This window comes from Aquimarina penaris, from assembly GCF_040786285.1.
Lineage (GTDB): Bacteria > Bacteroidota > Bacteroidia > Flavobacteriales > Flavobacteriaceae > Aquimarina.
Genome location: NZ_JBFMKQ010000001.1, coordinates 576,717 through 634,387, shown reverse-complemented (window position 1 = coordinate 634,387; position 57,671 = coordinate 576,717). Strand labels below are relative to the sequence as shown.

The following is a 57,671-nucleotide window of genomic DNA, read 5'->3' as shown; positions in this document are numbered from 1 at the left end:
TAATAAAAATCACAGTACAGTTGGTCTTGCTAATTGAGCTGGTTAATTTTCGAAGTGCTTGTGACATTAATCTTGCATGAAGACCCATTTTAGAATCTCCCATTTCTCCTTCGATCTCACTTTTTGGTGTTAATGCAGCAACAGAGTCAATTACAATGATATCGATAGCACCAGAACGGATTAAGTTATCAGCAATTTCTAAGGCTTGCTCCCCATGATCAGGCTGAGAAATAATTAAATCATCAATATCTACACCTAGTTTTTCTGCATAGAAACGATCAAAAGCATGTTCTGCATCTATAAAAGCAGCAATACCTCCTGCTTTTTGAGCTTGCGCGATAGCATGCAAGGTAAGTGTAGTTTTACCAGAAGATTCTGGTCCGTATATCTCAACAACTCTACCTCTCGGGTATCCTCCAACTCCTAATGCTAAATCCAGGCCAAGTGATCCCGTTGAGATAACATCTACTTCCTGAACGGCACTGTCGCTCATCTTCATTACGGTACCTTTTCCGTAGGTTTTATCTAGTTTATCTAAGGTAAGTTTTAATGCTTTTAATTTTGCGTCTTTCTCTGTACTCATTTGTTGTTCAAATATATCGGGATTTGACATTGATAATTAACTTTTTGCTAAAGTACTATTTCTTTTTGTAGTTGCGATATGGATTCTAAAATGGTTATTAACAACACTTCAAGCTGGTACTATACCATGTTATAAGGGTTGGTAAAGCTGTAAACTTATATTGGTTTTTCAATATCAAAATGATGTTCTCAAAACTCAATACGCAACCCTTTTGCTTTTTTAGTATCTACATAGAAAGCAAACTTGAACAAATTTTAGGAAAAGAGAGTGAACTATGAAATTTCTTAAAAGAGTCATAAAACACAATCTTGATGGCTGTACAACTACTGCAATTAGTAATTGTATGGTCGAAGGAGGCTAGCTTCGTTATTCTATTTTTTTAATACATTAAATTAATAAATAACGAATTGGCCAAAAAATGCCTTGAATGTAAATTCAGGGCATTTTTTATGATGTTTAAGTCTAAAACACAAATGGTAATAGACACTGATTTTATACTAAATAATGATGCTAAATATTCTGCATTTAACATGTTTTTGTTAAAATTTGTGTATTTCATCGATTTTATTTGCATTTTATCTAAATAATTTTGTACATTAGTACTGTTATTAAAAGACAAGGATCTTCAATTAACTTTGTGATTTGACAATTATGACGATAATAAGAAAAGCACTTCGTTTTTAGAATATCTGGGATTAAATTAGATGTGAGGACATTAGTTACAGACCCAAATCTACCAACTAAAGAGAGTGTCGAATTTACCCCCCGAAATGATAGCCCCAAAGTATTAACTAAAGACCTAAGAAAAAGAAGAAGAGCGTTTCAAAAGTTTTGAAACGCTCTTCTTCTTTTTTATGTACTGCTTTTAAGAAATAAAGAAGGTATTTGCATATCACCGCACGATTTGTATTTTTGCAAAAAACTATTTCTTTTAACTTATAACATTAGTATAGCATGCAACTGTACAATAAATTAAGTGCAAAGGAGAGAGCAGCACTTATCGATGAGGCGGGTACAGATCGCCTTACGCTATCTTTCTATCAATATGCACATATCGGAAATACCGAAATTTTTAGAAACCACCTTTTTATCCATTGGGATGAATTAGATGTTCTGGGTCGAATTTATGTAGCCAAAGAAGGAATTAATGGTCAATTATCAGTACCAGCCCCTAATTTTGAAGCTTTTAAAAAGCATTTGGATAGCATCTCCTTTTTAGAAAATATACGTCTCAATATTGCCCGAGAACAGGATGCCAAATCCTTTTTAAAACTAAAGGTTAAAATCCGAAATAAAATCGTCGCAGATGGTTTAGATGATGGTGTTTTTGATGTAACCGATAAAGGGGTTCATGTAGATGCACAAAAATTTAATGAGCTTATAGAAGATCCAGATACGGTATTGGTCGATATGCGTAACCATTATGAGAGCGAAATAGGACATTTTAAAGGCGCGGTTACTCCCGATGTGGATACGTTTAGAGATTCTCTGGATATTATTGAAGAAGACCTAAAAGATCATAAAGAAGACAAAAAGCTTGTGATGTATTGTACAGGAGGAATCCGTTGTGAGAAAGCCAGTGCATATTATAAACACAAGGGTTTTAAAAATGTATTTCAGTTAGAAGGCGGTATCATCGAATATGCAAGGCAAGTTGAAGATCAAGGTTTAGAGAATAAATTTTTAGGCAAGAATTTTGTTTTTGATCACAGACGATCAGAACGAATCTCAGAGGATGTGATTGCTAATTGCCACCAATGTGGAAATCCTTGTGATAACCATGTAAATTGCGAGAATGAAGCTTGTCATCTTTTGTTTATACAATGTGAAGAGTGTGCAACAAAAATGGAAAATTGTTGTTCTACAGAGTGTATGGAAATAAATCGATTGCCCTACGAAGAACAAAAAGAGCTAAGAAAAGGCAAAGGAAATAGTAATAAAATCTTTAAAAAAGGGCGTTCTGAAGTGCTGAAATACAAGCAGTAAAAGTAAAATGCCTAAGATGCTATGGCAGATAATTTTTTTCATAGTATCTTTAACGATTAAGATAGTTAGAGACATCATTTGTTTCTAACTTTAGTAAGAACCGTATTTGTTGTGATTGCGATCGCAGACAAATTTCAATATATAAGAAAATATGGGCTGTAGTAGTTGTTCCTCCGGAAAAGACGGACAACCAAAAGGATGCAAGAATAATGGTACCTGTGGTACAGATGGTTGTAATAAGTTAACAGTTTTTGATTGGTTATCAAATATGTCACTCCCTGGTGGCGCTGTTCCTTTTTCGTGTGTTGAAATACGATTTAAAAACGGAAGAAAAAACTTCTTCAAAAATACCGAAAATCTTTCATTAAGTATTGGCGATATTGTTGCTACAGAGGCTTCTCCCGGTCATGATGTGGGAATTGTATCTCTTACCGGTGAATTGGTTAGGATCCAAATGAAAAAGAAAAAGGTAGAGGTAGATAGTGAAGAAGTAAAAAAAATCTACCGAAAAGCCTCTCAAAAAGATATCGACATCTGGCAAAAATCAAGAGATCGAGAAGAAGCTATGAAAGTTCGGGCAAGAGAGATTGCAATTCGATTAGAGCTTCAAATGAAAATTTCTGATATCGAATTTCAAGGGGATGGATCAAAAGCTACGTTCTATTACACTGCAGAAGAGCGTGTAGATTTTAGACAATTAATAAAAGAATTCGCACATGAGTTTAGTACTCGTATCGAAATGCGACAAGTTGGTTTTAGGCAAGAAGCTGCTAGATTAGGAGGTATCGGTTCTTGTGGGCGTGAGTTATGCTGCTCTACATGGCTTACCGATTTTAGATCTGTAAATACAAGTGCAGCCAGATATCAGCAATTATCATTAAATCCTCAAAAACTAGCGGGTCAATGCGGCAAATTAAAGTGCTGTCTTAATTATGAATTAGATGCATATATAGATGCACTTAATGATTTTCCGAAGACAGAAACAAAACTTCAAACCGAAAAAGGAACCGCAGTATGTCAGAAAATTGATATTTTCAAAGGCCTACTTTGGTATGCTTATGAGGGAGAATGGATGAATTGGCATAAAATTTCGGCAGAAGACGCAAATGAAATCATTGCGGCTAATAATAATAACGAAAAGATTGCGAGTTTAGAAGAATTTGCTTCAGAATTATTAGAAGATACTAAAACAGATTTTGAGAACGTTGTAGGACAAGATAGCCTTACGCGATTTGACCAACCTAAGCGGAGTAAAAGGAGAAAAAATCGTAACAGAAGAAAGAACACAAATAAAAGGTCTACAGAAAAACAAACTACAGTTTCAAACAAACCAAAAGCAGGAAATTCTGAAAACAAAAACAGAAATAAGCCCAATAATCAACGCAATAAAAAACGTCGATCTTCAAACAGAAATAATGATAAAGCTTAGGTTCTTTATAGTAGTTTTTATGAGTGTTATTCTGGTTTCTTGTGACGAAACCCAAGTTTTTGACGAATATCAAACCGTTTCAGATACATGGGAAATAGATGAAAAAATAAGGTTCACATTACCTAAACTGGATAGTACCCAAACGTATAATTTATTTATTAATATTCGCAATAATAACACGTATAGATACAGTAATTTATTTTTAATCAGTGAAATGAAATTTCCGAATGGAAAAGTAATTGCAGATACCTTAGAGTATCAAATGGCTTTGCCTAATGGAGAATGGCTAGGCACCGGATTTTCTGATCTTAAAGAAAATAAATTATGGTATAAAGAAAATGTGAAATTTGCAGAAGACGGAGAATATAGTATTACTTTAGAACACGCAATGAGAAAGAATGGAGAAGTAGATGGAGTGTATTCTTTAGAAGGAATTACAGATGTTGGATTTAGAATAGAATCTACGCAAAACCCTTAAAAAATGGCAAAGGCAAAACCCAAATCGACAAAAAAAAGAACAAAAACCTCAGGAATTAATACCATAAAGTTTATAAAAGGCTTTTGGATTGCATTTGCATCAGGTGTTTTTCTAATTGTTTTATTATTTCTTTTCGCTAGCTGGGGCTTTTATGGTGAAATGCCCAAGTTTGAAGAATTAGAAAACCCACAAAATGATCTTGCTACTCAGGTGATTTCATCTGATGGTGTGCAGATAGGAACTTTTTTCAATGAAAATCGTACTCCAGTGAGTTACGAAGACTTACCGCAACATTTAGTCGATGCATTAGTCGCAACCGAAGATGCAAGGTATTATGACCATTCGGGTATTGATGCCAGAGGAACGATAAGAGCATTTATTTTTCTAGGAAGTAAGGGGGGAGCCAGTACTATATCTCAACAGTTATCAAAACAATTATTTACCGGAGGGTCTAAAAATATTTGGGAACGTTTTGAACAAAAATTAAAGGAATGGGTGATTGCAACTCGATTAGAAAGACAATACACTAAAAATGAAATCATAACCATGTACCTTAATAAGTACGATTTCTTAAACCAAGCTATTGGGATAAGCTCTGCATCTAGAATTTATTTTGGTAAAAGCCCTAAAGACCTTAAAAAAGAAGAAGCAGCCGTTTTGGTCGGAATGCTTAAAAACTCATCGCTTTTTAATCCATTGCGCAGACCAGAAATGGTAAAAACCAGGAGAGATGTAGTTCTTAATCAGATGGAGAAGTATGGCTATCTTAATGAAAAAGAACGTGATAGTTTAAAGCAATTACCGCTAAAATTAGATTATTCTCCCGAAGGGCATAAAGATGGTACCGCAACCTATTTTAGAGAATATGTAAGAAGTTGGATGTCTAATTGGGTAAAAAACAATCCAAAAGGTGAAAATGAAGAAGGCGAAACCGAATATTTTGATATCTATAGAGATGGTTTACGAATTAACGTAACCATAGATTCGCGAAATCAAAAATATGCAGAAGAGGCGGTGCAAGAGCATATGACCAACCTTCAAAAAGAATTTGATAAACAAGAAAAAACGAACAAAACCAGTCCTTTTAGAGATTTAACTAAAGATGAGGTACAGAGAATACTCAACAGAAGTATTAAAACCTCTGCAAGAAGGAAAAAAATGCTTGCTCAAGGTAAGAGTGAGAAAGAAATCAGAAAATCTTTTGATGAGAAGACCGAGATGAGCATTTTTAGCTGGAAAGGGGAGATTGATACTATTATGACTCCAAAAGATTCGATTTTATACTATAAGAAGTTTTTACGTTCCGGATTAATGTCTATGGAGCCTCAAACCGGTCATGTTAAAGCCTGGGTGGGAGGGGTTAATTATAAGCACTTTCAGTACGATCATGTATATCAAGGAGCAAGGCAAGTGGGGTCAACATTTAAACCTTTTGTATATGCCACTGCAATCGACCAATTAAAGCTTTCACCATGTGATACCCTACCAAAATCACAAATCACAATTTCTGTAGGTTCTCATGGGGTCATAGATAAGGATTGGACACCCAAAAATAGTGATGCAGAGTATACGGGATATATGAGCCTTAAAGAAGCCTTAGCAAAATCGGTAAATACAATTTCTGCTCGTTTAATGGATAGAATAGGACCAGAACCCATAGTGCGTCTTGCAAAGAAAACCGGTATTGCATCAGATATCTTACCCGTAGCGTCTATCGCTCTCGGTTCGGTAGATTTAAAACTATCAGAAATGGTTGGAGCCTATAGTACTTTTGCGAACCAGGGTATCTATACCAAACCGGTTATGATTACAAGTATCGAAGATAAAAACGGCACGGTTTTATACCAATTTGTGCCAGAAACACGTGATGTGATTAGTAAAGAAGCAGCTTTTGTAACGGTTAATTTAATGGAAGGTGTTACTCAATCTGGATCAGGACTTAGGTTACGTACAGGGCCAAGGGATCGATATGATTTTAAAAATGTAATCACAGGGTATCCTTACCAATTTGATAACCCTATTGCCGGAAAAACGGGAACCACACAAAACCAAAGTGATGGTTGGTTTATGGGTATGGTTCCAAATCTTTGTACAGGAGTTTGGGTAGGAGGTGATGATCGATCAACACACTTTTCTACTACGATGTATGGTCAGGGGGCAACTATGGCATTACCAGTCTGGGCATTGTATATGAAAAAATGTTATGCAGATAAAACATTAAAAATTTCTAAAGAAGCTTTCAAAAAACCAGAGGGATTAACGATAGAGGTGGATTGCGAAGCATTTAAAAAGAGCAATGCGAAAGATGAAAATATTGAAGATGAATTTTCAATATAAAGACCGCTTTTCTCTTCTATTAAATTAATTATAAAACTCGCTTATTTCAAACGATGTAATACTATTTTTTTAGTACTTTTAGTCTGCTAAAAATTAGAATATTATGATTCGTAAAACGGTACCCAATGTTACCGAGGCATTACAAGGGGTTAAAGATAATATGACCCTTATGTTAGGAGGATTTGGCCTATGTGGTATTCCCGAAAATGCAATTGCAGAACTTGTAAAACTTAATATACATGGTCTTACCTGTATATCCAATAATGCCGGAGTTGATGACTTCGGATTGGGACTATTACTTCAGCAAAAACAAATCAAAAAAATGGTTTCTTCGTATGTAGGAGAAAATGATGAATTTGAACGTCAGATGCTTAGCGGGGAACTGGATGTTGAGTTAATACCACAAGGTACTTTAGCCGAAAGATGCAAAGCCGCTCAAGGCGGATTCCCTGCATTTTATACCCCGGCTGGCTTTGGAACCGAAGTAGCAGAAGGAAAAGAAACAAGGGAGTTTAATGGTAAAATGTATGTATTAGAACATGCATTTAAGGCGGATTTCGCTTTTGTAAAGGCATGGAAAGGCGATGAAGCCGGAAACCTAATTTTTAAGGGAACCGCAAGAAATTTTAACCCATGTATGAGTGGTGCCGCAAAAATCACGGTGGCCGAAGTAGAAGAACTTGTTCCTGCAGGAACACTTGATCCTGATCATATTCATATACCAGGGATATTTGTACAACGAATTTTTCAAGGAGAACGCTACGAAAAAAGGATCGAGCAACGCACTGTGCGTAAGCGAGAGTAATTTCGAAAAATACTTTAAAAATCTAAAAACATACACAAATTATGGCAGCATTACGATTAGGCGATGAAGCACCAAACTTTAGCGCTCAAACAACCGAAGGAGAAATTGATTTTCATACCTGGTTAGGGGATAGTTGGGGGGTGTTATTTTCGCATCCTGCAGATTACACTCCCGTGTGTACAACAGAATTGGGAACTGTAGCAAAATACACAGATGAGTTTAACAAGCGAAAGGTTAAAGTGGCTGCATTAAGTGTAGATGGCCTAGAATCTCATCATGGTTGGATTAAAGATATTAATGAAACACAAAACACAACAGTTAATTTTCCTATCATAGCCGATGAGGATAGAAAAGTTTCAGAATTGTATGATATGATTCACCCTAAGGCAGATAGCCAGCTAACGGTACGATCTGTTTTTGTTATAGGACCAGATAAAAAAATTAAACTTACCATTACGTATCCTGCTTCTACTGGAAGAAATTTTGATGAGCTATTACGTGTTATAGACTCACTGCAACTAACAGCGTATCATAAGGTAGCTACTCCTGCCAATTGGAATCAAGGAGAAGATTGTGTTATTGTACCCTCGGTTACTAATGAAGAAATTTCTGCATTATTTCCTAAAGGTCATCAGGAAATCAAACCTTACTTAAGAATGACTCCACAACCCAATTTGAATTAAGGTTAATTATTTATTAGATTTTTTATGTTAGACAAAAACGGAATTGCAAGACGTATTGCAAAAGAATTAAAAGATGGATATTTTGTTAACCTGGGGATTGGGATACCAACCCTGGTGGCTAATTATATTCCTAAAGGGATTGAAGTCGAATTTCAGAGTGAAAATGGTGTTTTAGGCATGGGGCCATTTCCTTTTGAAGGAGAAGAGGATGCAGATATCATTAATGCAGGAAAGCAAACCATAACCACAATGCCTGGTGCTTCTTTTTTCGATTCGGCAACAAGTTTTAATATGATACGAGGGCAACATGTAGATCTTACTATTCTAGGTGCCATGGAAGTTTCAGAAAATGGAGATATCGCCAACTGGAAAATACCAGGAAAAATGGTAAAAGGAATGGGTGGAGCGATGGATCTTGTGGCCAGTGCAGAAAATATTATTGTAGCGATGATGCATACTAATAAAGCAGGGGCGTCTAAGTTGCTTAAAAAATGTTCATTACCACTAACGGGTGTACATTGTGTAAAAAGAGTGGTTACAAATTTGGCATTACTTGAAATTACAGAGGATGGGTTTAAACTTTTAGAAAGAGCTCCGGGAGTATCTGTTGAAGATATTAAAAAAGCAACAGAAGGAAGCCTTATTATAGAGGGAGATATTCCTGAAATGAAGCTTGATTAATAGGTTACTAATTCTATCAATACTATGACGAATAATATTTTAAGTCCAACGAATACTATTTCTAAAAAAATTACGTTAACTTTAAACAAGCCTAATAAACTCACTTTTGAAAGAAAAATACTACACTTTCAATGAGTTTTCTATTGCCTTAAACCTTTACTTTAACCCCTAAAAACAAGCTTCTCCGATATAAATGTTAAAATTTTGAGTATTTTGTCGATTTATTACGTATTTAAACGTTGTTATTGAAAATATTTTGCATATTAGCAATCCTAATAAAAACAATACCCCTATATAATTGTTTTTTGAAGGCTTAAAAAAATAAATTATTAACCCACACTTATTGTCCCTATTATGAAAAAGCGTATGAATCGTCTACAGAAATCAGTTAAACCAACAATGGAATTGATTTCTAACTGCATGTATTTAGCGAAAAAAGTATTTTTGTTGATGTGATTTTTTGTTGTTAACGAATCGCAACCCCCCAAGTCGCGATGAATGAAACCTGTTAAGCTATAAAGATTAACAGGTTTTTTTTATGCAAAATATGTAGATTTTTCTTTTGAAAACTACTTCCCTTTGGGAATAGATTGTATTAGTTTCTTGGTATATTCTTTTTCGGGATGTTCATATATCTGATCGGCATCTCCTCGTTCTTCAATTTTCCCCTGATTCATTACTAATAATTGATCAGACATATATTTTACCACAGCAAGATCATGGGATATGAAGATATACGTAAATCCAAAACTATCTTTTAGTTCATTAAGCAAATTCAATACTTGTGCCTGCACAGAGATATCCAATGCACTCACCGATTCATCACAGACAATAAGCTTAGGTTGTAAGGCTATTGTTCTTGCAATACCAATTCGCTGCCTTTGCCCTCCACTAAATTCATGAGGATATCGATTGAAATAAGTTTCATCGAGCCCTACTCGTTTCATTAATCGAAGCACTTCCTTCTTTCTTTCGGTATCATTATTATGTAGGTTATGCACTTGCATGGGTTCTAGTATTGCCTTACCAACCGTTAATCTTGGATTTAGCGATGCAAATGGATCCTGAAAAATGAGTTGAATTTCTTTTCGAAGATTTCTTATTTCTGAAGATGATAATGTTGTTAAATCCTGGCCTTTGTATAAAATTTGACCCTTGGTTGCCTTATCAAGTTGTAGGATGGTATTCCCTAAAGTCGATTTGCCACAGCCTGATTCTCCTACGAGACCTAAGGTTTCTCCCTCATATAATTTAAAACTTACATTATCTACGGCTTTAAATTCTCTTTTACCAAAAAGTCCAACTTTAGAAAAATAAGTTTTCTCTACATTCTTAACTTCTAATAATGCAGGAGTATTATATAGGTCCTTATGGCGTAGTTGTCGTTGCTCTTTCGTAATAACCTCTCTATACTGATCTGTGCTATCGATAAAATCGGCTATCGTAGGCAATTTTTTGAATCTAACATCAGTTGTTGGTCTCGCATTAATAAGTGCTTTGGTATACTCTTTTTCGGGATGATGAAATATGGTATCGGCTGTTCCAAATTCCACCATTTTTCCTTGATACATCACCAAAACATGATCGGCAATTTCTGAAACCAATGATAGATCATGAGAAATAAACAATACACTCATCTTATATTCTTGCTGTAGACTTTTAAGAACACTTATAATTTCTTTTTGTACAGTAACATCTAATGCAGTAGTAGGTTCATCGGCAATAAGAAGTTTAGGCTTACAGGCAATGGCCATTGCAATCATAATCCGCTGTTTTTGTCCACCACTTAATTGGTGAGGATAGGATCGATATGCTCTATCGGGATCTGGGAGTTTTACTTTATTAAATAATGCAAGGACTTCAGTTTTAGCTTCAGTTTTAGATAAGGTGGTATGCTGAAGAAGAATTTCTAATACCTGCTTCCCGCATTTAGTAGAGGGATTTAATGAGCTCATCGGTTCCTGAAATATCATAGCAATCTCATTTCCACGTATAGCCCTATACTCTTTTTCTGTAATGTCTAACAAAGACCTCCCATTATAACGAATATCACCTTTGGTAATTTTCGAAATTTTATCAGGGAGCAATCCTAAAATTGCCAAAGAAGCCACAGATTTTCCACTTCCCGATTCTCCTACTACTCCCAGAATCTCATTTTTATGGATATCAAAAGATATATCATAGAGTATTTGATTTTCAATCTCTTCTGAGAAAAAAGAAACACAAAGATCTTGTACAGAAAGTAGTATAGAATTATCCATAAGGTAAAACTAGTTAAATTTAAGGAATTCAAGACCGGTGAAGATTTGTTTTTACCACTATTTTGGTGTGATATTTGTTATATTTATGCTTCAAAAAATAATATGCAGCTATTAAAACTTTCTCTTCGTACACGGATTTTTATCTCTATGACTTTATTGGTTTTATTAGCATCAATATTAATTGCTGCAGTTACCATTTATCAGTACAAAGAAGATAAAGAAGAATATCACAAGGAACGATTAGAAAGAAAAGAAGATAGAATCCAGATTGCAATTAACAATGCATTAAAAAGTACTACATATCCTGTAAATGAAGAAAATCTTACCCTAATTTTTAGAGAGCGACAAAGAATTTATCAGATTTCTGAAGAACATTCTCTTCCTATTAATATATATGGACTTTCTGGCAAGCTTTTGATTAAATCCGAAGGCGTTTTTACTAAAGATACAACAGATATTAAACTTAATCCAATTATTCTAGACACGCTATCTTCTATTTATGACAAGAAATATTTGGTAAAATCTGAAAAGAATGGAGAAAAGTTCTTGTCTTCGTATACCTATATTACTGATATTAGATCAAAACCCTTGGGGATTTTAAACCTTCCGTATTTAGAAGATGATGATTTAATCACTAGAGAATTGTTGGTGTTTCTTCAACGTTTGGGGCAAGTATATCTTTTGATGTTATTGTTAGCTATTATATTAGCCTACTTTTTATCAAAATACATCACCCGATCATTAAAAACGATTTCAGACACTATTGACCAAACTCGGTTAGATAAACGAAATAAACGTATTGCCATTGGTGATGCAAGCGAAGAGATTTATACTTTGGTTAATGCCTATAATAGTATGATCGATGAGTTAGAAGAAAGTGCTGTGATGTTAGCAAAGAGCGAAAGAGAAGCTGCCTGGAGAGAAATGGCAAAACAGGTAGCGCATGAGATTAAAAATCCATTAACACCAATGCGATTAACAGTACAAAGTTTTCAACGTAAGTTTGACCCCAGTGATTCTAATATTGAGCAAAAAGTTCAGGAATATAGTGATACATTAATTCAGCAGATCGATACAATGAGTTCTATTGCCTCTGCATTTTCGAATTTTGCGCAAATGCCAGCGCAAAAAAGCGAAACATTAGATGTGGTAAAGATTGTAGGGCTGGCATTGGATATTTTTAATGAAGATTACATCATTTTCCCTTCAGAAAAAGAGCAAATTATTGCCAAATTTGATCGAACACAGCTCATTCGTGTGGTTACCAATTTAGTGAAGAACGGAATACAAGCCATCCCAGAAAGTCGAATACCCAAAATAATCGTAGATGTGTTTTCAGAAAATGGCGAAGTGGTGATCACCGTTGCTGATAATGGGGTAGGGATAGATGAAGAAAATATGAAAAAGGTTTTCGAACCTAAGTTTACGACCAAAACCAGCGGAATGGGCCTTGGGTTAGGAATGGTAAAAAATATTGTAGAAACCTATAATGGAAGTATTACCTTTACATCGCAAGAAGGAAAAGGAACAGTTTTTAAAGTTAAATTTCCTAAAGAACAAATTAAAAATTAAGATTGCCGTTTTCACGGGAATAAAAAATAAACGATTTCATGTACACAAATATCATTACATCTCAAAAGAACGGAGTTACTACAATTACCATTAATCGTCCGTCTAAATTAAATGCATTAAATAAAGAAACAATTCAAGAACTACATGCCGCATTTAGAGTGGCAGATCTTGATGCAGATACCAAAGTAATTATTGTTACAGGGAGCGGAGAAAAAGCCTTTGTTGCAGGTGCCGATATTAGCGAGTTTGCCGATTTTTCGGTAAGCGAAGGTGGAAAACTTGCCGCCAAAGGACAAGAATTACTTTTTGACTTTGTGGCCAATCTATCTACACCGGTTATTGCAGCTGTTAATGGATTTGCTCTTGGTGGCGGATTAGAATTGGCGATGGCAGCTCATTTTAGAATAGCAAGTGATAATGCCAAAATGGGATTACCAGAAGTTTCTTTGGGTGTCATCCCGGGATATGGTGGTACACAGCGTTTACCTCAATTAGTGGGCAAGGGTAGAGCCATGGAAATGATCATGACCGCAGGAATGATCGATGCACAACAAGCATTGCAGTATGGGCTTACAAATCATGTAACCACTCAAGAAGAATTATTACCTCTGGCAGAAAAACTGGCAAGTAAAATCATGAGAAACTCTTCTGTGGCTATAGGTGCAGCGATTACATCGATAAATGCAGCATACGAGGATGGAGTAAATGGATTTAAGGTAGAAATCGAGCAGTTTGGTAATTGTTTTGGTACCGAGGATTTTAAAGAAGGAACTACTGCATTCTTAGAAAAACGTAAAGCAAACTTCCCTGGGAAATAATACTTATAGTTAATCTTTTATGAATTAGTGTATTAGTCATGTTTTGGGTAAGATTATCTGCGATTCTTAACTATGAGTAAAAGGTTTAATTAAATTTAGAGGTTACTAATGAAATATATACATATTTTATTTTGTTGTTTTTTATATCTATCAACATTTTCACAAGAAGAATTCAAAGTCAAAAAAGGAAAAACATTTTTTGAAGAAAAAAAATATACGTATCTAGAACATATCGTAGAAGATCCTCAAGGAGGGTATGTTTTGCTTAGACCTGATTATGCTAAGTTTTTAGACAATTGGAGTTTTAAGGGGTATTTTGTAGAGCATTACGACCGTGACTTAAATATGCTTAAGTTGGGGAAATATGGTAACAAAAAAACTAAAATTCTGGGAGGTTTCATTAAAGATGATAAGTTGTATGTTATCGAAGATTTATCTGACCTAAAGGCAGTTCCTAATAAAAAAATAAAAGTAGTTGTTAACGCTAGTTCTTTGAAAAAATTGGATTTTGAGGAAAAAGAAATTCTCTATATAAACCTAAGAGAGAAATATGGACATCTAATAGATTTTTTTGAAAAAGATGAGGGGCCAATCTCAAGAAAAGATTTCCTGAAATTTAAGTTTTCACAAAACAAGAAAAGTTTTGCAATGAGCTTTCATTTGAAGGTTAAAGAACTAGAATATCATAACATATATGCGTTCGATGATAATCTTGAACAGCTATATACCAATGAAATAGTTTTAAAGTCCAAAGATCATACTTTCGAGTTTGATGATATAGTTATAGACGATGAAGATCAATCTACGTATTTAGTTGGAAAAAACTATCCCAATATGGGATCGGTAACGCCCAAAGAACATAAAATGAATTTTGAAATTTATAAGTTCAATACGTCATTTAGTATATCTACTAAGGTTAGTATAGGAGAAGGAACAGTCAATCAATTGTTTCCGTTTTTTCATGAGGATAGATTGTTCTTTATTACAGCCTTTCAGGATGAGAGTGATACGTCTAAAAAAGGCTTTACCTTTTTAGAAGTAGATAAAAAGAATCTAGAGACCACAAAACAATTTTTTATTCCCATAAAACAGCAAATGTTGAATAACAATCTTAAAGGAATAGAAAAAATAAGAGTGGCGTTCAATCACGATTTGCAAAATAAAGATTTATTCAATTTTAGAGTAAAAAGTATAGATATAACCAAAAATGGTGATTTTGTATTGGTAGCCGAAGAGCACTATCAATATATACAATCATCACAGCATCATAGTGTACTTATTGATTATCATGGAGCAATATTAACGGTTAGATTTAATGAGGATGGCAATCTAAAAACAGCAACGTTAATTCATAAAAATCAGCATGATGCTGTACAAAGATCAAATTTTAATTCGATAATAAACTTTTATCATAACGATAAAATGCATTATGTATTTAATTATAAAAGAAAGAAAGAAGCAAAAAAAGGGGATAAGATAGAGTATAAGGGTTCTGGATCAGTAAAACCAAACTTGGTCATGCTAACATTAGATCAAGAAGGAAATGTTTACGACAAGGATATTGTACCTTATAGTGAACAAGGTGTGCATTATATGGTGAAAAACGGGTTTTTCAATAAAGAGGAGAACCGATTGCTTTTATTTGGCAATAACCCAAAGGGGAAAAAGAAACAATTAATGGTATTAGATTTTAATTAGCATAACTTGTTTGCTAGTTTTTGATTAGAGTTTGTACTTTTATAAACACACACCCATAATAATTACTGTTTTGTTTTTCATTTTCTTTATGTTTTTGGGCCTAAATATTGTTTTCCATTCACTCCCCAATTTTCGATTGGTATTTCTTCGATAACTACATGAGTGGTTTTTGGGTTTTTGTTAAGTATTTCAACAACTAATTGTGTGGCACCTTCAATTAATTGACTTTTTTGCTCTTGTGTCACTTGTTTATCGGTGATTTTAATATTTATGTATGGCATGATTTCTATATTTATAAATTATTAATTCAATCCCATTTTGAGTTTGTTGATACGGCATGCCTTCCTGCTCCTGTAAAGAATATGGTTATTGATCCAAATAAATAAAGGGCTTGTAATTCTATTCCCCAGCCACCAAATTGGTTAAGAGAGAAAATATCAGCACTGTGTGCAAGTAAAATCGCTATTAAAAAGTTGAAAGCTATAATCAAACTATTTAATCTAGCTCTATAGCCGATTACAATAAGCATAGGTGCAATTATTTCTCCTATAAAAACTCCATACGCCAGAACAGCTGGAACTTGGTACCCTTCGAGTACACCCTTGATAAAAATATAATTAGAGCTCATGTTGGCTATACCATGAAATAGTATTAATATTCCACTTGTACATCTAAGCAATAACAATCCTATATCATTGCTTTGTTCTTTTTTTAATGCATTCATATTTTAATTTTTAGTTTAAATTATTTATGATGCAAAGTTCATGGATTGAAGATTCGTTGAACAGGATTTATATCACAATATTAATGTGATGTAGATCAATTTTATTAGGGTGTTTACTGTTGAAAAAGTAGTAGTAACTAGGAATTTAATCGACTAAGTGTTTCTCTAGAAACACCTAAATATGCAGCAATCATTTTTTTAGGAACACGCTGAAAGAGTTTTGGATACTGTTCGAGAAGCATTTCATATTGCTCCTTGACTGAGTTTTTTAATAATGATAAAACCCTGTTTTGAAGTGCAATTCGACCAATTTTACTTTTTTTTGCCCAAAAACGCTCCATTTTATGCATTTTGGCGGTTAGTTTTTCTCGGTTTTCAAATGTGATATATAGTAATTCACTATCTTCTATACAATCAATAGAGGTTTTAGATTTGGTTTGCTTTACAAAAGATTCATAATCGGTAATCCACCAATTTTCCATTCCAAATTGGAGAATATGTTCTTTTCCGTTATCATCAATGAAATAGCTTTTTAAACAGCCTTTAATTATCCAGTATTCTTTATTAACATACTCGCCTTCCTGAACAATATATTGATGCTTACGTTTTTTAATTTGTTCGAAATGACTTAAAACAAAATCGAATTCTTCGTCTGTAAGGCTAATTATCTCTTCAATATGTTGTCGTAGAGGGTGCGTCATTCCAATTGTTGCTAACGTAGAGTATATAAATCATAGCATCCCGTAGGGTGCTATGATTTATATACAATGTTAGTACCTTTATTTATTCATTTCTATTAGTTCCCACTTTCCATTCGGTTCCTTTGTCAGATAAGCACTGACATTTAAATCGTTATCATTTCCGAGTATTTTTATTTCTAATTGAGCTTGTCCGTATCCGTTTGAAATATTTACACTACCTGTCGGCATCATTCCATATCCTTTAATTCCACCTGTTTCATCCAAAATTTCCTGATTCTGTTCAATTTCTTTGATTGCAACTTTGTATGCGTCAGAATTTTTCATTGCAGTTCCAGCAAATAAAAATGTGAATGTAAAAAAGGCAAGTCCAACTGCTACTAAGGCTAAAATTCTTGGCAATTTTGTAGGCTTATTAGGATTCTTAACGACTATAGTTTTTGCCGTTTTGTCACCAAGCCTTTTCTTTTCTTGACTTGAAGCAAGAACGATAAATTCAACTGGCCAAATTAGAATGAACAAATTTCGAATAAGTAATCTCCCAAAAGAAGGGGTTTCACTTCGATTGTTGGCATCTCTTACCATAATTCCCATAATCCATTTTCCAACACTTATTCCTTTAATTGAATCTTTAGCGAAATAAAGAAGAAATCCAGGAAGCATAACTGTTAGCATCGTTGTTGTCATTTTGCCCATATTATTTTCGGCCATAAAATTTGGGCCAAGAGCTAAAAAGACAATTGATACCATTAGGAATGTCATCACAAAATGGTCAATCATAAATGCTGCTATTCTTCTTTTTCTACTAGATAGGTTTAACTGTTGTTCTTTTTCTTCGCTCATTTTAGTTTTTTATTGGTGCTAACGTTTAATATATGTGTCTTAGTAGGGCAAAATGTTACCCAACATTCGACAATGTTTGTGCATTGGTTGCTAATTTTACTTTCTGCAAGCATTGCACCTTACCAAACCTGCCTGCCATCCGCCAGGTAGGCAGGAATACAACAACCATTTGGTTAGTGATGTAGTGGCTATGACATCATATATCTTGTTGTACGCAGGTTTTATTCTTTAATTATAGTTTATTGCAATTCCGTCATTCAATTCAGATGCTCTTTTAAATCCGGATTTATATATTTTCAGATGGTAATTATCTATGTATTCCCAATAAAAATCATATTTAGCCCGATAGATATTATTCTCAATTAACTTTTTTTGATCATAAACGTTTTGCAAATCCTCAATTCTAATTAATTCCAACATTTTGTGTATTAGTTTAACGTCGTCGGATTTTATAAATTGATCATCTAATTTACTCAAAACTTTGTTAGTTGAAATATCGCATTCTTGTATCAAGAATCGAGTCACAGCCCAACCTTTATCCATTGAAAATACCGTATCATTTTCTTTATGATATTTACCATAAATACTTGCGTAATTTTCGTCAAGAAATTCTTCCGCGACTTCTGGTTGGATTTTCTTTAGTTCCTCAATTTCAGAGTCAGATATTCTGTATAATTCACAAATTATTCCCAAACTCAATATGCTTTAATGCTGTTTTTCAATTTGCTGCGATACAATATCCAATTTTTTTCGCAGATCCCAAACCCATGTACAATTAGTATTAAAATTATGTATACCAAATTCAAGATCAACTTCCTGTACTTCGGGGAATTCACCGTTTTTGTTTGGTGCCTATTTCCTTTTCCAAATGCCATATTTTGGAAACTATTTGCCATCCCTCTTCTCCATTAACAAAGCCAAGATGGTCTAGAAATACGTTATTGTGTGCTCTGATTCTTATTTTTACCGTTGCGCAAGCAGGGGATAACCAATCAATCATTAAAATTTCTGCTTCAGGCTCCTGTTCTTTACTCGCAGGCGACACCCTTCCTCCGACATCTTTACTAAAACTAGCAATAGACTCGACAAAAACCTTGCCTTCATCAACATCAAAAAGGCTGGAGCTTTTGTGAAACACCTTATTGAGCCTTTTAGTATCACAATAATAAAGAGCATCGAAATAAATTTGCACTGCGTTTAGTAAGCCGGAAGTTGAATTCATTTTTTGCTTTTGCATAAAATTTACGTTTTTATTTTTCTACAAAACTAAAGTCATTATTAACACAGATATAATTTTAAAATTGAATGATTTTAATGGTGGGTTGAAAAATTTTCAGATATACTATAAAGAGTATTATTGTAACTTTGAGCCTATGGAAATAAAGTATTTTAGATTGATAAAAACGATAGCCGAAGAAGGAAGTATTGCGAATTCATCTGAAAAATTATTTTTAACACAATCCGCTTTAAGTCATCAGCTTAAGGATTTAGAAGGTCAATTAGGATTTAAGGTATTTTATAGAACTCGAAATAAGTGGGAACTTACAGAAGAAGGTACAGAGTTATATAAATTGGGTAATGCAATACTTGAAAGTATTGAGAATAGTTTTGAGAACATCCAACAAATACGAACTGGTTCAGTTGGTAGCATAAAAGTAAGTACAGAATGTTATTCTTTTTATCAAGCTTTGCCAAGCTTTATTCAAAAAATGGGCTTATTATATCCTGAAATTAATGTTGATTTAATTCTTGAAGCTACACATCAACCCATTACTAAAATATTATCAAATGAAATTGATATAGCCATAGTAACCTCAAAACCTGAGAATGATATATTAACAAGTATTGAGATTTTTGAAGATGAGATTTTTGCAATAATTCATAAAGAGAATGAATTAAATACATTAGAATTTATTGATGTAAGTAACTTCTCAGAAACACATTTAATTATTCATTCTTTTCCATTAGAAACAGTCTCAGTTTATGAGCAGTATTTGAAGCCAAATAAGATAATTCCCTCTAAAATTTCTGCTGTTCCACTTACAGAAGTGGCTTTAGAAATGATTAATGCAAATTTAGGTGTGATATGTATGCCAAAATGGGCGCTAAAATCGTTTAAAATTTCTGATAATTTGGTGTATAAAAGAATCGGTAAAAACGGTTTAAAAAGAAGTCATTATTTAGTGGTTAGAAAGTCGGATACCACTAAAAAATATATTCAAGATTTCATTTCAAACTTTACAGATGAATTTTCAATGAAATAGTTTTTTTAGCTTACAGATAACATAATAAGTATGATATTATACTTAGTGTTGTGGCACCTTTACTATTCAAATACTAATCCACAATGGTTACATTCACTATCTGTCAATTCAATTTTCTCAAAACAACCGGGGCATTTATCATGAACAATTTTTATGTTTTTTTCAACCTCTTTTTTAATATCAAAATCAATATTTTTTGATTCATCTTCTTGGAATTCAAGTTTGTTTTTACCAAAAAAAAGAGATGTAGTTTGTAACCAATATTTGAAGTATACTCCGTTAGAGTTTTTTGCAGTAATAATTTCATGTGATAAAAGAGAAAACGGCAAAACAATTTCAAATAATTGACTACTCTTGTTTTTAAAAGGATTATTTCTCCAGTCTTCTGTTTTAGGTTTTTTAACTTCAATTAGTTCTAAGTCATGCTTTTCAATAAATATGATAATTTCTTTTAGATGAGATTTAAAAAAATGAAACAATCTTTTGATCATTCTGTAATTAAAGTAAATTACTAAGCTAAAAAGTATAACTCCAAAAATAATAGATTGAGTTTCGCCCATATTCTAAATTAAGATTTATTTTATTTTCGCGATGTGCTACAACGTCTCGGCTCTAGTTAGTACGGGACTTGAAAGTAGTGAACTTTCGATTTAGGACTTAGCCAAATCAAAAGATTTGACGGTGATAGCTGATATGCCAACCTTATATCTTAAACACTAAACCCGTATTAATTATAGCCATTGTTGTGCGTCGTTATTTTTTCGTTTGTTTTAGAATCCAATCCATAAGTTCATATTTATTTATTGCATCCCAAGTTGATTGAGTATTCTTTTTTTGTGAAGGATTATCTTCGGGTTGTAAAATAATTAATTCGGTATTTTTATTTCCTGACAGTTCCAGCTCAGCTAAAAAACCAACTATATCTGTCGAATTATTCTCATACAAGGTTCTTAGTTGATTTGTTAGCTTGTATTTTATTGCAGGTTCTATATACGCTCTAACATTGTAGCGTCTATAGATCTTTACATTTTTATTTTTTTCATCAAAGTAACTGTATGATGAGAAATTGTGATAACTCTCTGGATTAGTTTTGGGCGTACCTTTCAAATGTGTTTCCAACAAATAATTTATAAATTTTGGTTCCCAAAGGTCAATTCGGTTAATTCTGATATCACGTTTATGTTGATACCATTTTCTTGTAAAATCCAGTGTAAAATTGCAAATAACAATACCTTTTATGTTGAGTTGAAACTCGAAACCACCCTCTTTCATAAATTTAATATATCGCATCGCTCTATGTCCTACTAAACTTGCTCCTAAAAAGAAAATGTTTTCATTTGGTAAATTATGTTTATTAAAGATTTCTCGAATTAGCTTATGCGCAGAAATTATAGATGATTTAGAAAAGTAAAAGTCAAGAGGAATTTCGGTTGAAACTGACAATACCGCAAAGTCTTTTTCAGATGCTTGATTATACATCTGCTTTGCACTCTTATTTCTTTTGTCATATTCTGAATCCTCAAGAAAAATAAGCACTCCTTTAATAGAATTACTTTTTGGAAGCATTAGCGTGTAACCCTTTTGAATTAACGGAAGAAAGTCCTTTTCTCCAGTTCCGATTCTAATACTATCATTTCTCTTTGGCTCGTAACTTTCAATAATGTTTTGCGAGACAATTTTGTTATGACAACTCGTTATTAAAATCAGTAAAAGAAATAGGTTGAAAATCTTGTTCATATTCTATTTTCTCAAATTACACACAACGTTGCGTGTATGAATCGTTGTGGTGAATCCACTAATGATTTATACACCTTGCTTGTTAGCGGTAGTTTTATTTTTCAATTATTAAGTTTTCTAAATACCTAAGAGCAGAAGCCATTAAATTCTTCCTGTTCCTAGCTTTTTGATTAAAAGATTTGAGTATCTCCCTATCTAACTTTCGCCCTTTTACAAAAACTGATGAAGGATTTTTTAGAGTTGATAACGCAATCAAAGGGTTACTATCTACTATTAATAAATTAGCAACTTTACCCTCTTCAACTGTTCCAATAGAATTCATAATAGAATGTGTTTTAGAAGCATTTACGGTAGCCGTTTTCATTACTTCATAATTAGATAGGCCAGCTTCTTTGTAAAATTTTAGTTCCTGATGTATTGAAAATCCTGGAGGGGTAACACCAATGCCTCCATCTGTTCCACAAACTATATTTACACCTGCTTCGTGTAGCTTTTGTACAATGGTAATATGAAAGTCGTGTTGGTTTTTTATTCTATTAACTACAGTTGAGTCTTTTTGTTTGGCATTGAACCAACGATCAAATTGATTTTTACTGTCTACTTTTTTGATAAGTGGATTCATGTAATCCAATGATTCTGAATCTAAGATCGAATCATCTATCATCATTTGATAGATATTATTAAATACTACGATTGTAGGGCAATAACTGGTATGCTTTGAAAGGGAAATAGAATCAATAATAGATTGTAATTTGGTCGTATCTAAATCAAACTTCAACGGTTGTTGTACAATTTCTTCTGCATGTTCGATGGATTTGATTTGTGATTTCAAATGATACGAAAATGGCACTTTTTGTGAAGGATGAGCAACGATATCAATATTAGAAATTTCGGCCTGTTTGATCACAGCATCAAAGATTTCTTTGTCCAATCCGTAGTAAGTTTTGATTAAATCGTAACCTCTGTCTTTATACGAGATCACTTTTTCTTTAGCTTCACTCGGATTGGTTAGATTTAAATTATCGTCACCAATAAATTCAGTTCCCGTTAGTTTAGGACCCGTGGTAAAAAAGGTGGGAGAAAAAATATTGTTATTAACAACATCCTCTTTAATTCTTAGATGCATAGGCATACCCCATAAATTTCTAACCGCCGTGACTCCATTTGACAGGTAGAGACCAAGTTCGTATCTATCCCAAATATGAACGTGCATATCGATAAGACCTGGTGTTATGTATTTGTTTTTTGCGTCAAAAATTTGAATTTTATCGACCTCAATAGTGTCCGCAATCTTTTCAATTATACCTTCTTTTATGTATACCATTTTGTCTATTAAAACAGTATCCTGATTCATTGGTATTACATTAGCGTTAGTAATAAGATAAGAATCAATAGCTGTTAGTTCATTCTTATCAATATTCAGATAGCTGGTTTTTCGTGAATCGACCCAAAGTGTAATAATCGAGGTTAGCACTAATAATCCTATGAGTGCTAATACAATCTTTAATAAACGTTTTAATATTTTCATTTATCTAATTACCGCCAACGTTTAATATATGTGTCGTAGCTGTGCAAATTGTTACCTAACCACAGACATTTTCTGCGCAGATTTTATATCTTATTCAGCTTTAAAATCGATGCGCCATAGCAAATATAAAAGAACCTTTGGGTTATCACTTAACTGCTATGACATCATACTTAGTGTTAGCATTAGTTTTTATTCCACTGAGTCTTTAACAACATTAGTTTTGGATAAATAATCGTGAATTCCGTTTTTTACAAACAAAAAAGAAATTCTATCAAAAGGGATTAGCCTGCAAAAAGTCCGTGCAATGATATCAGAATTATCAGGTTTTTCTCCATTCATTTTTACAACTTTGGTTTGGGTAATAAATTTCCCGACTGTCTTTTGGAATTTAATTTCCATAATTGCGTAATATGCTACAAAAGTTCCAAATATCAATAGGTAACCGAGAATTGTAATCAGCCCGGAATCGGTTGGATTAATGAATAGTCCAACGATAAAAGTAGTAATTGATGCTAAAACCAACCAGACTATAAAGTCAATGATAAAATTCAAAAATCGAGTAAAGGAACTGACAACGTTTGAGTCTACTTTTTCCTTTTTCTCTTTTTCAATAGTGGCCTTTTCCTTTATTTCGGCAAATTTGCTTGTATCTATATTGCGTTTTTCTACTTCAGAATCCGCCGCTTCGATTGCAGTCGGATTATATTTTCCTCTTTCTACAGTTACTATTTTAATTAATTCTTCGTCAGTCCGTTGGGACATAACTTCTTGAAATTCGTTTTCCATTCAATTTTAATTAATGCTAATGTTTAATATATGTGTCGTAGCAGGGCAAAATATTACCCAACATTCGACAATATTTGCGCATTGGTTGCTAACTTTTACTTTTTGCAAACATTGCGCCTTACCAAAAATACTACAACCATTCGATTTGTCACCTAACTGCTATAATCACATATGTATTGTTGGCACACGTTTTATTTTACATATTTAAAGTGTCAATTTGAACTTTTATAGTATCTAACAGTTTTATTTTATCAATTTTCAAAGTGAAGATCTTTTGGACAGTAGAATCATTGTCGTAGCTCAATCCGTGATCTTGTTTAACCTCAATAATTGAATCGCTAATGAACTTATATTCTTGATGGAAAAGATCATAATCTACATCATATTCCAATGAAAGAGATTTTTTAAGAATCCAATCCTCATTAAAGAGATGTAAATCAATATATTCTTTTTTTCTATCGGATTCAACAGTCTGGAAAGATAAAATAACTGGATTAATTCCGTTGGTTTTAGGTTTAATATGTTTAACAAAAACTTTATCTATATCTGATAAAATATAATCTTTGTCAAAGATATTGTTATAGAATTTTGCATCGAGATTAGAATTGTTGTGTAAATGATAGTATAGGGTGTCAGAAATTGGGAATTTAGTTTTTTCAATAGGTACTATCTCCTTTTTTGAAGTGTTGCTCTTAAGCACAATTTTGGAATTCTTTTCGCCTTCTTTATTAGAACTATTGTTTTCCATAGAACTTTGTTGAGTTTGGGTTTCTGTCAAAGATTTTTGTTCCTTTTTTTTAGAAGTTTTAGAATTGCATCCGAACATACTTATACAAAGCATTATTGATACAAAATGTATTAATCCTTTCATAAACTTTTCTATTTAGCTCAATGTGTGCCAACGTTTCTTGTATGATACGTTTGCCTACCGCATGCAGCATATGCATTATATAAATTGTTATGTTCTTTTTATTTTTCCAATTGCTAGTTCGAACTTTTCCTTATCGAACCCTTTTTGCAATTCAGTTAATATTAATTTTTCCTTATATTTTTCTTCCAATCCATTTAGAGATTTATCATCGTCAATTATGAGGAAATCAGAAGTGTTATGTTCTTCAATAAATCTTAATATTTCATCTTTCCTAGTCCTACAATCATCATATTCAGGCAAGAAACCACTAATTTGGTTTTTAATATTCCGATTTCTGAAAATTTGATTGAATTCTTCTATTGTTTTTATAGTTCTCCTTGTTGAACTTAACCAAATTTCAAATTCCCATTTAGATAGGAGCTTGTTCAAATTAGTTACACAATCCTCATTAAATTTAGAATAACCATCTGTATCAATTTCGTCAGCCTTCCACATAGGAGTTGTAATTAAAACTCCATCCAAATCTAGTATCAATACAGACTTGGTCATTTCTTAAGTTTTTGTTTGGCTTTTATCAACCTATTCAATTCCTCAATAACATTTAGTTTTGAGTTTTTCGGTAAATTAACATAACCCATTCCTCCAAAAATTACTTCCCAGTATCCTCCTTCATCCATTATCATTTGTCCAACAACTCTCATTTCAGTTTCGTTTAAGGACATTGGTAAGCCAATAACCTCAAGATCATATTCAGACTCGGCATATATCTCTTTAAATACAAATATTTCTTCTCCATCTCTTTTTTTCTTCTCAGGTAGAACTTCGATAATAGTTCCGTATGTCAATATTTCACTGAAAGGATCGTTATTAGTTAGTTTATACCTATTATCAGAAACTTTGATTACGTCATAATTTGCCGTTGAAGCTTCGTCGGGCACGTACATTTTTATTTCTATAATTTCTTCTTCGTTCATTTTGGTAATTGAACATAACGTCTTGGCTATGGTTAGTACGGGAATTAAAAGTGGTGAATTTTCGATTAAGCACTTAGCCAAAACTTTTTATTTTTCACTTTTGAAGACAAGTCAAAAAGATTTGGCGGACTTTATAAAAATACACTAAACTTTGAGTTAAGCACCAAAACTCGTATTAATTATAGCCATTGTTAGCAAATGTTTTACTGTTTCATTCTTACAAATTCATATATAAACTTTTTATTGTCCAGAGGAAGTTCTTGTAATTTTAAGGAATCTTTACTAATATTTAAAATTTTATATCTATAAGTTCCAACTTTGCCTTTTATTTTAAGAATATTATTTTTTAAATACCATTTTTGATAAGTGATTTTATTATTTGAGCTAGGTCCGTTATCAATAATTACATCACTATTTTTCTTAAAATCAAAAATATTATCTTTGTACTGATAAGTCAGATATTTTTTTCCAGACTCGGTTACAATTTTTTTATCATCACTCTCAAATGTCGTGTTTACTATCTTCCATACTCCGATAATTCCATTTTTTTCCTCTTGTTTACAGGATATAAATAGCATTATAAATACTAAACTAATATATTTCATTTACCAATTTTTGCTAACGTAGTTATATAGTTACCAAGGTAACTATATGTTGTAAATATTAAAAATATAGGGACTACAATAAAAAGATAACTTTTATTGCCTGGATCTGCCTATCGGCAGACAGGATTGCAAATACAAGTAAGCGCAATGAAAGTAACTCGCAAGGATTTCAAATCCATGCTATCGGGTTTGATTCATTTTTAGATGCTTATTTGTTACATTTTTAGGCGAATGTCGTTAATAACATGAAAGTCTATTCGAATAAAAAAAACCTCGCCCGTGTTTACTTCCATAAGTTTCATTTGCGCATAGCCATGTAGTTTTTGCGAGCCTCCTGGTATGTTTCCTGCTATTAAAGTTGGGTCATTAAAATCTTCCACTTTTTCAAGAACAACTTCATTATCATCATCGGGCAGTAAAACAAACTTATTTTCAATTTCGTTTAGTTGTCCTAAAGTTTTCAGGGTTTGGTATACTGTATAATCGATAGCGTTTATAACACCAAAATCACTATTTTTTGGAAAAACGGCTACTGATGGTCCCACCAATTTAAAAACACCTTCTTCAAATTTTGGGTCTTCAGTTTTCCTGGTGATTTGTATGTTTAAATCAAACCTCTTTGCATTTTCAAATTTGCCCAGAGATGAAGTAAATTTTGATGTAATAAAGCCTTTTTTTAATGTAATGGTATTAAATTTAGGATTATTAATTTGCTCGGGTGATGTATCAAAAACTATCTGGTTAGATATTCTATAGATGATATAATCTTCATTTGCACGCGTATCAGTAACGGTTTTTGGGCTCGAAATATCCTGACTATAACAGCTTGTAAGACCAATGAACAGCGTTATTAGAAATAATAAATTTTTCTTCATTTATAAAAGTTTGACTTATTCTTTTACTTTGGCGGACTCTATAAAAATACACTAAACTATGAGTTAAGCACCAAAACCCGTATTAATTATAGCCATTATTAGCAACTGGTTTTTACTCAGTAGGTATATCCCCATTGCCTGCTTTTACTATTACGAATCCATATTCCACGTCATCAGGCACTTTATATTTCTTCCAAAATCCGCCACCAATTCCAGCTAATTGCCCTTTTTTATCTTCAGTTTCAAGTCCATATTCTCCGAAATAAATTTCAGGTCCGATGTCAAATAAAATTGAATCAGTATCTATTAATGAGAAAATTTTCTCTTCGCTTGGATTAAGTTTAAACTTCTTTTTAATAACAACAGATTTGTCAGTTTCATTTCGCAAGAAGATTTTATATGACGCTCCTGTTTTTTCATATTTGGCAGGAATTATATAAGTTTCATCTCCTTTTTCAATAATTTCATTTCCAAGTTTGTCCTTATATCTATTCTCATTTTTACAACCAAATAGAAATAATAGGATTCCAATTGTCAATATTATTGTTTTAAGCTTCATTTTTTATGCTCTATGCTTGTCGTTAACGCTAAATATATGAATCGGAGCAAGGCGAACATACCTGAACCAATTGATCTATCCCTACCTACCTGGCGAATGGCAGGCAGGTGCGCAATTTTATTTCTTATTAAACTTATAAAAATTTAGCGCCTTTGCAAAAAGGAAAAGCCCTTTCGATAGATCACTAAACTTTGCTCTGATTTCATATATAATGTTAGTATTTGATTATAGTTTCCTTTCAGTTAGTGCTTTCAATTAATCGGTCAAACTTTGGAATTTCAAAGTCCATCTCTTTTAATGATTTTTCCTGTATGTTAATTGCAGTTATAATATTATATTGTCCGGCACCAGTATTTATAGAATATTTCAAAGGCAATCTTCCTGTTCGTTTAATGAACTCTGAAAAATAATATGAATAGTTATTCTTATATCGGTTAATATCAATTTTATATGAATCGGTAAACCAATAAGTGATTTCTATTTTTTCAGATTTGAACTTCAGCCCCTTACATTTATGCCCTAAAATGTAATCGTCTTCAACTTCAGTAACAGAAAAATCTTTGGATACATGTTTTGAAGCATCATACCAAAAAGCTTGTTGGTGATTATCTTTAACATAAGCATATGTCAATTTAGTTCTTGTGTCAAATTGACTTACCGTCTCCGTATCTTGAAATGGATCACTCGAAATAGATTTATATTGACTTTCCTTATAATAGTCTATTTGGGTTGATTTAAACATCTTCATTGCTTCTAATAAGGAACTATCCGATTCCTGACCTACAATTTGTAATTTTACTTCATAAGTCACGATTCCTTCAAATTCTTGTGAGCACAAAATGTTAGATGTCAGAAGTAGAAGTAAAGTGAGTAATCTATTTATCATTTGTTATAATGTTCGTTAAGATACATGGTTTACACAAGTTAAAGATTAGGTGTTTACACTAAATTAGCTTCTATTCTTGTTGCTTGTTGTTTCTTTCTTAGGTTTCTTTGATCAAAGAAACGTAGGGTATGTTATAAGCGATACGTTTCGAATTGGTACTAAGGCAAATATAATTTTTTTGCTTTTATCATTTTCTGTAAATGCCCGCCGAAGAACTACAGTTACCAAAATATAAAATAAAAATGAACTGTAAATTTTATAGTTGGCGACTTAGCAAACACACAGATACCTTTTGATTAAGCCCAAAACCCCTATGTTTTCTTATACATTGTTGGCAGTAGTTTTTCTTCTATTTCTAGATTTTCAATAGTCTTGTATATTTATATTTTTTTTGAGAAAACTATATTTTCATAGCCTTTTCCATTGACTATAAAATTTAATTCTCCAACGTTTTTAAATTCATTTCTTTCATAGAATCTAATGGCTCTGTTGTTTTTTATGTAAACGGTGAGCCACATGGTATCTAATTGCAATTTTTTGGCTTGCTCTTCAACAAAAGTTAGTAATTGTTGTCCAATTTTTAAGGGTATAAAATCATTTAGGATGAAAATTCGTTCTAATTGACAACTGTTTTGTGATGTAATATTTTCGTTTGACGCATTTACTACTAATTTCGCATAACCGACAGGTAAATCATCTGCATAAATAATATAGAAAAGTTGCTTGGGATTGCTTATATTCTGTTTCGTTTTAAAAACTGAAAAATTCTCGTTAAGGTATTTTAATACATCGTTTTTGTCTTCGATATAATGACCATGAGATTCAGCCCATGTTAATCGACCTAGAAGTGCTAAAACCTCTGTATCTGCTTTCGTAGCTATTTTTATTTTAATCATGACTATTCTTGTTTATTCGTAATCTTCTTATATGATAACCATGAAGCAATACAGCAATTGTGCAGCCTACAATTATTGGTGTAGCACTAATTAATGCACCATATAAAATGTAACCTGTATTTGCAATTAGTGATATTAAACGTAGTTTATATTCACCTTTGGTGGACATAGAATATAGATTGATAACTAGAGCTGTATAGCCAATACTATCAATTAAAAATGGATTCATGTTTTATCTTTTTCTGTTTGATTAATTTATATTGGAAACTATTCTGCTTAGACACTACAACACAAATATAGAATGCATTATCTTATTTTTGGTTTATAATCGAATTAATAATTGTATATTTGGATTTGATTATATCGAATAAATAGTAAAAAAATTACGATTATAAATGGATACATTAGATAAGAAGATACTTGAAATGCTAAAAATTAATGCTAGAGAAAGCTTCGCTAATATTGGAAAAGAAGTAGGATTGTCTGCTCCTGCCATAGGCAAGCGTGTTAGGCAAATGGAAGAAGAAGGCATAATCGAAGGCTATGCTCTAAAAGTGAATCATGAAAAATTGGGCATTGAGACTAAAGCCTATATAACATTAGTAATACATCGAGGACCAACAGGGTCAACTGATGCTCAAAAACAAATACAAGCAATGGAAGAAGTACAAAGTTGTGATAGAATTACTGGTGATGATTGCTTATGCGTTCTAGGTTATTTTAGAAACAATAAGCATCTTATTTCCTTTCTTGAAAAAATCGCAGAGTATGGTGCTTCAAAAACGAGTATTATTTTAGAAGCGTAATTTATTCCCTTGAAAGGTTCTATAAATAGCCAAATTTTTCTCATCCGAAAAAATAGAATCCAAAGCTGTGAAGTAAATCCTTTTGTCATTAAGACTAACGAATAGATATAATTCCTCATTTTTTCCCCATTTGGTTCTTGAGTCTTTGAAGCCACCTTTTAGCAAGCGAAAAATCTGGATCAATTGTCAGTGCTTTTTCGAACATGACCTTAGCACTTTCAAGCTGACCTTGAGCTCTGTGTAAAAGACCCATTCCGAGATAAGATTCCTTCCCTTCAGGATACACTTCTAAGGAATATTGAAAGATTTCTTCTGCGGCAATTAAATTCTTACTTAGTATCGTGTGAAAACCAAGGTTAAATATGACCGCAATAGGTGGCTGGATTTCATACCCGTATCGTTTTGATAACCTATCGAAATGTTGTGTCACTTTATCCAACGATTCCAGGTTTTCACGGGGATTGAAGGGATTGAAGTCAGGATATAACGCAAGAAGAAACTGTGTAAAATCCATCGCTGGTACATGACCCTGGTTCGCCAATTCATCCACTTTATAGGTAAAGCTCTCTGGTTTATGGTCAGCTAAAACACGAGTGAATTCAGAAACGTGATTTGTTAATCCCTCATCATCGCTGTAAATGATGTGTAGAAATCTGTTTTCCGAAAGCGTTTTTAACGGACCTGATTTTATTTTTTGTTGAAGCTCTGTCGGTATAATACTAAGGGACGGACTGCTTGCGAAGTAGCCATTAAACAGAAGAGGGTTGTTGAGCAGCGTGTAAACACTGAAAAACCCACTGTTAGAACCGCCAAAAAGGACTTTGAACGGAGCAGTCCGGTAGTTATTATCAACGTGCGGTATCAGCTCTGTCTCAAAAAAGTTAATATAATTATCCGGAATTGTTGTGTCTTGATTTCCCCTTGTTGGCAACAAAATGCGATTTCCTTCGGGTAAATCTATTCCAATAAGTATCATCTCAGGAATTTGTCCTCCGCCCATGTAGTCTAGTGTAGAAGCTAACATGGCGAACCGAGCTCGGTAATCTGAACCCAACATATACAGCACGGGATAGGTTTTCCTGGAACTATCGTAGTTAGCAGGTAAATGGATTGATAGTGGAATAGTTTTGTTTAACACTTTTGACTGAAGTGAAGATATTTCGCCTAAGGTAACTGCTGGTTCACTGTGTTCTGTTAAACGAGGAGAATCAGGATCTTTTTCTGTCTTTTCTTGAGCAAAGACAGTGTTTAACGATAAAGCACATGACAATATTAGTAATTTCGTTGTTTTCATATTTTCTTCTTTGTGTTTGCAATTCATAATTTCAACCCGCCAGCGGCTCGTTTACTAAAAAGGTCTATTTTGAATTGATGTTTATGAATTAAAAAGACAAACATACTTTTTGAGAGATTACCAGTCTTGTAAAATCTTGCTATTCTTTTTATAATCACCAGGAGTTACTCCAACGTATTTTTTGAAACTATGCGTAAAATGACTTTGGTCATAAAAGCCTGATTCAAGCGCAATTTCTACCAAAGGAACATCCTCATAAAAAAGCTTTTTTGAGTTTTCGATTCTAATGGTAGTTAGATATTCCAAAGGTGTTAAACCAATGTTCTTTTTAAAGCTTTTTTGTAGTTTAAATTTATTCACTCTAAACTTTTTTTGTAGCGTTTCTAAAGTGATTGATTGGTTATAATTTAGAGACAAGTAATTTAGGATATCGTCAAAAGGTTCGTTAGCATATTTTTTAAAACTTGGTTGATGAACATCATTCAAAGGATCCAAAAAAAGGTTTTCAATGATTTTAAAAATTGATGCTTCGTTTATGTCAAACTCACCGTTACGATATGAGATAAAATAAGGAAAGCTTGCCAGATAAGAATAATCAGCATTTATTTTTTTTGCAACATTTTTGATTACGTCATCGCTTATGTAAAGCGCCTTATAGGCCCAGGCATTTTTTTTATTGCTCCAGTTTTTATGAATTGAATAAGGGGGAATTAATTGTATTGCATTCTTACTGACCAAAAATCCTGAATTGTTAAATGCAATGTTTTCGCTTCCGTATTCGATATAAGCAAGACTCCAAGATTGATGAAAATGAAAAGGGAAGTTTTTATCGATAAACATAGCAGACTTAAGCTCAATACCGTCTAGCATTGATAATTTTGTTGTCTTTACTTTGTTTATTTCTATCATTTAAATTTGAATTTGGGCATTTGTTTTTCTCTAGTAAAGACAATATTTAGTGATATAACGATTATTAGTATTACTAATTTAGTAGTTTTTATATTTCCTCCTTTTGTCAATATGTTTGGTAACGATTAGCTATGCGTAGTGCGGGAGCAAAAAATCACTATTCTTCGATCTAGCACTTAGCCAAAGTTTATATTTTGTTTTTATATTTTCTAAAATACTAAATTTAATACTTTGGCGACAAACCAAATAAGCAATAACCTTTCGATTGAACCTAAACTCCGCATTATCGCATAGGTGTTGTTAGCCACCGTTTTTTATTTTCTCTTTTTCTTCTTTAGTGAACATTTTTTCAGCTGCGTGATTAATATTGAAATGTAATGTTTTTGTTTCCTTTTTAGATATCATTTCTAAGATATCAAGAAAGTAACCATTTGAGTCATCTCCTGAGCCAGTTATTCCTATTTTACCACCTAAAATATATTTAATCAAAGTAGCTCCGTCACTTGGGTTTAAAACAAAATAAGGGTTTTTAATCGTTCCGTCTCCACTTGACATTATTGAATAAACTATTTTCATAAATTTCTTTTTGTGAAATTCAGAATTCGGCTTTTCGAGTTTCATATAAGAATAACTCTTTTCCATCAAAGCAGAGAAATTAAGAGGATTTATTTTTAATAGACTATCGGATTTTATAATAGCCTGATCGAACTTTTCAAGTTTCACTAACTTATGTATTTCTCTTTCTGTTTTTAAAGTTTTATAAGGCTTGTAATTCTCTTCAGTTGTGTGTCCAATTAGCAAAGCAATAATATCGGAATTTGTTAATGTATCATCATTGTCATTAAATCTCTCTAATAATTTGGGATAATATAAAACACTTGTACTATCCTGACTTTGTCTTAAAATAGTTTCAAAATCTTTGTGATAGTTAAACATATTTTGAGAAAAACTGGAATTAGCAATAAACAGTAATAAGATTAGTATATTTTTTTTCATTTGCGTTTTATATGGTGGCTAACAATGATATAATAACAATTGCTATTATATCTTATATATAAATGTAGCAATATTAAACAAAAACCAGTCAGTATTGTTTAGTATTAATGAAATTGTCGATCTATATAAACATTACAGATTAGTTGCCAAGCGTATCGAAGCGAAAAATATATAGGGTCTTGTATTTTTAAAGCTTCTTTTGAACAAACAATTGCACACGAACAGACTATAATCTATAGTTTTTGTACTTTTATACGTACTCTTAAACCAATACCACATGAAAGCGCTGTATAAAAATCCAATAGCGATTATTCTTATCGTACTTGCCATTGCAGCTTATGTTTATTTCGAAGAACAGTTTCCGCCGGTTGATCTTTCTAATTTAGATCCGGGCAATGTGATTGCCATGTTGGGTTATATATCGGTTATTATGCTCATTGTAGAGCAATTTATAGAGATTTTTGTAGATGATCCGGGTGAGAAAGAAAAAAAGAGATGCAAAGACCGTATTGCCGATATTGATAAATATATGGAAGATATAGACGCTCCTATAGACCCCATGATGATTGATCCAGAAGAACCTTTAACCGACAAAGAGGAAGAGGGTAATATCAAAGAGGAAGACCGTAAAATAGCCGTGATGATGAAAGAAAAAAAAGGGTTAGAAGAACGACTTGTAAACCATGGAGTAAAAAGACATCGAAGAACCACAATTATAGCATTCGCAATCGGGCTGGTCCTTTCATTCTCGGGATTACGCCTAATATCAGGAATTATCTTTAGTGAACCAGAAACCGAAGCAGAGTTGTTTAAGATACAAGTGACTATTATACAATCTATCGATATTGTTCTTACCGCTGGTATTATTGCGGGAGGAAGCGGTCGAATGCATCGCCTTCTTAAAAGAATAAAGGCGACTATAGGGAACAATTACTAGGTAAAATATTGTGTTTGTTGATGGTTACCTGTAAAAATTCATTTCATCAATATATGCCCATACTTCTTTAGCCAATAGAGGTCTTATATTTTTACCGTCGGTAATAGCGTTACGAATAAAAGTTGACGAAACTTCCATGATTGGGGCATCTACTTTATGGATTTTTGGATGATCTTTAAACTGAGTTTCGATACTACCTTCAGCAATGCGTGGATAGACATAGATATTATGATTTTCTAAAATCACTTCATAGTTTTTCCATTTATGAAAACTTTTAAGGTTGTCTTCTCCCATAATGAGATTAAACTGATAATCAGGATAGTGTTCTTCAAGGTGTGCAAGGGTATACACCGTATAATTGGGTTGTGGTAGTTTAAATTCTATATCGCTGGGCTTTAGTTTTGGATAGGATTCTGTAGCGCGATATACCATTTCATATCGTTGCTGATTATCTAGCAGCGAACTTTTCTTTTTGTGAGGATTATGCGGGGTGACTACCATCCATATTTCATCAAGACCAGAATACTCTGCCATATGATTGGCGATAGCTAAATGACCCACATGTATTGGATTAAAGGTCCCGAAATATAGTCCGATTTTTTTCATAGAAAAAAGTCTTTTTTTCATTTCCTTGAAGGCGGAAATCTTTTAATTCTATCACTAACCTAAAAGAAACTTCTTCACTAATTGGTGTACTTCAACTTTAGCTTTTTCGAGATCATCATTGGTTACAATAGCATCAAATTGTGGCGCAGTAGCCATCTCGGTAGAAGCTTTGGCAACACGCATATTGATCTTATCTTCAGACTCGGTTTTACGTTTTTTTAGACGAATTTTTAGTTCCTCGATACTTGGTGGCTTCACAAAAATTGCCAAAGTACGATCGGGATATATCCTCTTTATATCCAGACCTCCAACTACATCAATATCAAAAATTACATGCTTACCGCTATCCCAAAGTCGTTGTACTTCGGTTTTAAGGGTTCCGTAAAAATTATCTCGATATACTTCTTCCCATTCTAAAAACTCATCGGCTTTTATTTTGTCTTTAAACTCTCTTAACGACAAGAAATAGTAATCTTTTCCGTGAATTTCTGCACCCCGAGGTTCTCTGGATGCTGCCGAAATCGAAAACCCAAGATTTAACTCTTCTTCGTTGAGTAAATATTTAACTAAAGTAGTTTTTCCACTACCAGATGGCGCCGAAAGTACAATAAGCTTTCCCTGGTTCATTTACAACACGTTTAGTAATTGTTCCTTAATTTTTTCTAATTCGTCTTTCATCTGCACCACCAATTGTTGCATTGGAGCGTAATTAGATTTACTACCTATGGTATTGATCTCACGGCCAATTTCTTGGGTAATAAAACCAAGTTTTTTCCCGTTAGAATCTGCAGAATTCAAGGTGGTTGTAAAGTATTCTAAATGATTGGTAAGTCGAACTTTTTCTTCGGTAATATCAAATTTTTCGAGATAATAAATCAACTCTTGCTCAAAACGATTTTGATCTACTTCTTCTTTTAGGTCTGATACAGCTTTGTGTAATCGTTCTTTAACGGCTTCAATACGTTCTGGATCTATTTTTATGACTTGATCCAGCAAATCACCTATGTTTTTAGCACGAAAAGTAAAATCTTTTTCTAAAGCTTTACCCTCATCAATTCTATATTCTTCTATTTTAATCAAGGCATCTTGTAACGCTTCTTTTATTGCACTAAATTCTTCTTCATTAATCTCTTCACGTTCAATTTTTAAAGCATCTGGCATACGAACGGCCATTTTCATTAATTCGGTAGTATCGCCTTGATGTACATTAGATAATTGTCTGATGTATTCTTTTACAATAGCTTCATTAACCTTTGTAGATGTTTCTTCTCCAGTGGCTTCAACATATAATCCAAAATCAACTTTACCTCTGCTTAAAGCTTTCGCAATGGTATTGCGCATTTCGAGTTCTTTTTCTCGGTATTGAGAAGGGATTCTTGCATTAAGATCTAAGTTTTTGCTATTAAGCGACTTAACCTCGATGGTTATTTTTTTTGTAGGTAGCTGCAGGATGGATTTCCCGAAACCTGTCATAGATTTGATCATAGAATTATGCTAAAAGTTGCACGAAGATACAAACTAATTACGAATGCATAATGACGAATTACGAATGATAGGGTGACCGACTACATCTTTATGCTTTCAACGTTTTATATTATGCTTCGGGATTCTTATTCCTGATTCTTTTGTATAATTTAATACCAAGCATTAACAAAACAGATAGGGCTACGATACCGATGACTCCGTAGATCCAGTTTATAGCATCTCGAACAACAACTAGAAAGATAACCGAGAATAAAATGATAGTAGATCCTTCGTTCCAGATTCGCATTTGACTAGATGACCACTTTATAACATCATTTTGAAGTTGTTTGTAGATGAGATGACATTTAAAATGATAGGCAAATAACAAAACTACGAAGCCTAACTTAACATGCATCCAAGGTTGTTGCAACCATGCAGGCATTAAGATTAATAACCAAATTGCAAATAACGTTGCCAATATTGCAGAAGGCCAGGTGATGATAAACCAAAGCCGTTTCGCCATTAATTTGAGTTGATTACCTAATATTTCTCTGTCGGGTGAAGGTTTTTGAAAAGCTTCAATCTGATAGATAAATAATCTCGGGATATAAAATAGCCCCGCGAACCATGTGATCACAAAGATCAGGTGCAGGGATTTTATGTAGTTGTAGTATTCTAGCATTTAGTCTTCAACAAAAAGATAATTAAGCTGCAATGTATTAAACGCTGAATTAAATTCTGTAATTTCTTCTGAAATTAATTTATCAAAAGCCGTTAACTGATCATTGATTTGTTTGACCAACTCATTTTTTACCGCAATATCCTGTTCGGTTGGACCAAAATCACCCATGCCTACTAAAGAATTAAGATGCCCAAGTTTGTTAGTTAATTTAATGGGAAAGTTGAGAGGATCCTGATTACTTTTATTCTTAGTTTGGTACAATGCTTTTTCGATCTCGCCAAATTGTTGTTGTAATTCTGAAGCTTTTTTGACTAAATCTTTGGTCTTTTCGTTGGATGTATATTGTTTCTCGAATGCTTTAAGCTGAGTGTTGATCTTTCTGATTTTTTTGATCGATTGATGTGCTTTATCTACAGTTTCGTTCACACTGGTGATAAAATCAAACTGAGCTTGCATTTGCTGAGGTGTTGCTTCTGCTCTTGGGTCGGCTACAATAGTAAAAGGCTGCTTGGCAACTTCTTTTCCATTTACATTTAAACTTACTTTGTAAGTACCAGGTACAGCTTTGGGGCCATCAAGATTTGCCCACCAAAGGATCATTCCTTTTAATTTTTCTGCTCCTTTGCCACGCATATTCCAGGTAAATAGATGAGCTCCTTTTTCTTCTATGTCTAACCGATCTTTTTTATCTTTTGCTTTATTGCTAAATGATTTTAACGTGTCGTTTTTTGTATTAAAATAGGTGAGTGCAATGGTATCTTTTGTGGTATCAAAATTTTGTATATAGAAATAAGTCATTACTCCGGCGGGGTGATTAGTGCCTTCGGTCTTAGAGTCTTTAACACTTTCTCCTCGCATGCGATATGCATTCTTGGGTTGATATAGAATGTGGTTTTGTGTTTTTAAATTATCATTTAACTGATGCAACACAGTAAGGTCATCAATAATCCACAAACTTCTTCCCTGAGTAGCAACAATCAAGTTATTTTGTTTGATGGTTATATCTGTAATAGGTACAATCGGTAAATTTAATTGAAAAGATTGCCAGTTCTTACCATCATTATAAGAGATGTACATGCCAGTTTCTGTACCAGCATATAATAATCCCTTACGTTTAGGATCTTCTCGTAGAACGCGTGTAAAATGCTCTGGGGCAATTCCGGTAGTAATTTTGGTCCAAGATTTACCATAATCGGTAGTTTTATATAGATATGGAGCAAAATCACCTGATTTGTATCGTGTTCCGGCAATATAACATGTGCCTTCATTAAAAGTACTGGGTTCTATGCTATTGATCATCATCCATTCGGGCATTCCTTTAGGAGTTACATTGTTCCATGTTTTTCCACCATCCTGACTGAGGTGCACCAACCCATCATCACTTCCTACCCACAGCAACCCTTCTTTTAAAGGACTTTCGGCGGCTGCAAAAATGGTGCAATAATATTCTACCGATGTATTATCCTGAGTAATCGGTCCACCAGAAGATTTTAATTTTTCTGGATCATTTCGTGTAAGATCGGGGCTAATCACCTGCCAGCTTTGCCCTTCATTTTCGGTTACATGAACACGGTTAGAGAAGGTATACAATCGATTAGGGTTATGTTTTGAAAACAGAATCGGGAAATTCCACTGAAAGCGATATTTCATATCCTCGGCCCCATGTCCCATGGGGTTATCTGGCCAAACACTTACAGAACGTATGGTTTCGGTTTTGTGGTTTACACGAGTTAAAAAACCATCGTAACTTCCGCCATAAACAATATCATTGTTTTTAGGATCTACGGCGATGTGCGCTGATTCTCCACCAGCGGTGCGTTCCCAATCATTTTCAGAAATGGATTGACCGGTACTTCTGTGGTTAATTCGTATGGTAGAATTGTCTTGCTGCGCGACATATATTCTATATGGAAAATGGTCGTCTGTCGTTACTCGATAAAACTGTGAAGTAGGTTGGTTGTGATATGTACTCCAGGTCTCGCCTCCATCATAGGTAATTTGTGCACCCCCATCATCACCGATAATCATGCGTTTTGGATTTTCTGGAGCAATCCATAAATCATGATGATCTCCATGTGGAGCACGAAAGCTACTAAAGTTTTTTCCGCCATCTTTACTTTTATGATAGGATACATTTACCACATAAACGATGTCTTTATCTTTTGGATCGGCATAAATACGAGAATAATACCAGGCACGTTGACGTAAGCTACGATCGCTATTCAGTTGATTCCATGTTTCACCTCCATCATCACTACGATAAACGCCCCCTTTTTCTTTGTTTTCTACGATAGCCCAAACGCGTTCGCTATCTACCGGAGAAACGGTAACTCCTATAATCCCCAGTGTGTCTTTTGCAAACCCTTTATGTTTTGAGATTTCCTTCCATGTTGTTCCGCTATCGGTACTTTTCCATAAGGCAGAGCCATCTCCACCAGAACTTAAACTATACGGTGTTCTTCTCGCATTCCAGGTAGAAGCGTATAAAATTCTTGGATTGTTAGGGTCTAGGGTTAAATCAACTGCGCCAGAATTTTGATTGGCAAAAAGAACTTTACTCCATGTTTTTCCACCATCAGAACTTTTATAAACTCCTCGATCCTGGGTAGGTTTATAAATATTACCGAGTACTGCGGCATACACAATATCAGGATTGGTGGGATGAATAGATATTCTGGGGATATGCCTGCTTTTAGGTAGACCAGATTGTACCCATGTTTTTCCTGCATCTACACTTTTCCATACTCCATATCCCGAAGACACATTGCCTCTCAGAGTTTTTTCGCCACCCCCAACATAAATAACATTAGGATCACTTTTAGAAACCGAAATAGACCCAACCGAGCCTCCAAAAAAACCATCAGAAATATTCTCCCATGTACGTCCGCCATCTGTAGTTTTCCAAATACCACCACCAGTGGCTCCAAAATAGAATAAATTTGGTTTTCCTGGTACTCCTGTTACTGCTGCACTTCGCCCCCCGCGAAACGGCCCAATCAATCGGTATTCGAGAGCATCGTATAATTCTTGAGTATACGTTTGAGCATGGATAGTAAAAATACTTCCAAAAGCAAAAAAGAGGATACAAAGTACCCTGTAGTAATGTGAGTGCATGTTCGCTGAGTTTTTAGTTGAAAATACCCTAGCATTTTGTACATGTAGATTTGATGGGATACTAAAGTGAGGAATTAAAAATAATTTGAAAACATTTTCACGTAATTTTAACCTTGTATACTTTAGTTTGATTGTTATTTTTGAAATATGTTTCAGGAAGGATTTACATTAGTGTTAAGTTGTTTGGGTGTTATCCAGGCACTTTTTCTTTGCTTTTATCTTTTTACGTTAAAAAAAGGAAACAAAATAGCTAACAGATTTTTGGCTTTTGTTTTATTAGCACTAACCATTCGAATTGGCAAATCTGTTTTTCATAATTATATAGAGGTTGATCCTGGGGTAAGAAATATAGCGATTTCTACTTTTTTAACTGTAGGGCCATTTTTATGGTTTTATGGTCAATCTCTTTTAGACAAACAGTTCTCTTTCTCAAATAGAAAGTATATTCATTTAGTTCCTTTTGGAGTCTTTTTCTTATCCAGCCCAATACTTCCTAATAGAGGGGACTTCATTTCTTATCTACTATATTCTATGGTTCTTTTTCATTTAGGAATGTATTTGACTATTTGTTGGAGATATATTTTCAAGAATAAGAATGAGGTAAGTGTACAACTCCTAAAATGGTATAGAAATATTGTGATTGGAGTTAGTGTTATTTGGGTATTATATGTCGCAATTTTCATGAAGCTTATTCCATTTTATATTTTGGGAGCTATTTCTTTTTCTTTTTTGATCTACATATTTTCTTTTCTTCTGTTAAAGCGACATGTTTTTTCTTTAGAAAAGTATAGTAATTCAAGTATAAACAGAAAGGTTTCCAAAAAACTAATAGAAGAACTTAAGTCTTTGTTCGAAGCCGAAGCAATGTATTTAGAAAATTCTATTTCATTAAATTCTGTTGCAGAACGACTTTCGGTTAAACCTAGAGAATTATCACAGGTTATTAATGAAAATGAACAAAAAAATTTCTCTGAGTTTGTGAACCACTATAGAATAAAAAGAGCAAAGCAATTACTTATTGATCCAAATTATGATTTAGAAAAAATAGCCACAGTGGCTTATGATTCAGGTTTTGGAAATGTCACTTCATTTAATTTGGCATTCAAATTCGAAACTCAAATTACTCCTTCGCAATATAGAAATCAATATAAAATTACCTAGTTTTCGTTTTAAAAATCATGTTTTTTAAAGAGTTTTGATGTGATGTTTTGGATTTTGCGCTAAGAAAACATTAAAAACATGAAAACATATCTTTTTGTAATTCTTACGTTAATCTTGTGTACTACAATTAATGCACAATCTGAAGAAGAAAATATTAAAACAACGATTAATAAATACTTGAGTGGCACCTCATACAATACACCAGAAATGATTGAAGAGGCATTTTATGAAGAGGCGACGTTATTTCTTACTCACAAAGAAAAAAAACTTTGGATTGTACCTGTTAAAGAGTATGTATCATGGTTTCAAAATAAAGAGAAAGGAAAATTTAATGGTCGTATTGGTAAGGTATTGTCAATCGATCAGCAAAATGATATAGCAATGGCAAAAGCCGAAATATTGGCGAAAGGAAAAGAAATAAGATATATGGATATTTTCCTGCTGAAAAAAATTGAAGGAGAGTGGAAGATCATTAGTAAAGCAGCAACTAGAATAAATTAGTTTATTTAGTAGGTTCTTCTGAAATTATAAGTTTGGTTCTTACCTCGCGGTTTAAAAAATATCCAGTAACAATGGTTGCCAGTACATCTGAGATAGGAAATGAAATCCAAACACCTAATTCACCATAAAACTTGGGTAAAATTAAAACTAACGGAATAAAAAAGAAGCCTTGTCGGGATAGGGTTAGGAGTAATGCGGGGACCACTTTTCCGACGGCCTGAAAATAAGCAGCACCAATAAGTTGTAATGCAATAATGGGTGTGGCTGCAAAAACCCATCGCATAGGCTCGGCAGTATGAGAAAGTACAAATTGGTTTAGTGCTAATTCTTTCGAACTTAGATTAGGGTCATTACTTAAAAACAAAGATGTAATTTCTGAAGGAAAAACCATTAATCCGATAAAAACTAGTGTAGCAACAATAGATGCATACATAATCGCTGTGTTAATGGTTTGACGTACACGGGGATATTGCTGAGCGCCATAATTGTATCCCGCAATAGGCAAAAACCCTTGTGTTACTCCAAATACAGGAAATAAAGCAAACATCAACATTCTACCAATAATGGCATATACAGCAACTAAGCCTTCTTGTCCTAAATTGAATAAGATGTTGTTCATCAACAAATAAGTGACACTTACGACCGCTTGCCTGGCCATGGTAACCCCGCCTAGTGATGCAATTTCGGATACAATATCTTTTTGCAGCCCAAAATGGCGAAAGCCGATTTTTAATTCAGAATTTTTAGAAGAAAAAAACCAAAAAACATACAAAAAACATGCTAGATACGAACCCGTAGTTGCCCATGCTGCACCATGCATTCCCATATCCAGCACATAAATAAAAATATAATCTAGTAATAAGTTACTAATGGTAGGAATGATCATTGCGGTCATTGCAAACTTAGGTTTTCCTTCGGCTCGTATTACCGTATTTCCCATCATGGCAAAACCAAGAATGGGCACACCGTATAATAGGATGGTGTAATAGATTTTTGCAGGCTCGAATATGTCGCCTTTTCCTCCAAATCTTGGGATAATATCATCAACAAAGATCAGCCCTAGGATTACTAAAGGTACCATGACTATGAACCCAAGAGAAATCTGATTGCCAAAGGTTTTTAGTGCTTTTTCTCTGTTTTCGGCTCCTAAAGCGCGCGAAATAATACTCGATCCTCCGACGCCAATAGACATACCTAACGCTCCAATAAAAAATGACACCGGTAATACTACATTAATTGATGCAAAAGCGATAGAGCCAATCCAGTTGCCCACAAAAATTGAGTCGACTAGAATATTGAGCGACATCACCAATATCCCGATCGAAGCCGGAACCGCCTGTTTTATTAATAATTTTCCGATAGGTTCGACACCCAGGGCTTCAGAGGAGACTTTTGCCATTATACTGAAGCAGTTTTAACAGAAACCCATTCATTTACCCAATTTGCCAGTACATCTGCCCATTCGTCACGATCATTGAGACAAGGGATGGTGGTAAATTCTTGACCGCCAACTTCGTGAAAAATTTCTTCACCTTCCATGGCGATTTCTTCTAAAGTTTCTAGGCAATCCGACACAAATGCCGGAGTAACAATAGCCATTTTTTTGATTCCTTCTTTACCCATTCTTTCGATAGTGCGATCGGTATAAGGCTGTAACCATGGATCAAAACCTAATCTAGATTGAAATGAGGTAGAATACGTTCCGTTTTTAAGCCCCAATTTTTTAGCTACCTGTACTGTGGTCATCTCACATTGATGACGATAACAGAACTCGTGTTGCACTGCTCCTTTTTTAAAGCAACACTTTCCGTCCATTTTACAGTTTCCATTACTAATATCACTTTTTCTAATGTGTCTCTCAGGTACTCCGTGATAGCTAAACAAAAGGTGTTCATAATCCAAGTCTTTAATTTTTTCGGCAATACTATTGGATAACACATCAATGTATTCTGGTTTGTTATAAAACGCAGGAATATCGACGAATTTCATATTTGGAAAATGTGCAGTACGTAATTCTTCGGCTAAAACTAATATGGTTTCTGTAGTCGCCATAGCAAATTGCGGATACAACGGGATAATCATTACCTCATCCACTCCTTTATCATGTAGTTCTTGTAATCCTTTTTTGATATTCATAGAACCATATCGCATTGCTAATCCCACAGGAATCGAAGTACGTTTTGCGACTTTATTTTGTAATCTTTCTGAAAGAACAATAAGTGGAGAACCTTCATCCCACCATATTTTTTTATAGGCAGCAGCAGATTTTTTAGGTCGGGTATTTAAAATAATTCCTTTTACCAGTAACGTTCTGGCCCAAAGAGGAACATCTATAACTCTTGGATCCATTAAAAACTCACCAAGATACTTTTTTACATCTTTAGGATCTGTGCTGTCTGGTGATCCGAGGTTAACAAGAAGTACTCCTTTACTCATATTTTTTCTTTTTCAGATGTAGCAAAAATACAAACAATTAAGAGCTTGAATACTAAAAAAACGATAAGACTTTTTGATAGTGCGATTGCTTAATTTTTAAAACTCAAACATACCTTATAATTACGTTAAATTGTAATAAACTCGAAGTTGAGTAGTTTTATTTTAGTATTTTTATGTAGATAAAAAAGCAAAGATGAACCCGGTACAATTAAATATTTATTATTTAATTGTTAAGTCTGCTATAGGGTAGATATGGGTTGCATGTGACTGTTAACAAACAATATTAAAAACCACATGAAACGTATTATTGTAGATGTCGAAAAAGACAAACTACCTTTTGTCCTGGAACTATTAGAACAATTTGAATTTGTATCAGTACTAGCAGATACTACTGATGAGGATCAAGGAATGTATGATTCTATAGTTTCTTTACAAAAAGGAATTGGGATTCCCAGAGTGGAATTATTCGACTAAGCGGTCTTTAATTTAGACTCGTGACATATTTTTTTGGAGTAGTGCCGAATTTCTTTTTAAATGCGGCGATAAAATGACTCGCCGTACTGTAGCCTACTTTTAGCCCTACTTCATTGACATTATGACCACCTGTAGCCAATAGTTGTCGGGCTACTTCCATTTTATAATCAAATAAGAAAGCATAGACCGGTTCTCCATATATTTGTTTAAAACCATCTTTAAGTTTTTTAAGGGGCAATCCAATTTCTTTAGATAATTCCTGTAATGTGGGAGGTTCGGCCATTCTTGCAATAATAATCTCTTTGGCTTTTTTGATTTTTATTACATTTTCTTCATCGACCAAAAATGGGCATTGTTCTATATCGGCATCTTCGGGTCTATTAAAATAGAGGCTTAATAATTCGTATGCCTTTCCTTTAAAATATAAGAATTTAATAGATTGATGTAAGCTGTAGTTCATGATTTGATTTAATACGACAGCCATAGAAGGTGAGATGTTCCCATCGTTGTAATATTTTTTATCCCGGTTTCCTTCTCCAAGGAATGGGATATAGTCTGCTTCTCTAGAAAATAAAGAGTGAAACTTTTTTATGGATATTAGTATGGTAATTAGCCAAGAATCTTTTTTCATTTCCAGATTCATGGGCAAATTTCGCTGTGGATTATACAGCAAAAGCGAATTTTCCTCAGAAAGATTCAGGGCATAACTTCCATTATTAAAATTGAAGGTAACGGCACCCTTTACACAAAAGTGAAATTGAATAAAACTACTATCAATATCTCGGATAACTTTTTGACTTTCAGGAGTTTCATTTTGAAATTTAAGGATGTGAAATCCTTCTTCGATTTGAGTTTCTTCTAAAATACCCGGAGCGTTATTTTTTAATTCAATTTCCATTTCCATATATGTTATTTATTTAGAATAAATCTAAACTATCGACAAGAGAACCTCTTGAATTACTACAAAAATAGGTGTTTTTGCTCATTTTTGTCTAAATAATATCTTAAACAACGTTTTTCGACACTAAAAATCCCTCTGGCGTTATTTTTTTCGAAGATGGTGGGATATTTTTGTGACGGAAATTTAGATTTGATTGGATGGAGCCTCACCTAAGAGCGAAAGGAACAAATTTTTATACTATCGGACTCAGCTATAAAAAAGCTGATGCAGAGATTAGAGGTCACTTTAGCGTAAGTGATGAAGGTAAGGTTGCGATATTACATCAAGCCAAAGAAGAAGGTATTGAAGCCTTATTAGTTACTTCTACATGTAATCGAACAGAGTTACATGGTTTTGCACAACACCCATTTCAGTTAATCAAACTACTTTGTGAACATACGCATGGTACTGTAGAAGAGTTTGAAAAAGTGGCGTATGTATATAAAAACAGCAATGCCGTAGCGCATCTGTTTAAAGTGGGTACTGGTCTTGATAGCCAGATTTTAGGTGATTTTGAAATTATAAGTCAACTAAAACTTAGTTTTAAAGCATCAAAAAAAGTAGGCGTAACAAATCCATTTCTTGAGCGTCTTATCAATGCCGTGATTCAGGCAAGTAAACGAATTAAGAACGAAACCGAAATTTCTTCGGGAGCTACGTCTGTGTCCTTTGCTTCGGTGCAGTACATTCAGAAAAACGTTGAAAATATTTCAAATAAGAATATATTACTTTTTGGCACAGGAAAAATAGGTCGAAATACTTGTGAGAACTTAGTAAAACATACCAAGAATGATCATATAGTTCTAATCAACCGAACCAAAGATAAAGCAGAAAAAATAGCGGGTAAGTTTAATCTTGTCGTAAAAGAATATGCAAATATACAATCCGAAATCAAGAATACAGATATTCTGATTGTTGCTACAGGAGCCCAAAACCCTACAATTTCTAAGCAATTGATCCACTCAGACAAACCCTTATTGATTTTGGATCTATCTATTCCCAAAAATGTTTCTGATGATGTTACCGAATTACCTAATGTTACTTTAGTACATCTGGATCATTTATCAAAGATGACCGATGATACGCTACAAAGAAGACAGCAGTACATTCCTCAGGCAGAAGATATCATCGAAGAAGTGCGATTAGAGTTTGATAGTTGGTTAGATACTCGAAAATTTGCCCCAACAATCAAAGCCTTAAAAAATAAATTGACGACCTTAAAAGATGCGGAGTTAAATTTGCAACGAAAAAAATATGAAGATTTTGATGAGGAACAAGCTGATATAATCAGTAGCCGCATCATTCAAAAAATAACAAATCATTTTGCCAATCATCTCAAAGATGAAAACACTTCGGCAGATGAGAGTATCGAATTAATTCAAAAAGTTTTCCAATTACAAAATAAATAGTCTTGGCTAAAACGATTCGTATAGGTACCAGGGATAGTGAGTTAGCACTTTGGCAAGCTAATACTGTACAAAACAAGTTGACAGATCTTGGTCATAAAACAGAATTGGTTCCTGTAAAATCAACAGGAGATATTGTGCTTGATAAACCATTATACGAATTAGGAATCACTGGGATTTTTACTAAAACCTTAGACATAGCAATGCTAAATGGTGATATAGATATCGCTGTTCATTCTATGAAAGATGTTCCTACAGCCTTACCAAAGGGAATAGTAGAAGCGGCCGTTTTAGAGAGGGCCAATGTAGAAGATATTTTGGTGCATAAAGAATTGGATTTTTTAGAAAATGAAGGCACCATTGCTACAGGTAGTTTACGCCGACAGGCACAATGGTTACACAAATATCCGAACCATAAAGTGGTTGATCTACGCGGAAACGTAAATACTCGTATGCAGAAACTTATGGATAATAGTGATTGGAACGGAGCCATTTTTGCTGCTGCAGGATTAGAACGTATTCATCTAAAGCCAGAGAATTATATCAATTTAGACTGGATGATCCCTGCACCTGCTCAAGGAGCGATGTTGGTTGTTGCTAAAGAAGAAGATGAGTATTGCAGAAAAGCATTGTCTCAGTTAAATCATGAAACATCAGAAATCTGCGTACATATCGAAAGAGAATTTCTTAGAGAATTAGAAGGAGGTTGTACGGCGCCCATTGGAGCCTTAGCGATTATTAAACATGGGAGTATTCATTTCAAAGGAGCTTTACTTAGCCTGGATGGGAAACATAAGATTGAAGTCAAAAAGGATATTAAGCTCGAAGAAAGAATGGGTTTTGGGAAAAAATGTGCACAAGAAATATTGAATAATGGAGGGGCAGAATTGATGAAGGAGATTAAAGCCATGATGAAATAGATTGAGTGCTAAACCTTCCATACTATCCACTAAAAAATTATCTTTTGCTCAAAAAGAATTAGTACTTAATTCGGGTTTGGGATTTGTTGAATATAACGGGATTGAAATAGAGCTTTTGGAGATTAAAAAAGATACGCAAATCCAGAATGCAATTTTTACCAGCAAGAATGCGGTAAAAGCGATTATAGAATCTGGAATTAACGTTTCAAATTGTTTCTGCGTCGGTTCGACTACCAAAAAGTTATTAGAAAAAAATGGCCAAAAAGTAATAGAAACTGCTCAAAATGCTTCAGATTTGGCCAAAATCATTATAAAAAAGCACAAAAATGAGTCTTTTCTGTTTTTTTGTGGAAATTTAAGACGAAATGAATTACCCGATCTTTTACAACAAAATAATATCAAGGTAAAAGAACAGGTAGTGTATAAAACATATCTGAATTCGAAGAAATTTGATCGTTCTTTTGATGGGATTCTATTTTTTAGTCCATCGGGAGTTCAAAGTTATGTTGCAGAGAATAGTATTAAAAAAAGTACTGTTTTTTGTATTGGGGCTACTACGGCTTCTGAAGCAAAAAAACATACTGATACGATTATAATAGCTAATAAACCTACCGTAGAAAACGTGATTGTTCAAGCGGTAAAGTATTTTAAATAAATAAACGAATTGTCATTCCTGCGTAGGCAGGAATCCACTTTTGTAACAATTAAAAAGATCCTGAATCAAGTTCAGGATGACAGAAAATATGATAAAAAACGATTTATTTCTTAGAGCCTTAAAAGGAGAAACCGTAGAGCGCCCTCCGGTATGGATGATGCGCCAGGCAGGTCGATATTTGCCCGAATTTATGAAATTAAAGGCTAAATATGATTTCTTTACTCGTTGTCGTACTCCAGAATTGGCTTCAGAGATTACGGTACAGCCAATAGATATCATTGGCCCGGATGCAGCGATCTTGTTTAGTGATATTTTGGTGATTCCGCAGGCTATGAATATCGAGGTAGAGATGAAAGATGGGATTGGTCCTTGGTTGCCGAATCCGATTCGTACTTTAAAAGACGTAGAACAAGTTATTGTTCCCAATGTTTATGAAGAACTTGGATATGTAATGGATGCGATTAAATTAACCAAAGAACGCCTGGATAATAGAGTACCACTTATTGGGTTTGCTGGTTCGCCATGGACTATTTTGTGCTATGCAGTGCAAGGGCAAGGATCGAAGAATTTTGATAAAGCTAAAGAACTGTGTTTTACACAACCTGAAGCTGCTCATCAATTATTACAAAAAATCACAGATACAACCATAGCATATTTAAAAGCAAAAGTGGCTACCGGTGTGAATGCTGTTCAGGTATTTGATAGTTGGGGAGGGATGTTATCACCGGTAGATTATCAAGAATTCTCCTGGAAATATATTCAACAAATTGTAGATGCTCTTAAAGAGGAAACCGAAGTCATTGTTTTTGGAAAAGGATGTTGGTTTGCATTGCAAGAAATGGCAAATTCGGGAGCAGCAGCACTTGGAGTAGATTGGACGTGTTCTGCAAGAAATGCACGGTACTTAAGCCGAGGAAATATTACACTACAAGGTAATTTTGATCCGTCAAGATTGCTATCACCACCGGCAGAGATCAAAAAAATGGTGAAGCAAATGATCGATGAGTTTGGTAAGGATCGTTATATAGCGAACCTGGGACATGGGATTCTTCCAAATATCCCTGTAGAGAATGCTAGAGCATTTGTGGATGCAGTAAAAGAGTATAGATAGATAATAATGAGGGTTTGGAGTGTATTGCGAAGACTTAGTCTGAGAGAATTACTTCAATTAACGGGGGTAATGCTTCAAAATCCGTTATTTATTATTCCAACTTTAAAGGCAACAAAGCAAACGATACGTATTTGCAATGTTATTTATGAACATACACATCATAAACACGGTAAAGCGAATGCTTTTCGACATGCTTTATGGAATGTATTAATTTGCCAAAAAACCTATTATTTCACTAAAAATGTTGAAAAATCCATCATTTGGAGTCAAAAAGTGACCGATTTGCATGAAAAACTGGCTCCAAATGAACCTTTAGAAAAGGCAATGGATTTGCATAATAATAAAATGGGTAGGTCATGTTTTACTACCTTGAAGAGTAGTTCTGAAGAAGAAATTATTACTTTTTTAAAGAAAGGTGTACAAAAGGCTAAGAAAGTAACAGAAATCAAAGACATATGGGATCATCAAAACAATTTGGTTTATCTTTCTGAAGAGTAAATGAAACAAAATTGATTAAATGACTACTTATAAGAAGCAATAATCATAAAATAACACTTATGTTCAAAAACATTATTAGCGGAATTAAAGCATATTTTGGAACGTTTAATTTGATTTTTAAACTAGGATTGTGGAAATATTTTGCCATCCCTATTTTGATAAGCTTGCTTACAGGGTTGGGCTTTGTTGCTTTAGCGTATTTCTTTTCGGATAACCTGGGACTATTAATTGCCAAAGTTTGGCCATGGGAGTGGGGGTCTGAAACGTTTGCAACGATCAGTACGTACCTGGGAGGATTTTTAATCCTGGTTTTGGGACTGGTATTGTACAAACACATTGTCATGGCATTGTCTGCACCATTTATGAGTCCGGTTTCAGAAAAAGTTGAAGCTCATATTTTAGGCGAAACCAATCATACACATCGTAATACATCGTTTAGACAGCAATTGTCCAGAGGTATTCGCATTAACTTGCGAAACCTATTCAAAGAATTGTTGTTTATGTTGCCATTGTTGATTCTTAGCTTTATCCCGGTAGTTGGTATTGTAGCGACAATACTAATTTTTCTTATACAGGCATATTATGTAGGCTTTGGTAATATGGATTACACTATGGAACGTCATTTTAATTATAAAGAAAGTATCCAATTTGTAAGAAAAAATAGAGGCACAGCAATAGGTAACGGTATTGTATTCGTATTGATGCTTTTTATACCGATTATAGGGTTCATTATTACCTTGCCTATATCTGTGGTTGCGGCATCGTCTGCAACGGTAAAAATTTTAGATGAGAAAAAGCTTATAATAACGAACAATGTTTCAGAAAAACCTAAAGAAGTCGAAGCTTAGGTTTGTACTTCAAGAACATCATATAAAATAGTATGAAAGACAAATTTTACCAATACATACAAAATCTTCAGGATACCATTACTTCAAAATTGGAGGAAATTGATGGTAAGACCAAATTTAAAGAAGATCTTTGGAAACGACCAGAAGGAGGAGGAGGCAGAACCCGAGTAATCGAGGGCGGAAATGTATTCGAAAAAGGAGGGGTAAATATTTCTGGAGTACATGGTACATTACCCAAAGCGATGCAAAGCTATTTTAATGTTGGAGATGTTGATTTTTTTGCTTGTGGATTGTCTTTAGTATTACATCCCGCTAATCCAATGGTTCCTACAGTTCATGCCAATTGGCGATATTTTGAAATGTATGATAAAGATGGGACTGTTGTTGATCGATGGTTTGGTGGCGGCCAGGATTTGACACCCTATTATTTGTTTGATGAGGATGCAATCCATTTTCATAAGGTTTGTAAAACGTCTTGTGACAAGCATAATCCAGATTTTTATGCAGCGTATAAGAAAAAATGTGATGAATACTTTTACAATTCTCACCGCGGAGAAGGGCGTGGAATTGGAGGCTTGTTTTTTGATTATTGCAAAGCAAATGATGAAATGACCATAGAAAATTGGTATGATTTTGTTACAGAAGTAGGAAACAGCTTTCTTGAGGCCTATATACCTATAGTAGAACGTAGAAAAGGGATAAAATATACCGATGCTCAAAGAAATTGGCAAGAAATTAGACGGGGTCGTTACGTAGAATTCAATTTAGTACATGATAAAGGAACACTATTTGGATTAAAAACAAATGGTAGAATAGAAAGTATCTTAATGAGCCTTCCACCCAGCGTACAATGGCGGTATAACCATAATCCAAAACCGGGAAGCGAAGAGGAAAAACTAGTTAAAGTGCTTAAAAAACCCGTTGAATGGCAATAGTTTGAATTTTTTTTATTATCTTGCGCTCGTATTAATTAAGATGTATCATATTATGTCTTAATCATTTAACACAAGCCCTTATGAAAAAACTTCTACTATTATCTATTGTGATCCTACTTGTTAGCTGTAATCTTTTTGAGCCTAAGAAAGAAGGATTTGCTAAATTTTCAAAAAACAAAATTGAATTCAAAAACAACACGATTGTTCTTACAAGTGATTATGTAAAAGCAACTCCAGATGATTTCAAAGCAAAAATTGATTTGCTAGAAGGTAATCTAAAATTTAAAAATGTTGCCCTTGCAGAATTGAAGAAGATCGAGGATAAAAATGTAGATTTCGAATTATTTGTTGATGAAACAAATATAGAGAACTACGTATTTATCTACACTTGTGATTATTATCAGTTTGATGAACACAGAGCTGCAAGAGTTGTGCAGGCACTTAGTGATCAGGTAAAGGATGAGTCCAATGTCCAGGAAGTGAAATACAAAAGAATCCACGGTCGATTTTTCTTCACTCCGACATCTAAAGTTGTTAAGCTTAAGTATTTAAAAGCTTACAAGAAAGACAAAAAATTTCAAACCGAATATATCGTTGCTTCAAAATCTGGAGGTGTTGGTCTATTGATCAGTAATCTTGAAGATATCGATTTTGAAAGCTCTATAAAGCGTTTCGCCTCAAAGTAAATACCAATTTTGGTTTTTCCAAAGAAAAGCAAAATGCCGTATCTTAGACAATAATTAATGAGTCTGGATGCGGCATTTTTTATACCAGAAAACATAGGTGATTTTCTATGAAAACCAAAAAACATATACTACAACGGGTTGCAATATTTTTTATCTTAGTTTTTGTTGTCGGTTGTGCTCGTAATGTAGAACCTACTGCAGAAAACATCAATAAAATATTTGCATCAAAAGATTTTACTTTTGAATTTAACAAAGCTGATGGGCTAAAAAGATCAATAAGTTTTAGAAATGACTACCTTGTCTATAAAAGTGATCAACCTACGTTTCGTCGTGGAGTGACCTATGATGAAGTGTTATTGATCAATAATTTTATCCAGAAAATAGTATACCTTCATTCTAATACACTGGATCCAGATACTAACTCACATTATATTATAAAAAACACAGCGTATACAGTAACGATTGTTCCTGATCAGGAAGATTTTTACTTTGATGCATTAATTAAAACATTAAAGCTTGATGCTTCTAAATAACTACTCTAGTATGGTTTTAGCTGCTATTTAAAGAATAATGAAAAGGATGTTTCTTCATTAGGTGTTGAGTATGCTGTTAAACTGCCTTCATGCATAAGCATAATTTGTTTAGAGAGGCTCAATCCAATTCCGGTACCATCTTCTTTTGTCGTGTAAAAAGGAACAAATATTTGATTCATGATTTCTGGCTGAATCCCTGGGCCATTATCTTTTACAGTAATATAGCTCCCTCCTTTTTCAGAAATACCAGTGATAAGCTGTAATCGGGCATCTTTCGTTTTGTGCAATGCTTGTATAGCGTTCTTACAAAGATTGAATAAAACCTGGGTGATGAGTTTTTCATCTGCATAGATTTCCAGGTTTTCCTGTGTTTTGACCAAGTCAAATGTAATTGTATCAAATTTATGCTCCTGGCTTATCAATACCTTTATTTTTTCTAACAATTTTTCGACTTTTAATATTTTTTTATCGGGTACAGGGACATTTAAAAAACTTCGATACGACTGCACAAAGCTCATCAAATCATTTCCTTGGGTTTTGATTACTTCTAAGCCTTTTACAGTGTTGTTTACTTTGTTTTCGTCGATTTGTGTAATCGACAATATTCCATTTTCATCTTTATAGTAATTTAAAATAGATCCCGATATAGAAGTAATGGGAGTAACAGAGTTCATAATTTCATGTGTTAAGACGCGAATTAGTTTGATCCATGAATCTGTTTCTTTTTTGTCTAACTCATTATGTATATCCTGGATGGATATTAGATTTAAAACCTCTTTATTCAATACAATTTCATTAGACTTAATTGCTAATTGTATAGTTTCTCTCTCGTTGGTAAGTTGAAAAAGTTTTCGCTCAAAAGGTTCTATGTTGTTAAATAGCTCGAATAACTTTTTGTCTACCAGTGCTAATTGCTTTATGTGGTTTAAGGGAGTATAGTTTAGTAGCTTTTCAATTTTAGGATTGGCAAAGAGGATATGGCCCTTGTTATTGAAGGTTAGAATACCAATTTCTGCCTGCTTTAATATTTCTTGATAGTAATGTTCTTGTGACTGATTATCTATGTGCACTTTTTGAATCATAGCATTGAGTTTATTAAGGCTATGATTTAATTCGTTGAATGATTTTATGTCACCATGTTCGGGAAATCGCAGGGTAAAATCTTCATTTTTTATGGAGTCAAAAAAGAACGCTATTTTTTTATTATTGTGATTTAGATATTTAATTAAGGCAACAGTTTGAAAGGACAATACCAACAATGAAAGAATCGAGAAAAAATACACTTCCTTAAAAAAAAGGAACGCCATTACTACAGCAGTAAGTGAAAGTAGGATCACTTTTAGAGTAATTTGTACATAAAAATTCCTGCTTATCATTGGTTATCGAATTTCTTTGTTTTATTGTAAAGAGTTTGTCTAGAGATGCCCAATTGATTTGCTGCTGCACTATAATTACCATTATGTTGATCAAGGGCCTTGTTTATCATCAAGTATTCCATTTCATCTAAAGTTTCTGGTCCATTGTCTATAGATACTCCTTTACTATTAGGACTTAGTAAAAAATCTGCTGGTTTGAGCACATTGCCTTCGCATAAGATAACAGCTCTTTCTATTGTATGCTGCAATTCTCGAACATTACCGGGCCATTGATAGTTCATTAGCTTTTCTTCGGCAGTATTATTTATTCTAAGTGCTGGTTTGCCATATTTTGAAGTGAATTTCTTCAAATAATAATCGGCTAATATCAGGATATCTTTTTCTCTTTCTCTAAGTGCAGGTACTTCGATATGAATTGTATTGATTCTATATAAGAGGTCTTCTCTAAAGACCCCATCGGCTACCATTTTATTAAGATTGCAATTTGTAGCACAGATAAGACGAATGTCTACAGCAATAGTTTTGTTAGATCCTACTCGAACAATAGACCTATTTTGAATAGCAGATAACAACTTAGCTTGGGTTTGAAGTGATAAGTTCCCAATTTCGTCAAGAAATAGAGAGCCTCCGTTAGCAGCCTCAAATTTTCCGGCGCGGTCTTCTTTGGCATCTGTAAAAGCACCTTTAGTATGCCCAAAGAGCTCGCTTTCGAATAAACTTTCTGATATAGAACCCATATCAACCCCAATAAAAATTTCATTTTTTCTCGAAGATATTCGATGTAATTCACGTGCTATTAGTTCTTTCCCTGTTCCGTTCTCACCTGTAATTAAAACATTAACATCAGTTTTTGCTACTTTTTGTACTAGGTTTAGTACAGAAGTTAGTGCTTTTGAGTTCCCGATGATATAATTAGAGTCTTGATTGATTACTTGTTTTAGATGACTTTCTTTTTGCTTTAATTCCTGTACTTCTTTTCTAGATTTACGAAGCTGATAAGCAGATTTAATTGTGGCTAGTAGTTTTTCATTATTCCAGGGTTTTAATACAAAATCCGATGCGCCTTCTTTTAAAGCCTGTACAGCCAGATCGACTGCTCCATAAGCGGTCATCATAATGACAGAAATATGAGGTGCTTTTTTCTTGATTTCGCGCAGCCAAAATAACCCTTCGTTACCTGTATTTACCCCAGCAGAAAAGTTCATATCCAAAAGCACAAGATCAAAACTTTTTAGATTCTCGAAGGACGAAATCTGGTTCGGATTAGAAATACTAATAACTTCTTTAAACTCAAATTGCAATAGAATTTCTAGAGCACTTAAAAGACTCTTGTTATCATCAACAACTAAAATTTTTCCATCTTGCATGTTGTGTCTGTTTCAATTGGGTCAATAAAGCTACAAATCTCAAAGGATATGTCAATCCAGGTGTCAAATTATTAGACACTATTTGTATAATTATTTTACATACTATTCATCTTAACTTTCTAAAATCAAATGTAAATATTTGATTTTCAGATATTTGATTTTTTGGCATAACATTAGAATATGGCTTGGTGTTAAAAAAGTTACTTACCTAGTCGCAACAGATGGATTATATAAACAAAGTCATATTTTTTTTACTATTTCTTATATCAAGTATGACGTATGCACAGGAGTTCTGGTCATTAGATGATTGTGTAGGTTATGCTATAGGGCACAACCTACAATTAAAGGGTTTTAAGTACAATCAGGATGCAAGTAGCGAAACGTATCGACAATCGATAAGAAGTTTATTGCCTAACATTAATGCGTTTTCAAATTATAACATTCGATATGGGCGATCAGTAGATCCCAATAATAATAGTATAGTGAATACAGACTTTTTCTCTAACAATTATTCGCTAGACGCCGCAATTGATTTATTTCAGGGCTTTCAAAAAATAAATGCAATAAAAGCTTCAAAATTTTTATATAAAGCAGCCAATGAGGAAGTACTTCAGCAAAAATATTTGTTGGCATTTAGGGTAATGTCTGCTTTTTATGATATCCAATTTATGGAAGGATTGCTTTCAATTTCAAAAGAACAAGAAGAAGTATCAAAAAAGAACTATAACCTGGTAAAAAGGCAAGTCGAACTTGGTCAAAAAGCAAAAGCCGATTTATATGAAGCAGAGTCCGCATTATTGGCAGATCAATTGCTAGTGACGCAAAGCGAAAATAATATGACAGCAGCAAAACTTATACTCATACAGGAAATGAATTTAGAAGGGGCAACAACTATTTCTATTGCACCATTTCTGGCAGAAGAGGTAGAGGAGAAGATAGAGGTTTTTGAAGCCAATAAAGATTCCATTTTTGATAAGGCCAAAGATTTTGTACCTATAATTAAAGCACAAGAATTAAAGGCCAAGGCTGCCAAAAAACAATTAGCCGTAACTCGTGGGGGGTTGTATCCTTCTCTTACCTTTTCTGCAGGGTATCAAACCGGATACTTCGAAACTAATGTGAGCGAAGATACCGGTGAGGTCATACCGTTTAGGACCCAGATCAAGGATAACGCAGCACAGTTTGTAGGGGTTTCTCTTAGGATTCCTATTAGTAATGGGTGGTCGAATCGATCAAGGGTTAAGCAGCAAAAAGTTGAGATGATGCGTGCAGAAAACAATTTTGACATTCAAAAACAAGAAATGTATCAACTTATACAACAACTGGTTCAGGAAGCAGAGGCTTTACAAACAGAGTATGAGCAGAGTTCACAAAAAATGAAAGCACAAATGTTGGCTTTCAAAATTGCACAAAAAAGATACCAAAAAGGCCTGATCAAC

General features: G+C 33.7%; 60 protein-coding genes (2 of these 60 cut by a window edge). 26 read left to right on the top strand and 34 right to left on the bottom strand.

The window, feature by feature from the left end:
- Positions 1–583, bottom strand: partial view of a recombinase RecA gene (recA, locus tag ABW637_RS02535; protein ID WP_367584447.1) — the 5' portion only. 425 nt of this gene lie to the left of the window's left edge; 583 of the gene's 1,008 nt are visible here — the first part of the coding sequence; its start codon is at positions 581–583; its stop codon lies beyond the left edge, outside the window.
- Between the two features lie 954 nt (positions 584–1,537).
- Between recA and trhO the strand changes: the two genes are divergently transcribed.
- From trhO to ABW637_RS02500, 7 genes are all read left to right on the top strand, one after another.
- Entirely contained in the window at positions 1,538–2,569 is a 1,032-nt protein-coding gene (trhO, locus tag ABW637_RS02530; RefSeq protein WP_367583057.1) for an oxygen-dependent tRNA uridine(34) hydroxylase TrhO, read from the top strand.
- Between the two features lie 151 nt (positions 2,570–2,720).
- Positions 2,721–3,998 carry a PSP1 domain-containing protein gene (locus ABW637_RS02525; protein WP_367583056.1) on the top strand — a complete coding sequence of 426 codons (1,278 nt, stop codon included), beginning with the start codon at positions 2,721–2,723 and terminating at the stop codon, positions 3,996–3,998.
- The gene (locus tag ABW637_RS02520) at positions 3,985–4,476 is read left to right on the top strand and encodes a gliding motility lipoprotein GldH (RefSeq protein WP_508093848.1); all 492 of its coding nucleotides are present in this window, start codon (positions 3,985–3,987) and stop codon (positions 4,474–4,476) included. The genes ABW637_RS02525 and ABW637_RS02520 overlap by 14 nt, the downstream gene beginning before the upstream one ends.
- A 3-nt stretch (positions 4,477–4,479) precedes the next feature.
- Complete coding sequence (locus ABW637_RS02515; RefSeq protein ID WP_367583054.1) at positions 4,480–6,813, top strand: penicillin-binding protein 1A; 2,334 nt, start codon at positions 4,480–4,482, stop codon at positions 6,811–6,813.
- Positions 6,814–6,916: 103 nt separating this feature from the next.
- Complete coding sequence (locus ABW637_RS02510) at positions 6,917–7,618, top strand: CoA transferase subunit A (RefSeq protein ID WP_367583053.1); 702 nt, start codon at positions 6,917–6,919, stop codon at positions 7,616–7,618.
- A gap of 41 nt (positions 7,619–7,659) precedes the next feature.
- Positions 7,660–8,301, top strand: coding sequence for a peroxiredoxin (locus ABW637_RS02505; RefSeq protein WP_367583052.1), 642 nt, complete (start codon positions 7,660–7,662; stop codon positions 8,299–8,301).
- A 24-nt stretch (positions 8,302–8,325) separates the two neighbouring features.
- Complete coding sequence (locus tag ABW637_RS02500; protein WP_367583051.1) at positions 8,326–8,982, top strand: CoA transferase subunit B; 657 nt, start codon at positions 8,326–8,328, stop codon at positions 8,980–8,982.
- Between the two features lie 569 nt (positions 8,983–9,551).
- Here the strand turns inward: ABW637_RS02500 and ABW637_RS02495 are convergent.
- Positions 9,552–11,243 (bottom strand): ABC transporter ATP-binding protein, encoded by a 1,692-nt coding sequence (locus tag ABW637_RS02495; protein WP_367583050.1) that lies wholly within the window; start codon positions 11,241–11,243, stop codon positions 9,552–9,554.
- A gap of 147 nt (positions 11,244–11,390) precedes the next feature.
- Here ABW637_RS02495 and ABW637_RS02490 point away from each other — a divergent pair, with 147 nt between their 5' ends.
- The 3 genes from ABW637_RS02490 to ABW637_RS02480 all read left to right on the top strand — a co-directional run bounded on the left by ABW637_RS02490 (position 11,391) and on the right by ABW637_RS02480 (position 15,331).
- Complete coding sequence (locus tag ABW637_RS02490) at positions 11,391–12,815, top strand: sensor histidine kinase (protein ID WP_367583049.1); 1,425 nt, start codon at positions 11,391–11,393, stop codon at positions 12,813–12,815.
- A 38-nt stretch (positions 12,816–12,853) separates the two neighbouring features.
- Positions 12,854–13,633, top strand: a complete 780-nt coding sequence (locus ABW637_RS02485) for an enoyl-CoA hydratase/isomerase family protein (RefSeq protein ID WP_367583048.1) — start codon at positions 12,854–12,856, stop codon at positions 13,631–13,633.
- A 108-nt stretch (positions 13,634–13,741) separates the two neighbouring features.
- On the top strand, positions 13,742–15,331 hold the full coding sequence (locus ABW637_RS02480) for a hypothetical protein (RefSeq protein ID WP_367583047.1): 1,590 nt from the start codon (positions 13,742–13,744) through the stop codon (positions 15,329–15,331).
- An 86-nt stretch (positions 15,332–15,417) separates the two neighbouring features.
- Here ABW637_RS02480 and ABW637_RS02475 read toward each other — a convergent pair whose 3' ends face one another.
- The 6 genes from ABW637_RS02475 to ABW637_RS02450 form a co-directional block, all read right to left on the bottom strand.
- Positions 15,418–15,612, bottom strand: a complete 195-nt coding sequence (locus tag ABW637_RS02475) for a tautomerase family protein (RefSeq protein WP_367583046.1) — start codon at positions 15,610–15,612, stop codon at positions 15,418–15,420.
- Between the two features lie 26 nt (positions 15,613–15,638).
- Positions 15,639–16,055 carry a DoxX family protein gene (locus ABW637_RS02470; RefSeq protein WP_367583045.1) on the bottom strand — a complete coding sequence of 139 codons (417 nt, stop codon included), beginning with the start codon at positions 16,053–16,055 and terminating at the stop codon, positions 15,639–15,641.
- 137 nt (positions 16,056–16,192) lie between these two features.
- Positions 16,193–16,756, bottom strand: coding sequence for a Crp/Fnr family transcriptional regulator (locus ABW637_RS02465; protein ID WP_367583044.1), 564 nt, complete (start codon positions 16,754–16,756; stop codon positions 16,193–16,195).
- 78 nt (positions 16,757–16,834) lie between these two features.
- On the bottom strand, positions 16,835–17,596 hold the full coding sequence (locus tag ABW637_RS02460) for an RDD family protein (protein WP_367583043.1): 762 nt from the start codon (positions 17,594–17,596) through the stop codon (positions 16,835–16,837).
- Positions 17,597–17,824: 228 nt separating this feature from the next.
- Positions 17,825–18,289, bottom strand: a complete 465-nt coding sequence (locus ABW637_RS02455; protein ID WP_367583042.1) for a DUF1877 family protein — start codon at positions 18,287–18,289, stop codon at positions 17,825–17,827.
- A 139-nt stretch (positions 18,290–18,428) separates the two neighbouring features.
- Positions 18,429–18,833 carry a nuclear transport factor 2 family protein gene (locus tag ABW637_RS02450; protein ID WP_367583041.1) on the bottom strand — a complete coding sequence of 135 codons (405 nt, stop codon included), beginning with the start codon at positions 18,831–18,833 and terminating at the stop codon, positions 18,429–18,431.
- A 136-nt stretch (positions 18,834–18,969) separates the two neighbouring features.
- On the opposite strand from ABW637_RS02450, the gene ABW637_RS02445 reads away from it, so the two are divergent.
- The gene (locus tag ABW637_RS02445; RefSeq protein ID WP_367583040.1) at positions 18,970–19,860 is read left to right on the top strand and encodes a LysR family transcriptional regulator; all 891 of its coding nucleotides are present in this window, start codon (positions 18,970–18,972) and stop codon (positions 19,858–19,860) included.
- Positions 19,861–19,922: 62 nt separating this feature from the next.
- Here the strand turns inward: ABW637_RS02445 and ABW637_RS02440 are convergent, their stop codons facing one another.
- From ABW637_RS02440 to ABW637_RS02380, 13 genes are all read right to left on the bottom strand, one after another.
- Complete coding sequence (locus tag ABW637_RS02440) at positions 19,923–20,420, bottom strand: hypothetical protein (protein WP_367583039.1); 498 nt, start codon at positions 20,418–20,420, stop codon at positions 19,923–19,925.
- 193 nt (positions 20,421–20,613) lie between these two features.
- Positions 20,614–21,597 carry a hypothetical protein gene (locus tag ABW637_RS02435; protein ID WP_367583038.1) on the bottom strand — a complete coding sequence of 328 codons (984 nt, stop codon included), beginning with the start codon at positions 21,595–21,597 and terminating at the stop codon, positions 20,614–20,616.
- Positions 21,598–21,691: 94 nt separating this feature from the next.
- Complete coding sequence (locus tag ABW637_RS02430; protein WP_367583037.1) at positions 21,692–23,125, bottom strand: amidohydrolase family protein; 1,434 nt, start codon at positions 23,123–23,125, stop codon at positions 21,692–21,694.
- Positions 23,126–23,314: 189 nt separating this feature from the next.
- Positions 23,315–23,911 (bottom strand): RDD family protein, encoded by a 597-nt coding sequence (locus tag ABW637_RS02425; protein WP_367583036.1) that lies wholly within the window; start codon positions 23,909–23,911, stop codon positions 23,315–23,317.
- A 196-nt stretch (positions 23,912–24,107) separates the two neighbouring features.
- Positions 24,108–24,782, bottom strand: a complete 675-nt coding sequence (locus ABW637_RS02420) for a hypothetical protein (RefSeq protein WP_367583035.1) — start codon at positions 24,780–24,782, stop codon at positions 24,108–24,110.
- Between the two features lie 87 nt (positions 24,783–24,869).
- Positions 24,870–25,331 carry an HAD domain-containing protein gene (locus ABW637_RS02415; protein ID WP_367583034.1) on the bottom strand — a complete coding sequence of 154 codons (462 nt, stop codon included), beginning with the start codon at positions 25,329–25,331 and terminating at the stop codon, positions 24,870–24,872.
- On the bottom strand, positions 25,328–25,837 hold the full coding sequence (locus ABW637_RS02410) for a hypothetical protein (protein ID WP_367583033.1): 510 nt from the start codon (positions 25,835–25,837) through the stop codon (positions 25,328–25,330). Before ABW637_RS02410 ends, ABW637_RS02415 begins: the two co-directional genes overlap by 4 nt.
- A 122-nt stretch (positions 25,838–25,959) precedes the next feature.
- A complete protein-coding gene (locus tag ABW637_RS02405; protein WP_367583032.1) occupies positions 25,960–26,361 on the bottom strand; it encodes a lipocalin family protein in 402 nt (133 codons plus the stop codon).
- A gap of 215 nt (positions 26,362–26,576) precedes the next feature.
- Positions 26,577–27,236, bottom strand: a complete 660-nt coding sequence (locus ABW637_RS02400; RefSeq protein ID WP_367583031.1) for a hypothetical protein — start codon at positions 27,234–27,236, stop codon at positions 26,577–26,579.
- A gap of 112 nt (positions 27,237–27,348) precedes the next feature.
- Entirely contained in the window at positions 27,349–27,795 is a 447-nt protein-coding gene (locus ABW637_RS02395; RefSeq protein WP_367583030.1) for a hypothetical protein, read from the bottom strand.
- A gap of 238 nt (positions 27,796–28,033) precedes the next feature.
- A complete protein-coding gene (locus ABW637_RS02390) occupies positions 28,034–28,633 on the bottom strand; it encodes a hypothetical protein (RefSeq protein WP_367583029.1) in 600 nt (199 codons plus the stop codon).
- Between the two features lie 428 nt (positions 28,634–29,061).
- Positions 29,062–29,577 (bottom strand): GNAT family N-acetyltransferase, encoded by a 516-nt coding sequence (locus ABW637_RS02385; protein ID WP_367583028.1) that lies wholly within the window; start codon positions 29,575–29,577, stop codon positions 29,062–29,064.
- On the bottom strand, positions 29,570–29,746 hold the full coding sequence (locus tag ABW637_RS02380) for a hypothetical protein (protein WP_367583027.1): 177 nt from the start codon (positions 29,744–29,746) through the stop codon (positions 29,570–29,572). The genes ABW637_RS02385 and ABW637_RS02380 overlap by 8 nt, the downstream gene beginning before the upstream one ends.
- A gap of 226 nt (positions 29,747–29,972) precedes the next feature.
- Between ABW637_RS02380 and ABW637_RS02375 the strand changes: the two genes are divergently transcribed.
- On the top strand, positions 29,973–30,383 hold the full coding sequence (locus ABW637_RS02375; RefSeq protein ID WP_367583026.1) for an Lrp/AsnC family transcriptional regulator: 411 nt from the start codon (positions 29,973–29,975) through the stop codon (positions 30,381–30,383).
- A 115-nt stretch (positions 30,384–30,498) separates the two neighbouring features.
- On the opposite strand, the gene ABW637_RS02370 is transcribed toward ABW637_RS02375, so the two are convergent.
- The 3 genes from ABW637_RS02370 to ABW637_RS02360 all read right to left on the bottom strand — a co-directional run bounded on the left by ABW637_RS02370 (position 30,499) and on the right by ABW637_RS02360 (position 33,582).
- Positions 30,499–31,677 (bottom strand): alpha/beta hydrolase-fold protein, encoded by a 1,179-nt coding sequence (locus tag ABW637_RS02370; RefSeq protein ID WP_367583025.1) that lies wholly within the window; start codon positions 31,675–31,677, stop codon positions 30,499–30,501.
- A 117-nt stretch (positions 31,678–31,794) separates the two neighbouring features.
- Positions 31,795–32,586, bottom strand: a complete 792-nt coding sequence (locus tag ABW637_RS02365; RefSeq protein ID WP_367583024.1) for an AraC family transcriptional regulator — start codon at positions 32,584–32,586, stop codon at positions 31,795–31,797.
- Between the two features lie 300 nt (positions 32,587–32,886).
- On the bottom strand, positions 32,887–33,582 hold the full coding sequence (locus ABW637_RS02360; RefSeq protein ID WP_367583023.1) for a DUF4919 domain-containing protein: 696 nt from the start codon (positions 33,580–33,582) through the stop codon (positions 32,887–32,889).
- Positions 33,583–33,859: 277 nt separating this feature from the next.
- Here ABW637_RS02360 and ABW637_RS02355 point away from each other — a divergent pair, with 277 nt between their 5' ends.
- Positions 33,860–34,519, top strand: a complete 660-nt coding sequence (locus ABW637_RS02355; RefSeq protein WP_367583022.1) for a hypothetical protein — start codon at positions 33,860–33,862, stop codon at positions 34,517–34,519.
- Between the two features lie 24 nt (positions 34,520–34,543).
- Here the strand turns inward: ABW637_RS02355 and nadD are convergent, their stop codons facing one another.
- The 5 genes from nadD to ABW637_RS02330 form a co-directional block, all read right to left on the bottom strand.
- Positions 34,544–35,125 (bottom strand): nicotinate (nicotinamide) nucleotide adenylyltransferase, encoded by a 582-nt coding sequence (gene nadD, locus ABW637_RS02350; RefSeq protein ID WP_367583021.1) that lies wholly within the window; start codon positions 35,123–35,125, stop codon positions 34,544–34,546.
- Between the two features lie 54 nt (positions 35,126–35,179).
- Complete coding sequence (gene gmk, locus ABW637_RS02345; RefSeq protein ID WP_367583020.1) at positions 35,180–35,752, bottom strand: guanylate kinase; 573 nt, start codon at positions 35,750–35,752, stop codon at positions 35,180–35,182.
- The gene (locus ABW637_RS02340; protein ID WP_367583019.1) at positions 35,753–36,610 is read right to left on the bottom strand and encodes a YicC/YloC family endoribonuclease; all 858 of its coding nucleotides are present in this window, start codon (positions 36,608–36,610) and stop codon (positions 35,753–35,755) included. It abuts the gene before it with no gap.
- A 109-nt stretch (positions 36,611–36,719) separates the two neighbouring features.
- The gene (locus ABW637_RS02335) at positions 36,720–37,271 is read right to left on the bottom strand and encodes a CopD family protein (RefSeq protein WP_367583018.1); all 552 of its coding nucleotides are present in this window, start codon (positions 37,269–37,271) and stop codon (positions 36,720–36,722) included.
- Positions 37,272–40,385 (bottom strand): VPS10 domain-containing protein, encoded by a 3,114-nt coding sequence (locus ABW637_RS02330; RefSeq protein WP_367583017.1) that lies wholly within the window; start codon positions 40,383–40,385, stop codon positions 37,272–37,274. It lies immediately after the preceding gene.
- Positions 40,386–40,532: 147 nt separating this feature from the next.
- Here ABW637_RS02330 and ABW637_RS02325 point away from each other — a divergent pair, with 147 nt between their 5' ends.
- Both ABW637_RS02325 and ABW637_RS02320 read left to right on the top strand, forming a co-directional pair.
- Positions 40,533–41,546, top strand: a complete 1,014-nt coding sequence (locus ABW637_RS02325) for a helix-turn-helix domain-containing protein (protein WP_367583016.1) — start codon at positions 40,533–40,535, stop codon at positions 41,544–41,546.
- Between the two features lie 78 nt (positions 41,547–41,624).
- Positions 41,625–42,047: a nuclear transport factor 2 family protein gene (locus ABW637_RS02320; protein WP_367583015.1), complete on the top strand. Its 423-nt coding sequence runs from the start codon at positions 41,625–41,627 to the stop codon at positions 42,045–42,047.
- Position 42,048: 1 nt separating this feature from the next.
- On the opposite strand, the gene ABW637_RS02315 is transcribed toward ABW637_RS02320, so the two are convergent.
- Both ABW637_RS02315 and hemH read right to left on the bottom strand, forming a co-directional pair.
- The gene (locus tag ABW637_RS02315) at positions 42,049–43,446 is read right to left on the bottom strand and encodes an MATE family efflux transporter (RefSeq protein WP_367583014.1); all 1,398 of its coding nucleotides are present in this window, start codon (positions 43,444–43,446) and stop codon (positions 42,049–42,051) included.
- Positions 43,446–44,483 carry a ferrochelatase gene (hemH, locus tag ABW637_RS02310; protein ID WP_367583013.1) on the bottom strand — a complete coding sequence of 346 codons (1,038 nt, stop codon included), beginning with the start codon at positions 44,481–44,483 and terminating at the stop codon, positions 43,446–43,448. Before hemH ends, ABW637_RS02315 begins: the two co-directional genes overlap by 1 nt.
- Before the next feature lie 294 nt (positions 44,484–44,777).
- On the opposite strand from hemH, the gene ABW637_RS02305 reads away from it, so the two are divergent.
- Positions 44,778–44,957 (top strand): hypothetical protein, encoded by a 180-nt coding sequence (locus ABW637_RS02305; RefSeq protein ID WP_367583012.1) that lies wholly within the window; start codon positions 44,778–44,780, stop codon positions 44,955–44,957.
- Between the two features lie 7 nt (positions 44,958–44,964).
- Here ABW637_RS02305 and ABW637_RS02300 read toward each other — a convergent pair whose 3' ends face one another.
- Positions 44,965–45,855 carry a helix-turn-helix transcriptional regulator gene (locus ABW637_RS02300; protein ID WP_367584446.1) on the bottom strand — a complete coding sequence of 297 codons (891 nt, stop codon included), beginning with the start codon at positions 45,853–45,855 and terminating at the stop codon, positions 44,965–44,967.
- A 200-nt stretch (positions 45,856–46,055) separates the two neighbouring features.
- Here ABW637_RS02300 and hemA point away from each other — a divergent pair, with 200 nt between their 5' ends.
- The 9 genes from hemA (at position 46,056) to ABW637_RS02255 (ending at position 53,489) form a co-directional block, all read left to right on the top strand.
- Positions 46,056–47,306 carry a glutamyl-tRNA reductase gene (gene hemA / locus ABW637_RS02295; RefSeq protein WP_367583011.1) on the top strand — a complete coding sequence of 417 codons (1,251 nt, stop codon included), beginning with the start codon at positions 46,056–46,058 and terminating at the stop codon, positions 47,304–47,306.
- 2 nt (positions 47,307–47,308) lie between these two features.
- On the top strand, positions 47,309–48,223 hold the full coding sequence (gene hemC / locus ABW637_RS02290) for a hydroxymethylbilane synthase (protein ID WP_367583010.1): 915 nt from the start codon (positions 47,309–47,311) through the stop codon (positions 48,221–48,223).
- Between the two features lies 1 nt (position 48,224).
- Entirely contained in the window at positions 48,225–48,878 is a 654-nt protein-coding gene (locus ABW637_RS02285) for a uroporphyrinogen-III synthase (protein WP_367583009.1), read from the top strand.
- 88 nt (positions 48,879–48,966) lie between these two features.
- Complete coding sequence (hemE, locus tag ABW637_RS02280) at positions 48,967–49,989, top strand: uroporphyrinogen decarboxylase (RefSeq protein ID WP_367584445.1); 1,023 nt, start codon at positions 48,967–48,969, stop codon at positions 49,987–49,989.
- Positions 49,990–49,995: 6 nt separating this feature from the next.
- On the top strand, positions 49,996–50,487 hold the full coding sequence (locus ABW637_RS02275) for a DUF6973 domain-containing protein (protein WP_367583008.1): 492 nt from the start codon (positions 49,996–49,998) through the stop codon (positions 50,485–50,487).
- Positions 50,488–50,546: 59 nt separating this feature from the next.
- The gene (locus tag ABW637_RS02270; RefSeq protein WP_367583007.1) at positions 50,547–51,335 is read left to right on the top strand and encodes an EI24 domain-containing protein; all 789 of its coding nucleotides are present in this window, start codon (positions 50,547–50,549) and stop codon (positions 51,333–51,335) included.
- A 32-nt stretch (positions 51,336–51,367) separates the two neighbouring features.
- Positions 51,368–52,270, top strand: a complete 903-nt coding sequence (hemF, locus tag ABW637_RS02265) for an oxygen-dependent coproporphyrinogen oxidase (protein WP_367583006.1) — start codon at positions 51,368–51,370, stop codon at positions 52,268–52,270.
- An 80-nt stretch (positions 52,271–52,350) separates the two neighbouring features.
- Positions 52,351–52,956, top strand: coding sequence for a hypothetical protein (locus ABW637_RS02260; protein ID WP_367583005.1), 606 nt, complete (start codon positions 52,351–52,353; stop codon positions 52,954–52,956).
- Between the two features lie 107 nt (positions 52,957–53,063).
- Positions 53,064–53,489, top strand: a complete 426-nt coding sequence (locus tag ABW637_RS02255) for a hypothetical protein (RefSeq protein WP_367583004.1) — start codon at positions 53,064–53,066, stop codon at positions 53,487–53,489.
- A 23-nt stretch (positions 53,490–53,512) separates the two neighbouring features.
- On the opposite strand, the gene ABW637_RS02250 is transcribed toward ABW637_RS02255, so the two are convergent.
- Together ABW637_RS02250 and ABW637_RS02245 are read right to left on the bottom strand one after the other, a co-directional pair.
- Positions 53,513–54,865 (bottom strand): sensor histidine kinase, encoded by a 1,353-nt coding sequence (locus ABW637_RS02250; RefSeq protein WP_367583003.1) that lies wholly within the window; start codon positions 54,863–54,865, stop codon positions 53,513–53,515.
- Positions 54,862–56,232, bottom strand: a complete 1,371-nt coding sequence (locus ABW637_RS02245; RefSeq protein WP_367583002.1) for a sigma-54-dependent transcriptional regulator — start codon at positions 56,230–56,232, stop codon at positions 54,862–54,864. Before ABW637_RS02245 ends, ABW637_RS02250 begins: the two co-directional genes overlap by 4 nt.
- 272 nt (positions 56,233–56,504) lie before the next feature.
- On the opposite strand from ABW637_RS02245, the gene ABW637_RS02240 reads away from it, so the two are divergent.
- Positions 56,505–57,671 carry the 5' portion of a TolC family protein gene (locus ABW637_RS02240; protein WP_367583001.1) on the top strand. 144 nt of this gene lie beyond the right edge of the window, so 1,167 of the gene's 1,311 nt are visible here — the first part of the coding sequence; the start codon lies at positions 56,505–56,507; its stop codon lies off the right edge, out of view.

Excerpts from the sequence above, each read along its gene's own strand:
- trhO (WP_367583057.1), top strand. The coding sequence starts at position 1,538 with ATGCAACTGTACAATAAATTAAGTGCAAAGGAGAGAGCAGCACTTATC.
- ABW637_RS02525 (WP_367583056.1), top strand. The coding sequence starts at position 2,721 with ATGGGCTGTAGTAGTTGTTCCTCCGGAAAAGACGGACAACCAAAAGGA.
- ABW637_RS02520 (WP_508093848.1), top strand. The coding sequence starts at position 3,985 with ATGATAAAGCTTAGGTTCTTTATAGTAGTTTTTATGAGTGTTATTCTG.
- ABW637_RS02515 (WP_367583054.1), top strand. The coding sequence starts at position 4,480 with ATGGCAAAGGCAAAACCCAAATCGACAAAAAAAAGAACAAAAACCTCA.
- ABW637_RS02510 (WP_367583053.1), top strand. The coding sequence starts at position 6,917 with ATGATTCGTAAAACGGTACCCAATGTTACCGAGGCATTACAAGGGGTT.
- ABW637_RS02505 (WP_367583052.1), top strand. The coding sequence starts at position 7,660 with ATGGCAGCATTACGATTAGGCGATGAAGCACCAAACTTTAGCGCTCAA.
- ABW637_RS02500 (WP_367583051.1), top strand. The coding sequence starts at position 8,326 with ATGTTAGACAAAAACGGAATTGCAAGACGTATTGCAAAAGAATTAAAA.
- ABW637_RS02495 (WP_367583050.1), bottom strand. The coding sequence starts at position 11,243 with ATGGATAATTCTATACTACTTTCTGTACAAGATCTTTGTGTTTCTTTT.
- ABW637_RS02490 (WP_367583049.1), top strand. The coding sequence starts at position 11,391 with ATGACTTTATTGGTTTTATTAGCATCAATATTAATTGCTGCAGTTACC.
- ABW637_RS02485 (WP_367583048.1), top strand. The coding sequence starts at position 12,854 with ATGTACACAAATATCATTACATCTCAAAAGAACGGAGTTACTACAATT.
- ABW637_RS02480 (WP_367583047.1), top strand. The coding sequence starts at position 13,742 with ATGAAATATATACATATTTTATTTTGTTGTTTTTTATATCTATCAACA.
- ABW637_RS02475 (WP_367583046.1), bottom strand. The coding sequence starts at position 15,612 with ATGCCATACATAAATATTAAAATCACCGATAAACAAGTGACACAAGAG.
- ABW637_RS02470 (WP_367583045.1), bottom strand. The coding sequence starts at position 16,055 with ATGAATGCATTAAAAAAAGAACAAAGCAATGATATAGGATTGTTATTG.
- ABW637_RS02465 (WP_367583044.1), bottom strand. The coding sequence starts at position 16,756 with ATGACGCACCCTCTACGACAACATATTGAAGAGATAATTAGCCTTACA.
- ABW637_RS02460 (WP_367583043.1), bottom strand. The coding sequence starts at position 17,596 with ATGAGCGAAGAAAAAGAACAACAGTTAAACCTATCTAGTAGAAAAAGA.
- ABW637_RS02450 (WP_367583041.1), bottom strand. The coding sequence starts at position 18,833 with ATGCAAAAGCAAAAAATGAATTCAACTTCCGGCTTACTAAACGCAGTG.
- ABW637_RS02445 (WP_367583040.1), top strand. The coding sequence starts at position 18,970 with ATGGAAATAAAGTATTTTAGATTGATAAAAACGATAGCCGAAGAAGGA.
- ABW637_RS02440 (WP_367583039.1), bottom strand. The coding sequence starts at position 20,420 with ATGGGCGAAACTCAATCTATTATTTTTGGAGTTATACTTTTTAGCTTA.
- ABW637_RS02435 (WP_367583038.1), bottom strand. The coding sequence starts at position 21,597 with ATGAACAAGATTTTCAACCTATTTCTTTTACTGATTTTAATAACGAGT.
- ABW637_RS02430 (WP_367583037.1), bottom strand. The coding sequence starts at position 23,125 with ATGAAAATATTAAAACGTTTATTAAAGATTGTATTAGCACTCATAGGA.
- ABW637_RS02425 (WP_367583036.1), bottom strand. The coding sequence starts at position 23,911 with ATGGAAAACGAATTTCAAGAAGTTATGTCCCAACGGACTGACGAAGAA.
- ABW637_RS02420 (WP_367583035.1), bottom strand. The coding sequence starts at position 24,782 with ATGAAAGGATTAATACATTTTGTATCAATAATGCTTTGTATAAGTATG.
- ABW637_RS02415 (WP_367583034.1), bottom strand. The coding sequence starts at position 25,331 with ATGACCAAGTCTGTATTGATACTAGATTTGGATGGAGTTTTAATTACA.
- ABW637_RS02405 (WP_367583032.1), bottom strand. The coding sequence starts at position 26,361 with ATGAAATATATTAGTTTAGTATTTATAATGCTATTTATATCCTGTAAA.
- ABW637_RS02400 (WP_367583031.1), bottom strand. The coding sequence starts at position 27,236 with ATGAAGAAAAATTTATTATTTCTAATAACGCTGTTCATTGGTCTTACA.
- ABW637_RS02395 (WP_367583030.1), bottom strand. The coding sequence starts at position 27,795 with ATGAAGCTTAAAACAATAATATTGACAATTGGAATCCTATTATTTCTA.
- ABW637_RS02385 (WP_367583028.1), bottom strand. The coding sequence starts at position 29,577 with ATGATTAAAATAAAAATAGCTACGAAAGCAGATACAGAGGTTTTAGCA.
- ABW637_RS02380 (WP_367583027.1), bottom strand. The coding sequence starts at position 29,746 with ATGTCCACCAAAGGTGAATATAAACTACGTTTAATATCACTAATTGCA.
- ABW637_RS02375 (WP_367583026.1), top strand. The coding sequence starts at position 29,973 with ATGGATACATTAGATAAGAAGATACTTGAAATGCTAAAAATTAATGCT.
- ABW637_RS02370 (WP_367583025.1), bottom strand. The coding sequence starts at position 31,677 with ATGAAAACAACGAAATTACTAATATTGTCATGTGCTTTATCGTTAAAC.
- ABW637_RS02365 (WP_367583024.1), bottom strand. The coding sequence starts at position 32,586 with ATGATAGAAATAAACAAAGTAAAGACAACAAAATTATCAATGCTAGAC.
- ABW637_RS02360 (WP_367583023.1), bottom strand. The coding sequence starts at position 33,582 with ATGAAAAAAAATATACTAATCTTATTACTGTTTATTGCTAATTCCAGT.
- ABW637_RS02355 (WP_367583022.1), top strand. The coding sequence starts at position 33,860 with ATGAAAGCGCTGTATAAAAATCCAATAGCGATTATTCTTATCGTACTT.
- nadD (WP_367583021.1), bottom strand. The coding sequence starts at position 35,125 with ATGAAAAAAATCGGACTATATTTCGGGACCTTTAATCCAATACATGTG.
- gmk (WP_367583020.1), bottom strand. The coding sequence starts at position 35,752 with ATGAACCAGGGAAAGCTTATTGTACTTTCGGCGCCATCTGGTAGTGGA.
- ABW637_RS02340 (WP_367583019.1), bottom strand. The coding sequence starts at position 36,610 with ATGATCAAATCTATGACAGGTTTCGGGAAATCCATCCTGCAGCTACCT.
- ABW637_RS02335 (WP_367583018.1), bottom strand. The coding sequence starts at position 37,271 with ATGCTAGAATACTACAACTACATAAAATCCCTGCACCTGATCTTTGTG.
- ABW637_RS02330 (WP_367583017.1), bottom strand. The coding sequence starts at position 40,385 with ATGCACTCACATTACTACAGGGTACTTTGTATCCTCTTTTTTGCTTTT.
- ABW637_RS02325 (WP_367583016.1), top strand. The coding sequence starts at position 40,533 with ATGTTTCAGGAAGGATTTACATTAGTGTTAAGTTGTTTGGGTGTTATC.
- ABW637_RS02320 (WP_367583015.1), top strand. The coding sequence starts at position 41,625 with ATGAAAACATATCTTTTTGTAATTCTTACGTTAATCTTGTGTACTACA.
- ABW637_RS02315 (WP_367583014.1), bottom strand. The coding sequence starts at position 43,446 with ATGGCAAAAGTCTCCTCTGAAGCCCTGGGTGTCGAACCTATCGGAAAA.
- hemH (WP_367583013.1), bottom strand. The coding sequence starts at position 44,483 with ATGAGTAAAGGAGTACTTCTTGTTAACCTCGGATCACCAGACAGCACA.
- ABW637_RS02305 (WP_367583012.1), top strand. The coding sequence starts at position 44,778 with ATGAAACGTATTATTGTAGATGTCGAAAAAGACAAACTACCTTTTGTC.
- ABW637_RS02300 (WP_367584446.1), bottom strand. The coding sequence starts at position 45,855 with ATGGAAATTGAATTAAAAAATAACGCTCCGGGTATTTTAGAAGAAACT.
- hemA (WP_367583011.1), top strand. The coding sequence starts at position 46,056 with ATGGAGCCTCACCTAAGAGCGAAAGGAACAAATTTTTATACTATCGGA.
- hemE (WP_367584445.1), top strand. The coding sequence starts at position 48,967 with ATGATAAAAAACGATTTATTTCTTAGAGCCTTAAAAGGAGAAACCGTA.
- ABW637_RS02275 (WP_367583008.1), top strand. The coding sequence starts at position 49,996 with ATGAGGGTTTGGAGTGTATTGCGAAGACTTAGTCTGAGAGAATTACTT.
- ABW637_RS02270 (WP_367583007.1), top strand. The coding sequence starts at position 50,547 with ATGTTCAAAAACATTATTAGCGGAATTAAAGCATATTTTGGAACGTTT.
- hemF (WP_367583006.1), top strand. The coding sequence starts at position 51,368 with ATGAAAGACAAATTTTACCAATACATACAAAATCTTCAGGATACCATT.
- ABW637_RS02260 (WP_367583005.1), top strand. The coding sequence starts at position 52,351 with ATGAAAAAACTTCTACTATTATCTATTGTGATCCTACTTGTTAGCTGT.
- ABW637_RS02255 (WP_367583004.1), top strand. The coding sequence starts at position 53,064 with ATGAAAACCAAAAAACATATACTACAACGGGTTGCAATATTTTTTATC.
- ABW637_RS02250 (WP_367583003.1), bottom strand. The coding sequence starts at position 54,865 with ATGATAAGCAGGAATTTTTATGTACAAATTACTCTAAAAGTGATCCTA.
- ABW637_RS02245 (WP_367583002.1), bottom strand. The coding sequence starts at position 56,232 with ATGCAAGATGGAAAAATTTTAGTTGTTGATGATAACAAGAGTCTTTTA.